The organism is Paraburkholderia silviterrae (genome assembly GCF_004353915.1).
Classification (GTDB): Bacteria; Pseudomonadota; Gammaproteobacteria; order Burkholderiales; family Burkholderiaceae; genus Paraburkholderia; species Paraburkholderia silviterrae.
Window position 1 is genome coordinate 1 of record NZ_SMRP01000029.1, and the last position, 57,671, is coordinate 57,671.

The window sequence follows — 57,671 nt, forward strand, 5'->3', positions numbered from 1 at the left end:
CGTCCAGAACCCCGGTGGCTCCGAAAGAGCACCGGGGTTCTGGCGTTTACGCGGCTGAAAAACGCACAAAACACGCACACAACAAAAACGAAAAAACCGTCCTGCGAACGATACAGGACGGTTTTTTTCGTTGAACCCGCAGTCAATCCCTACTTCTGGGCGAGGAATTTCGTTGCCAGGTGGACCCAGTACGACGCTCCAACCGGCAACAGCTGATCGTTGAAGTCATAGCTGGCGTTGTGCAGCATGCACGGACCGGCGCCGTGGCCTGCCTCGCGATGTCCGCCTTCCCCGTTGCCGAGGAACGCATAGCAGCCGGGCCTTTCCAGCAGCATGAACGAGAAGTCCTCGGCGCCCATGGTCGGCTCGACGCTATCGTCGACACGATCGGCGCCCACGACTTCTTTCATCACTTCAGCTGCGAACTGGGCCTCTGCGCTGCTGTTCACCGTCGGTGGATAGTTGCGATGGAAGGTCACGTCGACGGAACACTCGTATGCATCCGCCGTGCTCGCCGCGATCTTGCGCAGACGCGTCTCGATCAAATCGAGCGTTTCCGTCGTGAAGGTGCGCACCGTCCCCGCAATCCAGGCCGTATTCGGCACGACATTCACCGCGTCGCCAGCGTGGATCTGCGTAATCGACAGCACAGCCGTATCGAGCGGCTTCTTGTTGCGCGTGATGATGCTTTGCAGCCCATTGGCGATCTGCACCGCCGTGAAAACCGGATCTCGTCCGTTGTGCGGCAGCGCGGCATGTGAGCCTATGCCTTTGATTTCGATGCGAAACTCGTTGCTCGACGCCATGATCGGCCCTTCGGTCACGCCGAAGTGTCCTGCCGGCATGCCAGGCCAGTTGTGAATGCCGAATACGGCGTCCACGGGAAAACGCGTGAACAGCCCGTCTTCGATCATGGCTTTCGCGCCCGCGCCGCCTTCCTCCGCAGGCTGGAAGATGAACACGATGGTGCCGTCGAATTGACCATGCTGGGCCAGATGCTGCGCCGCACCGAGCAGCATCGCGGTATGGCCGTCGTGCCCGCAAGCATGCATCTTCCCTTCGTGGCGAGAGCGGTGCTCGAACGTGTTCAGCTCTTGAATGGGCAGTGCATCCATATCGGCGCGCAGCCCAATGGCGCGCGTGCCGCTACCGCGTTTGAGCACGCCGACAACGCCCGTTTTTCCCAGCCCGCGATGCACTTCGATGCCCCATTCTGCGAGCTTCGATGCAACCAGCTCGGCAGTTTGGGTCTCTTCGTAGCGCAGTTCCGGGTGGGCGTGGATCGTTCGTCGTAGGCCCTGAATTTCGCCTTGGGCGGCCTGGATTTCCGGGATCAGTTTCATGACGGACAGTGCTCGGGAAAGTGGGCGCCCGCCCTCGTTTTGAGGCGGGCTTAGACGAACCATTCTACGCCGAACCTTTTTTTTCGCGGCAACCCCTCGGGCACGCACCGGCGCTGCGCGCCGGACATAATAAAATTGCGATCTCGATACCACCTTCCACCGACGGATTCCTCATGAATGCCCGAGCCGAATTTGCCCGTGCAGTCTGTCCCCACGACTGCCCCGACACCTGCGCGATGCGCGTGACCGTCGAGAACGGCAAGGCCATCAAGGTGAGCGGCGACCCCGACCATCCGCCGACACAAGGGGTGCTCTGCACGAAAGTGACCCGTTACGCCGAGCGCGTGCATCATCCGAAGCGTCTAACGCAACCGATGAAACGTGTCGGCCGCAAGGGGGAAGGGCGCTTCGAGCCGATCAGCTGGGACGAGGCATGCGCGATTGCGGCTGCGCGCCTTGGCGAGATCGCGCAGCGTGCGCCCGAGGCGATCCTGCCGTATAGCTACGCTGGCACGATGGGGCTCGTGCAAGGCGACAGCATCGCACAGCGCTTTTTCCACAAGCTCGGCGCGTCGCGGCTCGATCGCGCGATCTGCGCGGCCGCGGGCGCAGCGGGCCTGCGCTACACGTATGGCTCGAGCCTGGGCATGCTCACCGAGCACTTCGCCGAGAGTGACGTGATCCTGATCTGGGGGGCGAATCCGATCGCCTCTAACCTGCACTTCTGGACCCGTGCGCAGGAAGCCAAGCGCAACGGTGCGAAGCTGATTGCGATTGATCCGTATCGCTCGCTCACGGCGGAGAAGTGCCATCAGCACATCGCTCTGAAGCCGGGCACCGACGGCGCGCTCGCGCTCGGCATGATGCACGTGCTGATCACCGAAGACCGTCTCGATCATGAGTACATCGCGGCGCACACGCATGGCTTCGAGCAGTTGAAGGCGCGCGCGCTCGCCTACACGCCCGCGCGCGTCGCGCAGATCTGCGGCATCGAGGAACAAGCCATCGTCGATCTGGCGCGCCTCTACGCCTCCACGCGCAAGGTGGCGATCCGTATGAACTACGGCCTGCAGCGCGTGCGCGGCGGCGGCAATGCGGTGCGCGCAATCGCCTGCCTGCCGGCGCTGACTGGCGCCTGGCGCGAGCGTGCCGGCGGTGTGCTGCTTTCCTCGTCGGGTTGGGCGCCAATCAATGGGAACGGGCTCCAGCGTCCCGACCTGATTCCTGGCTGGCCGAAGCATCAGCCGCGCATCGTCAACATGAACCAGATCGGCGACGCGCTCACACACGCGGGCGACGCCACGTTCGGTCCGAAGGTCGAGGCGATTGTCGTGTACAACTCGAATCCGGTGGCGGTCGCGCCGGAGTCGGCGAAGGTGGCGGCGGGCTTCGGGCGAGAGGATCTCTTCACGATCGTGCTCGAGCAGTTCCAGACCGACACCGCCGACTACGCCGACCTGCTGTTGCCCGCCACGACTCAGCTCGAGCACCTCGATGTTCACAAGTCCTATGGCCATACGTACGTGATGGCCAATCTGCCGGCTATCGCGCCGGTGGGAGAGGCGCGTCCGAACACCGAGATCTTCCGCTCGATTGCGCGCGCAATGGACCTGACCGAGCCGGCGCTCTTCGAGAGCGACGAGGAGGTGGCCGCGCACGCGTTCGACTGGAGCGATCCCGCGTTCGGCGGCGCCGACTGGGCGAGGCTCAAGCAGGACGGCTGGGTGAAGTTGAATATCGCCGATGCGCCATTCGCCAACGGTGGTTTTCGCACGCCCACGGGCAAATGCGAGTTCTACAGCGAGGCGCTCGCGAAGGCCGGCCTCGAGCCGGTGCCCGACTACCTGCCGCCGCACGAATCGGCAGACGGCGCGCCCGAGTTGGCCGCGCGTTATCCGCTTGCGATGATTTCGCCGCCCGCGCGCAACTTCCTGAACAGTACCTTCGTGAATGTCGAGAGCCTGCGGGCGACCGAAGGCGAGCCGCATCTCGACCTCCATCCCACCGATGCCGCGCGACGCGCCATCGCGGACGGCGACCAGGTGCGCGTCTTCAACGACCGTGGGTCGATGCAAGCGCGGGCGCGTGTCTCCGACCGCGCTCGCGAAGGTCTCGTGGTCGGCCTGTCGATCTGGTGGAAGAAGCTCGCGCCGGACGGCCGCAACGCAAACGAAGTGACGAGCCAGGCGCTCACCGATCTGGGTGGATCGGCCACGTTTTATGACTGTCTCGTGGAAGTCGAACGCGCGTAAACGCTGTGAAAAAACGCCCTGAAACTCGCCCTAAAAGCGCTTGCCGTAGTTCGAGGGGGCTTTCTAACTCGCTGATTTGGGGAAGAAAAACGCGGGTCGCATGCTACGATCAGTGTTTTAGCACGACCATTCGAAAATATTCAGGAGGAGACGCCGCATGGATAAAGTCTGGCTGAAATCGTACCCACCCGGCGTTCCCGCGGAAATTGACGCGAGCCAATATGCGTCCATCACGGCGCTGCTCGCGGAGAGCTTCGACACGAACCGGTCGAAGCCCGCGTTCGCGTGCATGGGCAAGGCCATCACCTACGGACAGCTCGACGAACTCTCGAAGCGGCTCGCCGCATGGTTCCAGTCACGCGGCATCGCGCCCGGCGCGCGCATCGCGATCATGATGCCGAACGTGCTGCAGTATCCGGTCGCGCTTGCTGCGATCCTGCGCGCGGGCTATGTCGTCGTGAACGTGAACCCCCTCTACACGCCGCGCGAGCTCGAACATCAGCTCAAGGACAGCGGCGCCGAGGCCATCGTCATCCTCGAGAATTTCGCGGCCACGCTGCAGGCAGTGGTCGCGCAGACGCGCGTGAAGCACATCGTGGTGGCGTCGATGGGCGACCTGCTCGGCGTACTGAAGGGCTTCCTCGTGAACTATGTCGTGCGCCGCGTGAAGAAGATGGTGCCCGCGTGGAGCCTGCCGGGTCACGTGAGCTTCAACGGCGCACTTTCGGCCGGCGCGCGCCTCACGTTCAAGCCCGTCGAGCAGAAACCCGAAGATGTCGCGTTCCTCCAGTACACGGGCGGCACGACCGGCGTGTCGAAAGGCGCAACGTTGCTGCATCGCAACCTGATCGCGAACGTGCTGCAGTCGGCTGCGTGGACCCAGCCCGCGCTCGCGCGTCTGCCCGCCGGCACCCAGCCGGTGACGGTTGCGGCGCTGCCGCTCTATCACGTGTTCGCGCTCACCGTCTGCGGCCTGCTGACGATGCGCACGGGCGGCCTCGCCGTGCTGATCCCGAATCCGCGCGACATCGCCGGCATGATCAAGGACCTGCACGGCTATTCGATCACGACCTTCCCGGCGGTCAACACGCTCTACAACGCGATCCTCAATCACCCCGATTTTGACAAGCTCGACTTCTCGCATCTGCTGGTGGCGAACGGCGGCGGCATGGCCGTGCAGGAAGCTGTGGCCAAGCGCTGGTACGAGCGCACGCAGACGCCGGTCATCGAAGGCTACGGTCTTTCGGAGACATCGCCCTGCGTGACCTGCAATCCGACCGACGCGACCGAGTACACGGGCACGATCGGCCTGCCACTGCCGTCGACGGAAATCTCGATTCGCGACGACAGCGGCAACGAGCTGGGCATTGGCGAAGCGGGCGAGATCTGCATTCGCGGTCCGCAGGTGATGGCGGGTTACTGGCAGCGTCCGGAAGAAACGGCGAAGGTCATGACCGCCGACGGCTTCTTCAAGTCCGGCGACGTGGGCGTGATGAACGCGCGCGGCTACGTGAAGCTCGTCGATCGCAAGAAGGACATGATTCTCGTCTCGGGCTTCAACGTCTATCCGAACGAGATCGAAGATGTGGTCGCGAAACTGCCGGGGGTATTCGAAGTGGCGGCCGTGGGCGTGCCCGATGCGCACTCGGGCGAAGCGGTGAAGCTCTATATCGTGAAGAAGGACCCGGCGCTCACCGACAAGGACGTCTTCGAATACTGCAAGACGCAGCTGACCGGATACAAGCGGCCGAAATCCATCGAGTTCCGCACCGACTTGCCCAAGAGCAACGTCGGCAAGATCCTGAGGCGCGAGTTGCGCGACGCGCACGCCTAATCCTCCGCCGTCACGCACGCACCGAAGGCCCGCCCGCAAGGGTGGGCCTTTCGTTTTGGGCGAGTGAAGAAAGACGAAAGACGCCGGGCGCGCCAAAGAAAAAAGGCGCCCGCAGGCGCCTTCGAGACTGAAACGGCTGTTCTTCTTAGAACTTGTGACGGATACCGATGCGAGCCGTGAACACGTTGTCGTTGCTCGATGCCGTGAGGTTGTTGATCGAGGCGACAGCCGATTTGTCCAACGAGTTCGTTCCCGAAGCGTGCTGGTACACGCCGGTCAGATAGATGTCGGTGCGCTTCGACAGGTAGTAGTCCGCGCCGATCGAATACTGGTAGTACTTCGCACCGTCGTTGGTCTTGCCGTTCGCGAGGGTGACGCTGTCGCCGTCCGTGTAGTCGAACGCGACGCCTGCCAGCAGGGCCGGCGTGATCTGGTACTTGAAGTTCGCTTCGACGTTGTTGAACGTAGCGTTTTCGCCTGCGCGGTAGATCGACGCGCTGGTCGTGCCCAGGTTGCGGAAGCTCACGTTCGAGTACGTCAGGCCGAACGTCGCTGCGCCGAACGTGTATGCGCCGCCTGCGCCGATGGACTGGTACGTGTTGGCCGATGCGAAGCCTGCATACACCGGGGTGGTCGTAGCCGACAGCGGCGACGTGGTCGGGCCGTTGTTGAACAGGCCACCGAAATTGTTCGGCGTGCGTGCGTTCAGGTAGCCGACACCCAGGGTCAGCGGGCCGTTGTTATAGCCGGCGCCCAGCGACCAGATCTGGTTGCCGGTGAAGTTGCCTGCCTGGCCGCCGAAGCTGTACGTGCCGCCGAATGTCAGGCCCGCGTAATTCGCGCTCGTGAACTTGACGGTGTTGTTCGTGCGGTACGCGTTGTTGAAGTTGTCGAGGTCGTCCGGGTGAGCTGCGATGTAGCCGCCCCACTGATCGCCCACTTCGAGCGGGCCGACGTAGTCGACGACGGAGTCGTACTGGCGGCCCAGCGTGACCGTGCCGTACTGCGCGCTGGAGAGGCCCACGTAAGCCTGACGGCCGAACAGCAGGCCGCCCTGCTTGAGTCCGCCGGTGTTGACGTCGAAGCCGTTTTCGAGCACGAAGACCGCTTTCAGGCCACCACCGAGGTCTTCAGCACCGCGCAGACCGAAGCGGCTGCCTTGTAACACGCCGCTCGAGAGGTTGTACAGATGCTTGCCACCCGAGTTCGTGTTGATGTTGAAACCTTCATCGATGATGCCGTACAGCGTGACGCTGCTCTGAGCGTGAGCAACGCCCGCGAACGCGCCCAGCGCGGCAAGCGCGAGAAGCGACTTCTTCATTGAATGATCTCCAGTATTTTTGCGACTTTTATGCGTCTTGTCAGCGGGGCCAATTTATTGTCTAGCGGGAGCCCGGCCATCCAACTTCGCGAGAAGTTGACCGTAATGTAACAAACCGTTTATGTCGAACAAAGGAAAAGCCGGGCAGCACGTAAGTACCTGTTTCGTTTACACAACATGGTCTAAAATATGCGCCTGAAATCGGCGCAGCCCCGGATTGACGGCGCGATGCGAGTTCTGTAGTGGTTTTAGAACGTCCGGTCGGTCGGGCTTTGCGCGATCCGCGTTGCAGTAGGTATGGAGGGAGGTTGGATGACGTTTGACGAATTGATTACCGAGTTCGATCGGGGCCTGCGCTCGATCACCGGGGTGTCGCGCATGTCGCGGCCCATGCCGCAGCCTTCTGTCGCCCCTGCCGATATTCCGGCCGCCGCCGTGGATTGGTCCGCGTCGCCCGAATCATTCGAAGCGTCCGGCTCTGCGGTCACTGCGGCGCAGACCGGCGAGCTTACGCCTGCGGAGCGTGCGCACGCGGCCGGCCTCATGCGCGTGAATCACGTGGGCGAGGTGTGTGCGCAGGCGCTGTATCAGGCGCAAAAGCTTTCTGCGCGATCGCCCACGCTCAAGGCTGCGTTCGAGCAGGCCGCACGCGAAGAGGAAGACCACCTTGCGTGGACCGCGCGCCGCCTCGAAGCGCTCGACTCGCGCCCGAGCCTGCTCAACCCGCTCTGGTATGCCGGAGCCCTTGCCATTGGCCTCGCGGCAGGGCGTCTTGGCGACAAGATCAGTCTCGGCTTCATGGCCGAAACCGAGCGCCAGGTGGAGCATCATCTGGACAGCCACCTCGATGCGTTGCCGCCCGCCGACGTCGAGTCGCGCGCGATCGTCGAGCAGATGCGCACCGACGAGATTGCCCATGCGAAATCCGCCACGGATCTGGGTGGTGTCGATTTGCCGCTGCCGGTGCGCTCGCTGATGCGTGCGGCATCGAAAATCATGACCCGCACCGCGTACTACATTTGATATGTCTTCGCGGACCGGTACACTAATCCGGTCCGCGCAAGTCTTCGGCTTTCACCGCTTTCAGTCGCCCGAATTAATCCCCGCCAAGTCCCCGCACCATCACGGTTTTCTCCGCGCATTTCACGTATCACCTTCACAACCTTCGTTAGCTCATTCATTCATAACGGTTTTTGGCTTTTTGTCTGACTTGAACAAGCGCCGCTAAGTCCTTGTTCTATCGGATAAATTTCGTCAAAAAACGCGCCACCCACCTTGACCCTCGTGGGGCCTTCCTCTAAAGTGGGAGACAGTGTGAGAAAGTGTATTTTTGTGTGATTTCAAAGACGCATTCGGGTAAATTTCCTGAGATTTAGGCGGGCGGCCATCAGCGCCGCGCGAGGGGGAGCAAATTGTTCCAGGGGGCGTCGGCGCTGACACTCGATGCGAAAGGGCGGATGTCGATTCCGTCCCGCTATCGGGAAGCGCTGCAACAACAGGCAGAAGGCCGGGTGACGATCACCAAGCACCCGGACGGCTGCCTGTTGCTATTTCCGCGCCCCGAATGGGAAGTGTTCCGCGCGAAAGTCGCGACGTTGCCGATGGACGCGCACTGGTGGCGCCGCATTTTTCTGGGCAATGCCTCCGACGTCGATCTCGACAGCGCGGGCCGCGTGCTCGTCTCGCCTGAATTACGTCTTGCAGCAGGAATGGAAAAGGAAGTCATGCTGCTTGGCATGGGTAGTCATTTTGAGTTGTGGGATGCGCAGACCTACGCCGCCAAGGAACAAGCGGCAATGGCGCAGGGCATGCCCGACGCCTTGAAGAATTTCACGTTCTGATCGCGGTTTAAAACGCTATGGCATCTGCGATGGGACAGGGATTGCAGCATCGCACGGTGCTGCTCGATGAAGCGGTCGACGCGCTCGTGACGCGCGCGGACGGCATTTATGTGGACGGCACGTTCGGGCGCGGCGGGCACAGTCGCGCGATCTTGGGCCGGCTCTCCGAAGCCGGGCGTCTGATCGCGTTCGACAAGGACCCGCTGGCGATCGCCACGGCGCAGCAAGTGGGCGACGCGCGGTTCTCGATCGTGCATGAGAGTTTTGCTTCGCTGCGCGACGCCATGGCGGCGCGCGGGGTAGGGCGTGTGTCGGGCGTGTTGTTGGACCTGGGCGTGTCGTCGCCGCAAATCGACGACCCGGAGCGCGGTTTCAGTTTCCGCGCCAATGGTCCGCTCGACATGCGGATGGACCCGACGCGCGGCGAGTCCGCCGCCGACTGGCTCGCGCGGGCCACGTTGCAAGAACTGACGGAGGTGATTCGAGATTATGGGGAAGAACGGTTTGCTTTTCAGATTGCAAAGGCGCTTGTTGCTCGCCGGGCAGAGTCCGACCGTCTCGGGCCTCTCGACAGCACGGGCGAGCTTGCCCAAATCGTGGCTAACGCCGTCAAAACCCGTGAGAAGGGTAAGGACCCGGCAACCCGCACCTTTCAGGCTATACGGATTCACGTCAATCAAGAGCTTGCGGAGCTGCAAGTCGTACTAGAAGCAGCGTTGTCGTTGCTGGAGCAGGGGGGGCGGCTCGTGGTCATCAGCTTTCATTCGCTGGAAGACCGGATCGTGAAGCGGTTCATGCAGGCGCAGGCCACGGCGCCGGCGGTCGACCGTCGCCTGCCGATCCGCGCCGTCGACCTGCCCAGCCCGCCTTTGAAGCTCATCGGGCGTGTGTTCGCGAGCGACGAGGAAGTCGCCGCCAATCCGCGCGCCCGCTCGGCTGTGATGCGCATTGCGGAGCGCATCACGCCATGAACCGTCTGAATATTTTCCTGCTGATCGTCGTCATGGGGTGCGCGTTGTCGGTCGTCAACGCCACCAATCAGCAGCGTCAGATGTTTTTCCAGTTGCAACGCGCGCAGTCGCAGGAGCGGCAGCTCCAGCAGGATTACGCACAGCTTCAATATCAGCAGAGCGCGCTGTCGCGGACGTCGCGCGTCGAACAAATCGCTACCGATTCGCTCAAGATGCAGCCCGTGACGACCGGACGCACGCAATATCTGACACTCGCGCCAGGCGCCGCGAGCGCCGCTGACGCGCCCGTGCCCACCTCCGCGCCGGCACAGGGCGCGGCCGCTACCGCCACGAAGGGCCGTCGTGGGGGCACGCGATGAAAAAAGGCAATAACCGCAAAAGCGTCGCCTTTACCCCGAACCCGATTCTCTCGGTGCGCCTGCCGATGTGGCGCTCGAAGTTCGTCGTCTTCATGCTGTTCATGGCGTTCGTCGCGCTCGCCGCGCGCGCGTTCTGGATTCAGGGGCCGGGCAACGCGTTCTATCAGAAGCAGGGCGAGAGCCGCTATCAGCGCACGATCGAAATGCCTGCCACGCGCGGCAAGATTCTCGACCGCAACGGCCTCGTGCTCGCCACGAGCCTGCCCGTGCGCGCGATCTGGGCGATCCCCGAAGACGTGCCCGACGATCTCGGCGCCGACAAGCTCACGCAGCTCGGCACGCTGCTGGACATGTCGACGAAGGAGCTTCGCGCCAAGCTCTCCCAGGACAAGACCTTCGTCTACGTGAAGCGTCAGGTGCCGCTCGACGTCGCGCAAAAGGTCGCGGCGCTCGACATTCCCGGTGTGTATCAGCGTAACGAATACAAGCGCTTCTATCCCGAAGGCCAGGTCACCGCTCACCTGATCGGCTTCACCAATGTGGAAGACGAGGGGCAGGAAGGCGTGGAGCTCTCCGACCAGAAGCTTCTCGCGGGCGTGCCCGGGATTCGCCACGTCATCAAGGACCGCGTGGGTCATATCGTCGAGGACGTGGACGAAGCGGTCGTGCCGCATAACGGACAGGACGTCGAACTGTCGATCGACAGCAAGATCCAGTACATCGCCTATTCGAACCTGAAGGCGGCGGTGGAGAAGTTCAAGGCCAAGGCCGGTGCGGCGATGGTGGTGGACGTGCGCACGGGCGAGGTGCTCGCGCTCGTGAACTATCCCACCTACAACCCGAACGACCGCTCGCACCTCACGGGCGAGCAGCTGCGCAACCGCATCCTGACCGACGTGTTCGAGCCGGGCTCGATCATGAAGCCGTTCACGGTGTCGCTGGCGCTCGATTTGCATCGCGTCTCGCCGACTACACTGGTGGATACGGGCGGGGGCCACTTTACGCTCGACGGCGCGACGATCACCGACGACGCCGGGTTCGGTGTGCTCACCGTGGGCGGCGTGATCCAGAAGTCGAGCAACATCGGGGCGACCAAGATCGCCATGACGCTCCGGCCCGAAGAGATGTGGAACATGTATACCAGCATCGGTCTCGGACAGGCGCCGAAGGTCGGGTTTCCCGGCGCGGCGGCGGGCCGTCTGCGTCCGTGGAAAAGCTGGCGCCGCATCGAGCAGGCGACCATGTCGTACGGCTATGGCCTGTCGGTCTCGCTGTTCCAGCTCGCGCGCGCGTACACGGCCATCGCGCACGACGGCCAGATCCTGCCGGTGACGATCTTCCGCCACCCCGGCGACGACCAGCCGGTGGTGGGCACGCAGGTCTTCGCGCCCACCACGGCGCGCGAAGTGCGCACGATGCTGGAGAGCGTGGTCTCGAAGGACGGCACGTCGCCCGACGCGGCGGTGCCCGGCTACCGCGTGGGCGGCAAGTCGGGGACGGCGTACAAGCACGGTCCGCACGGCTACGACCACTCGAAGTACCGCGCGTCGTTCGTCGGCATGGCGCCGATGCCGAATCCGCGCATCGTGGTGGCGGTGACCGTCGACGAGCCGACGGCCGGCAGCCACTTCGGCGGCGCGGTGTCGGGCCCGGTGTTCTCGGGCATCGTCGGCGACACGCTGCGCTCGCTCAATGTGCCGCCCGACATGCCGGTCAAGCAACTCGTCGTGTCCGACGGCAGCGCTTCGTCGACCGCTGTCGCCAATGCGCCGTCCGCGCCCGCCGCAACGCTCAAGCGCGTCACGAACGGCCCTGCAAGCAAGCCCCCCGTCGGCGCGCGCCACATGACCGTCGCCGACAACGCGAAAAACCGTCCCGGAGTCGTCCGATGAGCGCCACGCGCACCCAGCATCCCGCGCACCGGCAGATCGCGGACGCACTCGCGTGGCTGCGCGCGCGCGTCGCGCCCGAAGCCGATCTGCACGCCGACACCCGTTCGCTCAAGGCGGGCGACGTGTTTCTTGCCTACGCCGTGGAAGGCGCCGACAACCGTTCGCATATCGAAAACGCGCTCGCGCGCGGCGCGGCGGCTGTCGTTTATCAGCCGGAAGGCTATACGGGCCAGTTCGACGCGGCGCAGGCGCAAAACGCGCTCGCCGTGCCGCAGCTCGATGTGCTCGCGGGCGAGATCGCGAGCGGCTGGTACGGCAACCCGAGCGACGCGATGCTCGTGGTCGGCGTGACCGGTACGAACGGCAAGACCTCGTGCAGCCAGTGGATCGCTTCGGCGCTCACGGCGATCGGCCAGAAGTGCGCGATCGTCGGCACGCTCGGCAGCGGCTTTCCGGGCCAGCTCGTGCATACCGGCTTCACGACGCCCGACGCGCCGCAGCTGCAGCGCTCGCTCGCCCAGTTGCGCCAGCAAGGCGCGCAGGCCGTGGCGATGGAAGTCTCGTCGCACGCGCTGCACCAGGGGCGCGTGAACGGCACGTCGTTCAATGTCGCGATCTTCACGAATCTCACGCAGGACCACCTCGACTATCACCGCACCTTCGAAGCCTACGAGGCCGCGAAGGCGCGGCTGTTTGCGTGGCCGGGCCTGCACGCGGCAGTGATCAACGCCGACGACGCAGCGGGCCGGCGCCTGTTGGCCGCCGCGCACGGCAAGCTGCGCACGATTGCGTACGGTGTGGCGACGGCCGCCGCCGACCTGCCCGCCGCCGACCTGCCCGCCGCCGATGCCTGGCTGCGCGCGAACGACGTGCGTGCGACGGCCACGGGCACTGCGTTCCATCTGGAATCGTCGGAGTGGGGCGAGGCGTACGTCGAAGTGCAGACGCTTGGTCTGTTCAACGTGAGCAACCTGCTGGGCGTGCTCGGGGCGCTGCTCGCGGCGAACGTGCCGCTCGTCGCGGCGCTCAACGAGCTCTCGAAGCTGCAGCCGGTGAACGGCCGCATGGAGCGCCTGGGCGGGCGCACGGATCACGACGAGCCGCTCGTCGTGATCGACTATGCGCACACGCCCGACGCGCTCGAAAAGACGCTCGACGCCCTGCGCCCGATCGCGGCGGCGCGCGGCGGCCATCTCGTCTGCATGTTCGGTTGCGGCGGCGACCGCGATGCCACCAAGCGTCCGCTGATGGGTTCGATTGCCGAGCGGCTGGCCGATCAGGTCGTCGTCACGAGCGACAACCCGCGCAGCGAATCGCCCGCGGCGATCATCGAGCAGATCGCCGGCGGCATGCGCGAGCCCGCAAAGGCGCGCCGTATCGAGGACCGCGCGAGCGCGATCCTGCAGGCGGTGCGTGGCGCGGCAAAGGAAGACGTCGTCGTGCTGGCCGGCAAGGGGCACGAGGCAACCCAGGAAATCATGGGCAAGAAGCGCGCGTTCTCGGATCAGGATCACGCGCGGCTTGCTCTCGCAGCCCGTCCGACATCGGATCGGCATGGGCGCGGAGGTGGTGAATGACCATGCTTACCCTGCGCGAAGCAGCGGCGCTGATTCCCGGCGCGAGCGTTCTCGGCGACGAGAACGCAACCTTCGAGCGCATCGCAACCGACAGCCGCACGGCCGGCCCCGGCGACCTTTTCGTGGCGCTCAAGGGCGACCGTTTCGACGCGCACGACTTCCTGTCCGAAGTGGCGGGGCGGCACGTGAGCGCGGCGCTCGTGTCGCGCAGCCCCGGCGACTGGCGCGTGCCGGCGCTGCGCGTGGACGACACGCGCACGGCGCTCGGCGCGCTCGCGCTCGGCTGGCGCCGCCGTTTCACGATGCCGCTCGTCGCGGTCACGGGCAGCAACGGCAAAACCACGGTCAAGGAAATGATCGCGTCGATCTTCGCAGCGGCAGTGGGCGAAGACGCGCGGCTCGCGACCGCGGGCAATCTGAACAACGACATCGGCGTGCCGCTCACGCTTTTGCGCCTGAACGCCGCGCACAAGCTGGCGGTGGTCGAGCTCGGCATGAATCACCCGGGCGAGACAGAGCTGCTCGCACAGTTCGCAGAACCCACCGTCGCGGTGGTGAACAACGCGCAGCGCGAGCACCAGGAGTTCATGGCGACGGTGGAAGCCGTTGCGCTCGAGCACGCGAGCGCGATCCATGCGCTCAAGCCCGAAGGCACCGCGGTATTTCCCGCTGACGACGCCTACGCAAGCATCTGGCGCGTGGCGGCCACGGGCTCGCGCGTGCTCGATTTCGCGCTGCACACGGACGAGCGTGCGCTCGAAGCGGCGGTGACGGGCAAGCTCGTGGCAGGCGCTGCGAATAGCACGGGCAGCCGCCTCGCGATTGCCACGCCTCAAGGCCATCTCGAAGTCGAGTTGCAGGTGCTCGGCGCACACAACGCGCACAACGCGCTCGCGGCCACGGCGGCGGCGCTCGCGGCTGGCGTTTCTCTCGACGCGATCCGCCGTGGCCTCGAAGCGTTCCAGCCTGTGAAGGGCCGCTTGCAAGTCAAGCGCGCGGCGCTTGGGGAACTCGCGGGCGCGCTGGTGATCGATGACACCTACAACGCGAACCCCGATTCCGTGCGCGCCGCTGTCGACGTGCTGGCCTCGCACGCATCGCCGCGCGTGCTGGTGCTCGGCGACATGGGCGAAGTCGGCGACAACGGCCCCGCGTTCCACCGCGAAGTGGGCGCCTACGCGAAGGAGCGCGGCATCGACGCGCTCTACACGCTCGGCGACGCGGCGCGCGACATCTCGGCGGCATTCGGCGCAGGCGCGCTGCACGCCGCCGGTGTGCCCGAGCTGATTCGCGCGCTCGCCGGCGCCGGTTACGGCGCAGGCGCAACGATCCTCGTGAAAGGCTCGCGCTTCATGCAGATGGAGCGCGTGGTGGCCGCCCTCACGAATCCGCAACCCCCTGCACCGGACGCCGCGTCCGGTGCGCACTGAAATTCGAAGGAATACAAGGCATGCTACTGGCGCTGGCGCAATGGCTGCAGAATGACGCAAGCTTCTTGCGCGTGTTCAGTTATCTGACGTTCCGTGCGGTGATGGCGACCATCACTGCGATGGCGATCGGGCTTTTCCTCGGCCCGTGGGTGATCCGTAAGCTCACCGAAATGAAGGTCGGCCAGGCCGTGCGCACGGACGGCCCACAGACGCACCTCGTGAAGTCGGGCACGCCCACCATGGGCGGCGTGCTCATCCTGTTGGGCATCGCTGTTTCGACGCTGCTGTGGGGCGACCTCACGAACCGCTTCATCTGGATCGTGATGCTCGTGACCTTTGGCTTTGGCGCGATCGGCTGGGTCGACGACTATCGCAAGGTCGTCTACAAGGACCCGCGCGGCATGTCCTCGCGCGAGAAGTATTTCTGGCAGTCGGTGATCGGCCTGTTTGCGGCGGTGTATCTCGCGTTCAGCGTGTCCGAGGCGAGCAACGTGCGCGTGTTCGATCTCTTCATGGCGTGGGTAAGGAGCGGCCTCTCGATGGGCCTGCCCGCCCGCGCGGATCTCTTGCTGCCGTTCCTCAAGTCGATCAGCTACCCGCTCGGCGTGTGGGGCTTCATCGCGCTCACGTATTTCGTGATCGTCGGCGCGAGCAACGCCGTGAATCTCACCGACGGCCTCGACGGCCTCGTGATCATGCCGGTCGTGCTCGTGGGCGCGTCGCTCGGCGTGTTCGCCTACGTGATGGGCAGCTCGGTCTACTCGAAGTACCTGCTTTTCCCGCACATTCCCGGCGCGGGCGAGCTCTTGATCTTCTGCTCGGCGATGGGCGGAGCCGGGCTCGCGTTCCTCTGGTTCAACACGTATCCGGCGCAAGTGTTCATGGGCGACGTGGGCGCGCTCGCGCTCGGCGGCGCGCTCGGCACCATCGCTGTGATCGTGCGTCAGGAAATCGTGCTCTTCATCATGGGCGGCATCTTCGTGGCGGAAACGCTCTCCGTGATGCTGCAGGTCACGTGGTTCAAGTACACGAAAAAGCGTTACGGCGAAGGACGCCGCATCTTCAAGATGGCGCCGCTGCATCACCATTTCGAGCTGTCCGGCTGGAAAGAGACGCAGGTCGTCGTGCGCTTCTGGGTCATCACGCTGATGCTGTGTCTGATCGGCCTGTCGACTTTGAAGCTGCGTTGATCGGCACTACGGGTTCAACAAGGTAAGAAAGGGAAGCAAGCGATGTTTGGCGAGAAGTTTCGGGATCGGCAAAAGCCGATGGTGCTCGTGCTGGGACTCGGCGAATCGGGGCTCGCGATGGCGCGCTGGTGCGCGCGCCATGGCTGCCGCCTGCGCGTCGCCGACACACGCGAGACGCCGCCAAACTTGCCCGAACTCGCCGCGCGCGGCATCGACGCGGACTTCGTCGGCGGTCCTTTCTCCACGGCACTGCTCGAGGGCATCGAGCTCGTCGCCATCAGCCCGGGCCTTTCGCCGCTTGCCGCTGACCTCGTGCCGCTGATTACCGCCGCGCGCGAGCGTGGCATCGAAGTTTGGGGCGAGCTCGAGCTCTTCGCGCAGGCGCTGCGCCATCTCGGCGAGAGCGGCTACGCGCCGAAGGTGCTCGCCATCACGGGCACGAACGGCAAGACCACCACCACGAGCTTGACGGGCATGCTCTGCGAGCGCGCGGGCAAGCGCGTGGCCGTGGCCGGCAACATCAGCCCGGCGATGCTCGACAAGCTCGCCGAGGCGATCGACAACACCGCGCTGCCCGACGTCTGGGTGCTCGAGCTATCGAGCTTCCAGCTGGAGACGGCGCACAGTTTCGCGCCCGACGCGGCGGCGATCCTCAACATCACGCAGGACCATCTCGACTGGCACGGCGGCATTGACGCCTACGCAGCCGCGAAGGGCCGTATCTTTGGCGCGCAGACCACGCGTGTGCTCAACCGCGACGACGCGCGTGTAATGTCGCTCGCGAGCGTTCAAATGAGCGGCAACGCGAAGGTCGTGACTTTCGGCCTGACTGAGCCGCAGCGCGAAGGCGACTACGGCATCTCGCGCGACAACGGCATGCTCTGGCTGGTAGAGGCCCACGACCGCGACGCCACGGACGAGCCTGTCTCGCCGCGCCGCCGCAAGCAGCTCGACGCCGCGCCCGTGAATCTCACGATGAAGCGGCTAATGCCCGCGGACGCGCTGCGCATCCGCGGCCTGCACAACGCGGCGAACGCACTCGCGGCGTTTGCGCTTGCGCGCGCGATCGATCTGGCGCCTGCCGCATTGCTGCATGGCCTGCGCGAATATCGCGGCGAGCCGCATCGCGTGGAGTTGATCGCGTCGATCGAGGGCATCGACTACGTGGACGACAGCAAGGGCACGAATGTCGGCGCGACGGTGGCGGCGCTCGACGGCCTCGCGCAGCGCGCGGTGCTGATCGCGGGCGGTGACGGCAAGGGCCAGGACTTCGAGCCGCTCGCGGCGCCGGTGGCGTGCTGGTGCCGCGCCGTGATGCTGATCGGCCGCGACGCGCCCCAGATTCGCGCGGCGCTCGAAAGCACGGGCATCGCGCTTGCCGACCACGCCACGCTGGAAGATGCCACGCGTGCGGCCACCGCGCTCGCTGAGCCGGGCGACGTCGTGCTGCTCTCGCCGGCGTGCGCGAGCTTCGACATGTTCAAGGGCTACGCCCATCGTGCGGCGGTATTTCGCGACACGGTGGAAGAGATCGCCGCGGAACGGGGGACGATGATATGAGCTGGTCCGAACGGTTCGGCGCGCGCCTGTCGCGCGACACGAGCGGCGGCGCGCAGGGTCAAGCGGGCGCCGGCGCGCGCTCGGGCGGCATTTCGAGTGTCGTCAGCGGCGTGCGTCCCGCGCGTTCGCGCATGCTCGACTACGACTACTCGCTGCTGTGGGCCGTGATCGCGCTGCTCGGCCTTGGCGTGGTGATGGTCTACTCGGCCTCGATCGCCATGCCCGATTCGCCGAAGTACGCCTCGTACCACGACTACGCGTTTCTCGTGCGCCATATCGTTTCGCTCGTGATCGGCGCGGTCGCGGCGCTCGTCGCGTTCCGCATTCCCGTTTCCACCTGGGACCGCTACGCGCCGAAGCTCTTCCTCGTCGCATTGGCGATGCTCGTGATCGTGCTGATCCCCCACATCGGCAAGGGCGTGAACGGCGCGCGGCGCTGGATTCCGCTCGGCGTCTCGAACATGCAGCCCTCGGAAATCATGAAGCTCGCGGTGACGATCTACGCCGCGAACTACACCGTGCGCAAGCAGGAATACATGCACAGCTTCGCCAAGGGCTTCTTGCCGATGGCGTTTGCCGTGGGCGTGGTGGGCGCGCTGCTGCTGCTCGAGCCCGACATGGGCGCATTCATGGTGATCGCCGCGATTGCGATGGGTGTGCTGTTCCTCGGCGGCGTGAACGGCAAGCTGTTCGGCGGCCTCGTGGCCACGGCGGTCGGCACCTTCACGCTGCTCGTGTGGGCGTCGCCGTGGCGTCGCGAGCGGATCTTCGCGTACCTCGACCCGTGGGACGACCGCTACGCGCAGGGCAAGGCCTATCAGCTCACGCACTCGCTGATCGCGTTCGGGCGCGGCGAGTGGTTCGGCGTGGGACTCGGCGGCAGCGTCGAGAAGCTCAACTATCTGCCCGAGGCGCACACCGACTTCATTCTCGCCGTGATCGGCGAGGAACTCGGTTTCGTGGGCGTGCTGATCGTGATCCTGCTGTTCTACTGGATCGTGCGCCGCTCGTTCGAGATCGGCCGCCAGGCGCTCGCGCTCGACCGCACGTTTGCGGGGCTCATCGCGAAGGGGCTCGGCGTGTGGTTCGGCGCGCAGGCGTTCATCAACATGGGCGTGAATCTCGGCTTGCTGCCGACCAAGGGTCTCACGCTGCCGTTCGTGAGCTATGGCGGCTCGGGCATTTTGCTCAACTGCGTTGCTATCGCTGTGCTGTTGCGAGTCGATTACGAGAATCGGGTCTTGATGCGCGGAGGGAAGGTATGACCGCAGCAACGCGCACGCTCATGGTGATGGCCGGCGGCACCGGGGGACATGTGTTCCCGGGGCTCGCCGTCGCGCATCGCATGGAGCAGTGGGGCTGGCGCGTGGTGTGGCTCGGCAATCCCGCGGGCATGGAAGCGACGCTCGTGCCCAAGCACGGTATCGCCATGGAGTACGTGCGTTTCGGCGGCGTGCGCGGCAAAGGTATCAAGACCAAGCTGATGCTGCCGTTAAACCTGCTGCGCGCGTGTACGCAGAGTCTCGCGGCACTGCGCCGCGTGAAGCCAGACGTCGTGCTCGGCATGGGCGGATACATCACGTTCCCAGCGGGTGTGATGAGCGCGCTCTCGGGACGTCCGCTTGTGCTGCACGAACAGAATTCGATCGCGGGCCTCGCGAACAAGGTGCTCGCGAAGCTCGCGAGGCGCGTGCTCGTGGCGTTCCCGGGTGCGTTGCCGCACGCCGAGTGGACCGGCAACCCGATCCGTGCGGAGCTCGAGCACGTGGTGCAGCCGCAGGCGCGCTATGCAGCGCGCAGCGGTCCGCTGCGGGTGCTGGTGGTGGGCGGCAGTCTCGGCGCGGCGGCGCTCAACGAAGTCGTGCCGCGCGCGCTTGCGCAGCTCGCTGCGGACGAGCGACCGCACGTGGTGCATCAGGCGGGCGCCAAGCATATCGACGCATTGCGTCAGAACTATATCGACGCCGGAATCGAACCCGGTGACACGGCGCAGCTCGTGCCGTTCATCGACGACATGGCAAGCGCCTACGAAAACGCGGATCTCGTGATCTGCCGCTCGGGCGCGATGACGGTGGCCGAGATCGCGGCCGTGGGCGTGGCGGCGCTGTTCGTGCCGTTCCCCTACGCGGTCGACGACCACCAGACCACCAACGCGGCGTTTCTCGCGCAACAGGGCGCGGCGCGTGTGGTGCAGCAACGCGAGCTTTCTGCAGAGGCGCTCGCGGACTGGCTCAAGCAACAAACCAGAGCATCTCTGGCTGACATGGCCGAGCGCGCCCGCGCGCTCGCAAAACCCGACGCCGCCGATCAGGTCGCGCGCATTTGCGCAGCCGTGGCGGGCGCCAGTCCGGGAGGAAAGCAATGAAACACATCGTCAAACATATTCATTTCGTCGGCATCGGCGGCGCGGGCATGAGCGGCATCGCCGAAGTGCTCGTCAATCTCGGCTATCACGTGAGCGGCTCGGACCTCACGAAGAACGCCGTCACCGACCGCCTCGCCGCGCTTGGCGCGCGCATCGCGATCGGCCACGACGCGGAGAACATCGAAGGTGCGAACGCGGTGGTCGTCTCCACCGCCGTGCGCAGCGACAATCCCGAAGTGCTCGCGGCGCGCCATCGCCGCATTCCGATCGTGCCGCGCGCCGTGATGCTCGCGGAGCTGATGCGCCTGAAGCAGGGCATCGCGATCGCGGGCACGCACGGCAAGACCACCACGACCTCGCTTGTCGCGAGCGTGCTGGCTGCGGGCGGGCTCGACCCGACCTTCGTGATCGGCGGGCGGCTGATCAGCGCGGGCGCGAACGCGCGCCTCGGCACGGGCGATTTCATCGTGGCGGAAGCCGACGAGTCGGACGCCTCGTTCCTGAATCTCTTCCCGGTGATCGAAGTCATCACGAACATCGACGCCGATCACATGGACACCTACGGGCACGACTTCGCGCGCCTGAAGCAGGCGTTTATCGAATTCACGCATCGTCTGCCGTTCTATGGCATCGCGGTGCTGTGCGTCGACGACCCGAACGTGAAGGAAATCCTGCCGTTCGTCTCGAAGCCGATCATTCGCTACGGCTTCGCGCCCGATGCGCAGGTGCGTGCGGTCAACGTGATGGCGCGCGACGGCAAGATGTACTTCACGGCGATGCGTGAAGACGCGGCCTCGATCGACATCGTGTTGAACCTTCCGGGTACGCACAATGTCCAGAACGCACTGGCCGCGATTGCGATCGCGACCGAGCTCGAAGTGAAGGACGCGGATATCCAGCGCGCGCTCGCGGAATTCAACGGCGTGGGCCGGCGCTTCCAGCGCTATGGCGAGATTCCGGTGAACGGTGGCGGCACCTACACATTGGTCGACGATTATGGCCACCACCCTGTGGAAATGGCCGCGACCATTGCTGCCGCGCGCGGGGCATTCCCTGATCGCCGCCTCGTGCTGGCGTTCCAGCCGCACCGCTACACGCGCACGCGCGACTGCTTCGAAGATTTCGTGCGCGTGCTCTCGACGGTCGATGCGCTCGTGCTGACCGACGTGTACGCGGCGGGTGAAGCGCCGATCGTTGCCGCCGACGGCCGCGCGCTCGCACGTGCGATCCGCGTGGCGGGCAAGGTCGAGCCGGTGTTCGTGGAAACGGTTGATGAAGTGCCGGACGCGCTGGCCGCAGTGGTCCGCGACGGCGACGTGGTGATTACGATGGGCGCGGGTTCGATCGGCGGCGTGCCGGGCCGGATCGCGCAACAGGAACAAAAGGCGTGAGTGACATGAGCAGTATCGATCCCAATTTCGATCCGAAGCAATTCGGCAAGGTGGCGGTGTTGTTCGGCGGCGTGTCCGCCGAGCGCGAGGTGTCGCTCAAGTCGGGCACGCTCGTGCTGCAGGCGCTCAAGAGCGCCGGCATCGACGCGCATCCGTTCGATCCGTCCGAGCGGCCGCTTTCGGCGCTCAAGGACGAAGGCTTCGTGCGCGCGTTCAATGCGCTGCATGGCGGCTACGGCGAGAACGGCCAGATCCAGGGCGCGCTCGACTTCTACGGCATCCGCTATACGGGCACGGGCGTGCTCGGCTCGGCGCTCGGGCTCGACAAGTTCCGCAGCAAGCTCGTGTGGCAGCAACTGGGCATTCCCACGCCGCCGTTCGTCGCGGTGCTGCGCGGCGAGGACTACGTCGCGCGCGCGCCCGAGATCGTCGCGAAGCTGGGCCTGCCGCTCTTCGTGAAGCCGGCGAGCGAAGGCTCGAGCGTCGCGGTCATCAAGGTGAAGAAGGCCGAAGAACTGGTGCCCGCGCTCGAAGAAGCCGCGAAGCACGACAAGATCGTGCTGGCGGAGAAGAGCATCGAAGGCGGCGACGAGTACACCGCGTGCGTGGCCGGCGACCTCGACCTGCCGATCATCAAGATCGTGCCGGCGGGCGAGTTCTATGACTACGACGCGAAGTACATCCTCGACACCACGCAGTACCTGATTCCCTGTGGCGTCGCGCCGGAGAAGGAAGCAGAACTGAAGAAGCTCGCGCGCCGCGCGTTCGACGTGCTCGGCTGCACCGACTGGGGCCGCGCCGATTTCATGATGGACGGCCAGGGCAATCCGTACTTCCTGGAAGTGAACACGGCGCCGGGCATGACGGACCACTCGCTGCCGCCGAAGGCCGCGCGTGCGGTGGGTATCGAGTATCGCGAGCTGGTCGTGCGGGTGCTCGCGCTCACGCTGAAGGATTGAACCGCTAAACGAACTCTGACCAACGAATTGCAGTGCGCGCATTGAATCGACAATCTCGACATGTGGAATAACGTACGCCAGCTCAATCTTGCCGCCAACGCGTTGCACGCGCTGCTCGTGCTCGCGCTCCTGGCGGCCGGTGGCTACTGGCTCGTGCAGCGTCCGAATTTCGCGCTGCGCGAGATCCGCATCGAGGGCGACACCGAACACATCAACGAACCGACGGTGCGTGCGAGCGTGGTCGGCCGCCTAAAGGGCAACTTTTTCACCGTGAATCTGGATACCGCGCGCGCCGCGTTCGAGCAGATGCCGTGGGTGCGCCATGCGAGCGTGCGCCGCGTGTGGCCGAACGCGCTCGCGGTGAACCTCGAGGAGTACAAGCCGCTCGGCACGTGGGGCAGCGACCAGCTTGTGAGCACCGATGGCGAGCTCTTCACCGCGAACCAGGGCGAGCTCGACGGCGACTTGCCCGCGTTCGACGGCCCGGACGGCACCGCGCCCGAGGTGGTCGCGCGTTATCACGACTTTCAGAAGTGGTTTGCACCGCTCGGCCTCGAGCCTGACGAAGTGACGCTCTCACCGCGCTACGCGTGGACGGTGAAGCTCTCGAACGGCATGGAGGTGGAGCTCGGGCGCGAGCGCAACGCCGAGACGCTCGCCGAGCGCACGCACCGGCTCGTCGTGGCATGGACGCCGCTCACGCAACGTTGGGGGAAAGAGATCGAATATGCGGATTTGCGCTATCCGAACGGTTTTGCGATTCGGGCGGCCGGCATGCGCTTCATCAGCGACACGCCGACCCCGGGGAAGAAGTAACAGCACATCACACGCAACGAGCACGATATGAGTAAAGACTATAAAGATCTGCTGGTCAGCCTCGACATCGGGACGGCGAAGGTGGTGGCCGTCGTCGCCGAAATGAAGGGCGATGGCCATTACGAAGTCATCGGCCTTGGCCAGAGCGAATCGAAAGGTCTCAAGAAGGGCGTGGTGGTGAACATCGAGGCCACGGTGCAGTCTATCCAGCGTGCGCTCGAAGAAGCGGAACTCATGGCCGACTGCAAGATCACTAACGTGTTCACCGGCATCGCAGGCAGCCATATCCGCAGCTTCAATTCGAGCGGGATGGTCGCCATCAAGGAAAAGGAAGTCACGCAGACGGATGTCGCGCGCGTGATCGAAACCGCGAAGGCGATCAACATCCCGACCGACCAGCAGGTGCTGCATATCCTCACGCAGGAATTCATCATCGACGGGCAGGAAGATGTGCGCGAGCCGATCGGCATGAGCGGCATCCGCCTCGAAGTGAAGGTGCACATCGTCACGGGGGCCGTGAGCGCGGCGCAGAACATCGTGAAGTGCGTGCGCCGCTGCGGTCTCGAAGTGAACGACCTGGTTTTGCAGCCGCTGGCTTCGTCGCTGGCGGTGCTCACCGACGACGAGAAGGAACTCGGCGTGGTGCTGGTGGATGTGGGCGGCGGCACGACCGACATCGCGATCTTCAGCGAAGGCGCGATTCGCCATACCGCGGTGATTCCGATCGCGGGCGACCAGGTGACGAGCGACATCGCCATGGCGCTGCGCACGCCCACGCCCGATGCGGAAGACATCAAGGTGAGCTACGGCATCGCGAAGCAGGCGCTCGCGGATCCGGACGAAATGATCGAAGTGCCGGGCCTCGGCGAGCGCGGTCCGCGCACGCTGTCGCGCCAGGCGCTGGCGGCCGTGATCGAGCCGCGCGTGGAAGAGTTGTTCTCGCTCGTGCAACAGGTGGTGCGCGAGTCGGGCTATGAAGAGTTGTTGAGCTCGGGCGTCGTGCTCACGGGCGGCGCCGCAATGATGCCGGGCATGGTGGAGCTCGGCGAAGACATCTTCTTGAAGCCGGTGCGCATTGGCGTGCCGGAGTACGCGGGCGGTCTCGCCGACGTCGTGCGCAATCCGCGCTATTCGACGGCGATGGGGCTGCTAGTCGAGGGCCGCGCGCAGCGTATGCGCGGTCGCAAGGTCGCCGTGCAGTCGGGGTCGATGGGCCAGGTCTTTTCACGCATGAAGGACTGGTTCCTCGGCAACTTCTAAAGCGGCTCACGTACGCGTTGGGTAAGAGCAGAGACCGAATTTGCGCTGGTGCCGGCGGCTGGCGCGCAGGGGTGGGTTGCCCGACTCATCCCTGAATAACGGCCGAGGTGCGGATATCTTTTTCTTGACGGAGGCAACATGGAATTCCAGATGCTGGAAACGGAAACCAACGGCACCATCATCAAGGTGGTGGGCGTCGGTGGCGCTGGCGGCAATGCCGTGCAGCACATGATCAACCGCGGCGTGCAAGGCGTCGACTTTATCGTGATGAACACGGACGCCCAGGCGCTCTCGCGTTCGCGCGCGCCGGCCGTGATCCAGCTTGGCAACACGGGTCTGGGCGCCGGTGCGAAGCCGGAGATGGGCCGTGCGGCGGCAGAAGAGGCGCGCGAGCGCATCGCCGACGCACTGCGCGGCGCTCACATGGTGTTCATCACCGCCGGCATGGGCGGCGGCACGGGCACGGGCGCAGCACCCGTGGTCGCGCAGATCGCCAAGGAAATGGGCATTCTCACGGTGGGCGTCGTGAGCAAGCCGTTCGAGTTCGAAGGCGGCAAGCGCATGCGCGTGGCGGAAGCCGGCTCGCAGCAACTGGAGGATCACGTCGACTCGCTGATCGTCGTCCTGAACGACAAGCTGTTCGACGTGATGGGCGATGACGCCGAGATGGACAAGTGCTTCCAGTGCGCGGACGACGTTCTGAACAACGCAGTCGCTGGCATCGCTGAAATCATCAACGTGGATGGCCTCGTGAACGTCGACTTCGAAGACGTGAAGACGGTCATGGGCGAGCAGGGCAAGGCGATGATGGGCACGGCCACGGTGGCCGGCGTCGATCGCGCGCGCCTCGCGGCGGAACAGGCCGTGGCGAGCCCGCTGCTCGAAGGCGTCGACCTCTCGGGCGCGCGTGGCGTGCTGGTCAACATCACGTCGAGCCGTTCGCTGCGTCTGTCGGAAACGCGCGAAGTGATGAACACCATCAAGAGCTACGCGGCCGACGACGCCACGGTGATCTTCGGTGCGGTGTACGACGACGCGATGGGCGACGCGCTGCGCGTGACGGTTGTGGCGACGGGCCTCGGCCGCGCGGCGAACAAGCAGCAGGCAGCGCCGATGACGTTGCTGCGCACCGGCACGGACAATCATCCGATTGCCGCCGCTCAGCACTCCTACGCGCCGCAGCAAGGCCACACCGCCGATTACGGCGCGCTCGACACGCCGGCAGTCTGGCGCACGTCGCGCGACACCGCGGCTTCGCACGTTCAGGCGCTGCAGGAAAAGGGCGTCGACACGTACGACATCCCGGCGTTCCTGCGCAAGCAGGCCGACTGAAGCGGACTGCGAGCGAGTTCCAGCTGCGGCGTGGCGTAAGCGGTATTTGTACGGTATGGGTGCGCCCGCCCGCAGACGGAATGACCGGCATGATGTTGCAATGAAGGTGAGAAGAGCCTCGACGCCGCATCCGCGAGGATGCCTGGCAGGGCGGCCTGTCCGCTGCGTTTTGACGCGCGGCAAAAAAGGTGCAGGCAGTCCGTGCCGCTAGCAAAATGGCGAGGTCTTCGGCGCGAAGTTTCCAACTGCGTTGCCAACCGCGTTGCCAGCGTGCCGGGGCGCTTTGCGCATCGATGTGAAGGGACGAGTCATGATCAAAGTGGGTGATACGCTGCCCGACGCAACGCTCTTCGAACTCATCGAAGACGAGCGTGAGGGCTGCACGCTGGGGCCGAACGGCTTTGGCGTGCGCGAGCAGACGGCGGGCAAGCGCGTGGTGATCTTCGGATTGCCGGGCGCCTTTACGCCGACTTGCTCGGCAAAACACGTGCCGGGTTATGTCGAGCAGTACGAAGCGCTACGCGCGGCGGGCGTCGACGAAATCTGGTGCGTGTCCGTCAACGACGCGTTCGTCATGGGCGCGTGGGGGCGTGATCAGCGGACCTCGGGCAAGGTACGCATGATGGCCGACGGCAGCGCGGCGTTCACCCGTGCGCTCGGTCTGGAGCAGGATTTGTCGGCGCGCGGCATGGGGATCCGTTCCCAGCGCTACGCCATGGTGATCGAAAACGGCGTGGTCAAGACGCTGAATCTCGAAGCACCCGGCAAATTCGAAGTCAGCGATGCAGCGAGCATGCTCGCCGCGTTGAGCCCAACATGAGCGCATTTGCCGCGCCTGCGTTGCCTGAGCGCAACGAGCCGGCGGCGTAAATGTGACGGGCTATTACTACGCGCCGTGCGGGCCGCTGGCCGGGAACGCCTCCGTTCCGGTCATCGGCCCGTCTTCCATCCCGTTCGCGTAACAACGGGAAACAGATTGTCACGCCCGTGGCAACGGCGGATTCGGCAGACTTGGAGTATAATTCGTGCTATGAATTAAAAAGTCCCGATTGGGATTTTCAATGAGCAGAAAACTATGTTGAAGCAGCGAACCATCAAATCGATCGTGAAGACGGTCGGCATCGGCCTGCACTCGGGCCGCAAGGTCGATCTGACGCTACGCCCGGCGGCGCCGAACACGGGCATCGTGTTCTCGCGCGTGGATTTGCCGACACCGGTAGACATTCCCGCGTCGGCGATGTCGATTGGCGACACGCGCCTTGCTTCGGTGCTGCAAAAGGACGGCGCACGCGTCTCGACGGTCGAGCACCTGATGTCGGCGTGTGCGGGTCTTGGCATCGACAATCTCTACATCGACGTCACCGCGGAAGAAATTCCGATCATGGACGGCAGTGCATCGTCGTTCGTGTTCCTGATCCAGTCGGCCGGCATCGAAGAGCAGAACGCGCCCAAGAAGTTCATCAAGGTGACGAAGCCCGTGGAAGTGCGCGACGGCGACAAGTTCGCCCGCCTCGATCCGTATTTCGGCTTCAAGCTGAAGTTCACCATCGACTTCCGTCATCCGGCCGTGGACAAGACCGGCCAGGCGCTCGAAGTCGACTTTGCGAATACCTCGTACGTGCGCGAGATCGCGCGCGCGCGCACCTTCGGCTTCGCGCACGAAGTCGAGATGATGCGCGAGCTGGGGCTGGCGCGCGGCGGCAGCATGGACAACGCGATCGTGCTGGACGAGTACCGCATCCTCAACAACGACGGCCTGCGCTACGACGACGAGTTCGTGAAGCACAAGATGCTTGACGCGATCGGCGACCTCTACGTGGTCGGCCATCCGCTGCTGGCTTCGTACGATGCCTACAAGTCGGGCCACGGCCTGAACAACGCGCTGCTGCGCGAGCTGCTTGCGCATGAGGACGCGTACGAGATCGTCACGTTTGGCGATGCCCAGAAGGCGCCGCGCGGCTTCGGCTACGACGCGCAAACGGCATTCGCGTGAAGTTGGCTTGATGTTTGTTTGATTCGTGCGCCGGGCGTTTGCACCGGCTGCGCAATGAAAAAGGGTGGCTCGATGCCACCCTTTTTTACTTTCTTTTCCGGCTATTCGGTCTTGCTCAGCGCCCCCGCAAATGGCGCGCGGCCATCTTCGCGAGCGCTTCCTGCAGCGGAGAGGGCGGCAGGTCTTCGCTGAGCGCGGCGAGTGCCGCGGCCCCTGCCGGTGTCATGCGCGCCTGCTTCGGCAATGGCGGCTCCTTCACCGCCTGCGGCCGCACACGGATGCGCACGCCGTCGAGCGGCCAGCCGCGCGCCTGCAAGTCGGCCACGAGGCGCGGCTCGAGATGCCGCAGCCGTGCCGCGAGCGCGTTGTGCGCCGCGAAGAGGGCCAGTTTGCCATCCTTGATGAAGCCCGGTTCCACGCTCGCGGCCAGATAGTCGGGCAGCAGCGCGTCGAGGTCGCGCTGGATCGCCGCGATCTGCTCGACGCCGGCGCGCAATGGTGCGAATGCATCGGTGCGGCTCAGCACTTCGGCGAGCGGCTGCGGTGCACGCGGCGAGGCAAATTTGCGCGATTTGCCCGACGTGGCCGAAGTGCCTGACGTACGCACGCCAGCGGCACGCGCACCAGCGGCTACGGCATCCGGCCTTGAAAACGGCGAGAAACGGCTCATGTGACAGGAAGAGGAGGCGCGCGGGCTGCGCGGCATTGCCGTCATTGTAGCCTGCGTACTTTGCCTCGATGCGCCTTGCCGCCGTTCGGCCAGGGCTGCCTGGCCGCAAGCCGCCGAGCCCGCAGGGCGAACGCGCCGGACGGCCGCGACATGCGGCTGCTGCCGGCTGCTTCAACGGCTCGCGAGGCGCGTCAGCGCGGGCGTTACACACGACATCCTTCAAGCGGCTGACACGGGCGGCGACCAGGGTGCGTGCTAAAATGCCCGATTCGAATCCACCAATTTGGGCTTAAGCCGCCGAGGTCCTTCCGATCCGGGTGCGTGGCGCGAGAATCGTTTGCAAACCTGGAGAAATTCGGGTGCTCAAGGGCCGCAAGCGAATTGCGCAGGAATCCCCGGCTGAAGCCGCGACGCAGACACCGATCCGATGACCACCGGTTTCTTACAGAAAATCTTTGGCAGCCGCAATCAGCGCCTGATCAAGCAATATCAGAAGAAGGTCGCGGCGATCAACGCGCTCGAACCGACGATCGAGCAATACACCGACCAGCAACTGCGCGCGAAAACGTCTGAGTTCCGCGAGCGCGTGGCCAATGGGACGTCGCTCGACGAGCTGCTGCCCGAGGCGTTCGCCGTCTGCCGCGAGGCGAGCAAGCGTGTGCTGAAGATGCGCCACTTCGACGTGCAGCTGATCGGAGGCATGGTCCTGCACTACGGCAAGATCGCTGAAATGCGCACGGGTGAGGGCAAGACGCTCGTCGCCACGCTCGCGGCGTACCTCAATGCGCTCTCAGGCCGCGGCGTGCACGTCGTGACCGTGAACGACTACCTCGCGCAGCGCGACGCCGAGTGGATGGGCCGCCTCTACAACTTCCTCGGTCTGTCCGTCGGCATCAACCTGTCGCAGATGGACCACGCCATGAAGCAAGAGGCGTACGGCGCGGACATCACCTACGGCACGAACAACGAGTTCGGCTTCGACTATCTGCGCGACAACATGGTCTACGAGACCGAGGCGCGCGTGCAGCGCGCGCTGAACTTCGCCGTGGTCGACGAAGTGGACTCGATCCTGATCGACGAAGCGCGTACGCCGCTCATCATCTCGGGTCAGGCCGAAGACCACACCGAGCTCTACGTGCGCATGAACGCGCTGCCGCCGCTGCTCGAGCGCCAGATCGGCGAAGAGAAGGCCGACGGCACGGGCGTCGAGAAGCCGGGCGACTACACGCTCGACGAAAAGGCGCGCCAGGTGTTCCTCACGGAGTCGGGCCACGAGAAGGCCGAGCGTATGCTCGCCGAGTGGGGCCTGATCGGTCAGGGCGAGAGCCTGTACGCGCCGCAAAACATCACGCTGATGCACCACGTGTACGCCGCGCTGCGCGCGCACACGCTGTTCTTCAAGGATCAGCATTACGTGGTGCAGAACGGCGAAGTGGTCATCGTCGACGAATTCACGGGCCGCCTCATGGCCGGCCGCCGCTGGTCGGACGGTTTGCACCAGGCCGTGGAAGCGAAGGAGCACGTGAAGATCCAGAGCGAGAATCAGACGCTCGCCTCGATCACGTTCCAGAACTACTTCCGCATGTACGCGAAGCTCTCGGGCATGACCGGCACGGCCGACACCGAAGCGTACGAATTTAACGAGATCTACGGCCTCGAAACGGTCGTGATCCCGACCAACCGCGTGCCAAAGCGGATCGACAAGCAGGACCAGATCTACAAGACGGCGAAGGAGCGCTATGACGCGGTGATCCGCGACATCCGCGAGTGCTACGAGCGTGGCCAGCCGGTGCTGGTCGGCACCACGTCGATCGAGAACTCGGAAGTGCTCGCCGACCTGCTCGTGAAGGCCGGTCTGCCGCACGAAGTGCTCAACGCGAAGCAGCACGCGCGGGAAGCTGCGATCGTCGCCGAAGCCGGCCGTCCGAAGCGCATCACCATCGCCACCAACATGGCAGGCCGCGGCACCGACATCGTGCTGGGCGGCAACGCCGAGAAGCAGGCCTCGTTCATCGAAGCCGACGAAGCGATTCCCGCCGACGAAAAGGCGCGCCGCATCCAGCAGCTCAACGACGAATGGCAGACGTTGCACGATCAGGTGAAGGCCGCGGGCGGCCTGCACATCATCGGCACCGAGCGCCACGAGTCGCGCCGTATCGACAACCAGCTGCGCGGCCGTGCGGGCCGCCAGGGCGACCCGGGTTCGTCGCGCTTCTATCTGTCGCTCGAAGACCCGCTGCTGCGCATCTTCGCCGGCGACCGCGTGCGCGCGATCATGGACCGCCTCAAGATGCCCGAAGGCGAGGCGATCGAGGCAGGCATCGTCACGCGTTCGATCGAGTCGGCGCAGCGCAAGGTCGAAGCGCGCAACTTCGACATCCGCAAGCAGCTGCTCGAATACGACGACGTATCGAACGACCAGCGCAAGGTGATTTACCAGCAGCGCAACGAGTTGCTCGAGGCGCATGACATTACCGAAACCATCGGCGCGATGCGTCATGGCGTGATCACGGACATCGTGCGCCAGTTCGTGCCGCACGGCAGCATCGAAGAGCAGTGGGACGTGCCCGAGCTCGAAGAAGTGCTGCGCAACGAGTGGCAGCTCGACCTCGCGATTCAGGAGATGATCAACGAGTCGTCGTCGATCGATGCCGATGAGATTCTCGAAGCCGTGCTGGCCGCTGCCGACGAGGCGTACGAGCAGAAGGTCGCGCTCGTGGGCCGCGAATCGTTCAGCGCGTTCGAGCGCTCGGTCATGCTGCAGACGCTCGACCGCAGCTGGCGCGAGCACCTCGCGGCGCTCGACCACCTGCGCCAGGGTATCCATCTGCGCGGCTATGCGCAGAAGAACCCGAAGCAGGAGTACAAGCGCGAGGCGTTCGAGCTCTTCGCCGCAATGCTCGATTCCGTGAAGACGGAAGTCACGCGCATCGTCATGAACGTGCAGATCCAGTCGCCGCAGCAACTGGAAGAAGTCGCCGAGCAGATCGACGAGCAGGGCAGCCATCTGGTGGACAACGTTGAATTCCGTCACGCCGAATTCGCCGAAGCCGCCGCGGCGCCGACCGCCGCGGCGCCCGTGGCAGTGGACGCCGCAGCGGCCATGGTTGGCGCGGCCATGAGCCACGCACATGGTGGGGACAGCGTGCCGAAGGTCGGCCGCAACGATCCGTGCCCGTGCGGCAGCGGCAAGAAGTACAAGCAGTGCCACGGCAAGATCTCGTGATGGGCGTGGCGGCGCGAGCTTGTCTTGCCGCTCGCGCCGCTCGCCGCATCGCGCGGCTTGACCGTTGATTCCGGTGGCCCGCATCTTTCAGGCGGGCCTTACGTTTTGAATTTCCCAATGCCGGCCCGGCTGACAGACGCCTCGGCCGGCATTGCCTTTTCGACAGGTCGCCACCATGGCTGTCAATTTCCCCTCGATCGAACCCGCACAACTTCATCCGGTCGCCGGCGTGACGCTCGGCTGGGCGGAAGCCAACATCCGCAAGCCCAATCGCAAGGACGTATTGGTGATTTCCGTCGATGAAGGCGCGAGCGTCGCGGGCGTGTTCACGCTCAACCGTTTCTGCGCGGCGCCGGTGACGGTGTGTCGCGAGCATCTCGCGAAGGTGCGCGCGGGCGGCAAGGGGATCCGTGCGCTGGTGATCAACACCGGCAACGCGAACGCGGGCACCGGCGAGCCGGGCCTCGTGAACGCGCGCGAGACTTGCGACGAGCTCGCGCGCCTCGCGGGCATCGAGCCCTCGCAGGTGCTGCCGTTCTCGACCGGCGTGATTCTGGAGCCGCTGCCGATCGACCGTCTGAAGGCGGGATTGCCTGCTGCGCTCGCGAACCGCAAGGCCGCGAACTGGTACGACGCCGCACAGGCGATCATGACGACCGACACGTTGCCGAAGGCCGCTTCGCGCCAGGTTACGATCGACGGCCACACGGTCACGCTGACGGGCATCAGCAAGGGCGCGGGCATGATCAAGCCGAACATGGCGACCATGCTCGGCTTCCTCGCGTTCGACGCGAACGTCGCCCAGCCCGTGCTCGACGAGCTCGTGAAATACGTGGCCGACCGCTCGTTCAACTGCATCACGATCGACGGCGATACCTCGACCAACGACTCGTTCATCCTGATCGCCTCGGGCAAGTCGAGCCTGCCGGCAATCACCTCGACGGATTCGCCCGCTTATGCCGCGCTGCGCGACGCCGTGACCGAAGTCGCGCAAACGCTCTCGCAACTGATCGTGCGCGACGGCGAAGGCGCGACCAAGTTCATGACCGTGCAGGTCGAAGGCGGCAAGGACGTGGCCGAGTGCCGCCAGATCGCCTACGCGATTGGCCACTCGCCGCTCGTGAAAACGGCGTTCTACGCGTCCGATCCCAACCTGGGCCGCATTCTGGCCGCCATCGGCTATGCGGGCGTGACGGATCTGGACGTCGAAAAGATCGACCTGTATCTCGACGACGTGCTCGTTGCCAAGGCGGGTGGGCGCAACCCCGACTACCGCGAGGAAGACGGCCAGCGCGTGATGAAGAAGAGCGAGATCCTGATCCGCGTGCTGCTCGGCCGCGGCGACGCGCAGGCCACCGTCTGGACCTGCGACCTCTCGCACGACTACGTGAGCATCAACGCCGATTACCGGTCCTGATTGCGGGTGCTGACCGCGCTTTTAAGCGCGGTCCTTAACTGCGCTCCTCAACCGCGATTCCTGATTGCAAGCTCGATTCCCATGGACAAGCTCGAACAGTTTTTGACCCGCGCCGAAGCGCTGCTCGGCCGCCTTGAAGCCGTGCTGCCGCCGTCCGCGCCCGAAGTCGACTGGAGTGCGGCCGTCGCGTTTCGCTGGCGCAAGCGCCAGGGCCGCGGGTTCCTGCAGCCGGTGCCGGCCATCTCGACGATCTCGCTCGACGACCTGCAGAACATCGACCGCCAGAAGGGCCTCATCGACCGCAACACGCGCCAGTTCGTGCAGAAGAAGCCCGCGAACAACGTGCTGCTGACGGGCGCGCGCGGCACCGGCAAGTCGTCGCTCATCAAGGCCTGCCTGAACGCGTACGCGCAAGACGGCCTGCGCCTGATCGAAGTCGACAAGGACGATCTGCACGATCTCGGCGATATCGTCGACCTGATCGCGACGCGCCCCGAGCGCTTCATCGTGTTCTGCGACGACCTCTCATTCGAAGAGGGCGAGTCGGGCTACAAGGCGCTGAAGGTGGCGCTGGACGGCTCCGTGGCCGCACAGTCGGACAACGTGGTGATCTATGCGACCTCGAACCGCCGCCATCTGCTGCCCGAGTACATGAGCGACAACGAGTCGTACAAGCACATGCCCGACGGCGAGATTCATCCGGGCGAAGTGGTGGAAGAGAAAATTTCGCTTTCGGAACGCTTCGGCCTTTGGGTGAGCTTCTATCCGTTCAAGCAGGACGACTACCTGACGATCGTTGGCCACTGGCTGCGCCACTTCGGCTGCGGCGACGCCGAAGTCGAGTCGGCGCGCGGCGACGCGCTCGTCTGGGCGCTGGAGCGCGGCTCGCGCTCGGGCCGTGTAGCGTGGCAGTTCGCGCGCGACTGGTCGGGCAAGAAGGCGCAAGAGGCATGACCGATCCGATGAAGGACCCGGCCGCGCCGGCGCGTGCGGTGACGGAAGTTGCCGTGGGCGTGCTGGTGCAGCCCGATGGCCGCTATCTGCTGGCCCAGCGCCCCGACGGCAAGCCCTATGCGGGCTACTGGGAGTTCCCGGGCGGCAAGCTGGAAAAGGGCGAATCTGTCGAGGCGGCACTGGCGCGCGAACTGCACGAGGAACTGGGTATCTACGTGAAAGCGTGCCATTTGTGGCATACGCTCGAGCACGACTATCCGCATGCGTACGTGCGGCTCTACTTCTGCAAGGTGACTGAATGGAGCGGCGAGCCGCATGGCCGCGAGGGTCAGGCGTTCGTATGGCAGTCGCTGCCGGCGAGTGTCGAGCCGCTGCTGCCTGCGACCATTCCTGTGCTGGAGTGGCTGGCGGCGGAGTGAACCCGCCTCGCCAGAACGACACAAGCCGCTGCGTGAAAACGCGCAGCGGCTTTTTTTACGTCTCCTGCGACAGCGAGTGGCCGCGGCGCACGCGCTTACTGGCGCGTGTCCGTGGGCGGCGCTTCATCGTCGGGCGGCGTATCTTCGTCGTTGCCGCCGATCCGATACTTTTCGGCGGCCCAGGCGCCGAGATCGATCTGTTTACAGCGTTCGGAGCAGAACGGGCGGAAGCGGTTTTCCGGCACCCAGCGGACATCCTTGCCGCAGGCGGGGCATTTGACAACGGTGGTCATTCGGTCGAACGGTCTGTGGGTTTGTGACTCGGTGCCGTCTTGCATGGCGGTGCCGAGATTCGCAAAAAATGGCAAAAAACGCAGCGCTTCAGCAGGCGCGCAATTCGCGTGCCTTCACAGGCTGCACAGCGTGAGCTGAAACGGCACGTCCTGATCGACGGCACGCGGACGCAGATCGCCGTCCTGCACGGTGAAGCGCACCCAGAGCATGTACTTGTTGGCGCTCGCTTCGGGAATGACGCGCAATTCCGGTGCCACGCGCACCTGCATCAACTGATACGTGCGGCCCGAAAGCATCTGTTGATAGCTGCCCTGCATGGCCATCACCTTCGATGCCTGACCGGACTCGCGCGCAAGACGCAACACGATGCTCGCGGCGTCGCGCAGCGGCAGGAGCGGCATGACCCACTTCGCGATGTCCTGGCGGCGCTGATCCGGATGCAACTGCTGCCATGCGTAGTACGAAGGCAAATCGAACTTGCAGGTGCCGCCAGGAATGATTGCGCGGCTACGGATGCTGGTGAGCCATTCGTTGTCCGCAAGATGCTGGCCGGTCTTGCCCTGCATATGCGTGAGACCCGCGAGCGTCTGCTCGATCTCGCCAAGGACGGCTTCGAGCGCGTTCTGTTCGATGCCGGGATTGCCGCGGAACGGTGCGAGCGTCTGACGTTGCCTTTCGAGTTCCTTCATCAGGTCCGACTTGAGGTCGGCGCGGCCCGCGACTTCCGCGATTTCGAAGAGCGTCGTGAGCGCAACGTGATGTTCCCTCGGATCCTCCTGGGTCAGGAAAAACGTGAAGCGCTCGAAAAGATCTTCGAGGCGCAGCAGCGTCCGGATTCGCTCGTTGAAGGGATACTCGTAAAGAATCAAGCGCGATCGCCTCGGACGTGGTCGATAAAGGATTGCAGGACATTCTAATGCCGCGAGTCTGCGGTCGCAATCGCGCACAGCCCGTGTGCGCGCCTAATTCAGGGCATTTTCCTGACGAATGCAGCAGTCTTGTGCTGCTCAACTGCGAACCCTGCTGCGACGCGCGCCGCATGCGGTTTGACCAGCGCATTTACCCTTCGTTACGCGCGTGACAGTGCGAGGTAGCGCTCGTGCAGCGTTTGGACATCCTGAGCGAGTGCTTCGAGCTTGGCGCCGTCGTTGACGATCACGTCGTCGGCTGCGGCGAGGCGTGCTTCGCGCGTTGCCTGGCGTGCGATGATCGCGAGCACCTGCTCGCGCGTGAAGCCGTTGCGGCGCATCACGCGCGCGATCTGCGTTTCTACGCTGCAATCCACGGCGAGCACGCGATCGACACGCGTTTTCCAGCTGCCGGATTCGACGAGCAGCGGCACTACCACGATCACGTAAGGCCCGTTGGCCTCGCGCGTCTCGCGTTCGGTTTCGGCGCGAATCAGCGGGTGTGTGATGGCTTCGAGCCGCTTGCGCGCCGCCTCGTCGCCGAACACGAGCGCGCGCATGCGTGCGCGGTCCATGGAGCCGTCGGCGGCAACGAATTCAGGGCCGAATTGCGAGGCGATCGCGGCCATGGCAATGCCGTGCGGTGCGGTGATGCGGTGCGCGATCACATCCGTGTCGACGAGCGGCACGCCGCGCGCCGCGAACAGGTCCGCGACGGTGGATTTGCCGCTGCCGATACCCCCAGTCAATCCGACCGCAATCATCAATCAATTCCCCCACGCAAAAACAGCATAAAGCGGTGTGCCCGCAAACAGCGTGACGAGTGCGCCCGCGGCGAGATATGGCCCGAAGGGCAGCGGCTCTTCGAAACGCATGCGTCCGCTCAAGGTGGCGGCGAGGCCGACCACGGCACCGGTTACCGCGGCGATCACGACGATCTGCGGCAGCGCGGTCCAGCCGAGCCAGGCACCGAGCGCGGCGAGCAGCTTGAAGTCGCCGTGTCCCATGCCCTCGACGCCGCGCAGCAGCCTGAACAGCCAGTAGACGCACCACAGTGCGAGATAGCCCGCCACCGCGCCAATCACAGCGGCCTGCAGATCGGTGAACGTTTGCGCGAGATTCACGAGCAGGCCGGCCCAGATGAGTGGCAACGTGATCGCATCGGGCAGCAGTTGATGTTCGAGGTCGATGGCGCTCGTTGCGATGAGCGTCGCGCACAGCGCGAACGCAGCAAGCGCCTTGCCCGTAGGGCCAAACGCGAGCAGCGCACCGGCGGCGCACAGCGCGCTGGCGATCTCGATCAGCGGATAGCGCACGCTCACGCGCGAGCCGCACTGCGAGCAGCGGCCGCGCAGCGCGAGCCAGCTCGCGAGGGGAATGTTTTCCCACGCGCGCAACACGTGACCGCAATGCGGGCAGGCGCTGCGCGGCAGCCAAAGGTTGTAGCGGGCGGGCAGGCCGTCGTTTGCGCTGTCGTGTGCGCCGTCGTTTCCGAAGAGCTCGCCGCTCGTGGGCGCGTGACCGAACGCTTCGGCGGCATCGGCGCGCCACGCGCGCTCAAGCATGATCGGCAGTCGATGCACGACCACATTCAGGAAGCTGCCGACGACAAGACCGATCACGATCGCGAAGCCCATCAGCATCCCGGGCGGCAGCGCGCCGAGGGCGGCCGCGAAGGAGGCGGCCGTATCGATGGGCGTTACTGGCGCAAGCGACGTGGCACGGGCGGCCGAATCCATCATGGAAGACGCGGGTGTAGCAGCGGCGGCGGACGAAAGGAGGACGGACATGAGTGGAGAACCGTAATCTGGCAGCGATGCTACACCACGTTGCCGAGTTGAATGATGGGAAGATACATGGCGACGACGAGGCCACCGACCAGCGCGCCGAGCACCACGATCACGAGCGGCTCGCACAGGCTCGCGACGAGTGCGATCTTTTCGTCTACCTGACGGTCGGCGAGCGCGGCCACGTTGAGCAACATGGCGTCGAGCGCGCCGGACTCCTCGGCGACCGCAACGGGCTGGATCACGTCCGCGGGAAAGCAGCCGGCTGAGCGCATGGCCGAGGCGAGCCGCTCGCCGTGCCGCAGCCGCGCACTGATATTCGCGCTTGCATGGTCGAAGAAGGCATTTCCGCTTGCATGCGCAAGCGAGTCGAAGGCATCGGCTAACGGCGTGCCGGCGGCGAGCAGTGTGCCGAGCGCGCGGCTCCAGCGTGCGGCGCACAACGTAGTCATCAGCGTGCCCACGAGCGGCAGCGCGAGCACGATGCGCCCGAACGTGAGGCGTGCCGCTTCGGAGCGCCGCAACAGCGCGTGCAACGCGAATGTTGCGCTGGCGGCGCAGCCGGCGGCGGGGATGCTCCAGCGCGCGGCGGCGGCCGAGAGCATCAGCACGAACTGCGTGGGGGCGGGCAGCGCCGCACCGAATCCTTCGAAGATCTGCTTGAAGGTGGGCACGACCCAGACCAGCAGCGCCGCCGTAATGGCGAGTGCGAGCAGCAGCACCGCGACCGGGTAGGTGAGCGCCGCGCGCACCTTGGCGCGTTGCGCGGCGGCGCGCTCGCGGTCGTCGGCGATGCGTGCGAGCACGGCGGCGAGCGCGCCCGAGGCCTCGCCGACAGCGATGAGCTGGCAGTAAAGCGCGCCGAACCGCGAAGGATGCTGCGCGAGCGAATCGGAAAAGCGCATGCCTGCCGTGATCTCGCGCGCGAGCGTGGCGGCGATGCGGGGCAGGCCACGCGGTCCCGGTGCCTGCGCGAGCAGTTCGAGCGCGCTCGCGAGCGGCAAGCCGGCGCGCAGCAGACTGGCGAGCTGGCGCGTGAAGCGTGTGATGTCCGCCTGGCTCGCGCGCGGCTGCGGAGCCGGGCCGCGTCGCTCGAGCGCGGTGGCGGTAATGCGTTCGCGCTTGAGCACGCTGCGCGCTGCCGCTGCATCGAAAGCGATCAGCATGCCGCTTCGCGTCGCGCCTGCCGCGTCGAGGCCACGCCACGCGAAGCGCGAGTCGGACGAGGGCGGTGCGCGCTTCACGATGGCGCGTCCGTTGCGCAGAGCGCTTCGGCGAGGCTCGTCGTGCCGTCGCGCACGCGTGCGAGCGCCGCGTCGCGCAGCGTGGCCACGCCTTCCGCGCGGGCCTGGCGCGCGATTTCGTGCGCGCTGCGCTGCGCGACGATCAACTCGCGCATGGCGGTGCTGACCGGCATCACTTCATGGATGCCAACCCGCCCCCGGTAGCCGATGCCATGGCACGCTTCGCAGCCGCGCGCAATAAAGGGCTGCGATGCTTGCCGCGCTTCGCCCGGGCCGTCGTCGAGACCGGCCGCGCTGAGCGCCACCGCCGATTCGTCGGATCTCACGCGGCACTTCGCACACAAGCGCCGCACGAGCCGCTGTGCCGTGACGAGGCGCAACGCCGCGGCGAGGTTATACGGTTCCACGCCGATGTCGATGAGCCGCGCGAGCGCAGCGGGCGCGTCGTTCGTATGCAGGGTGGAGAGCACGAGGTGGCCGGTCTGTGCTGCCTTGACCGCGACGCTGGCCGTTTCTTCGTCGCGGATCTCTCCGATCATGATGACGTCCGGGTCTTGGCGCAGCAGCGCGCGCAACGCCAGCGCGAAAGTGAGCCCGGCCTTCTCGCGCACGTTGACCTGATTGATGCCGGCGAGCTGAATTTCCGCTGGATCCTCGACGGAGCACAGATTGCGCGATGCGTTGTTGAGCATCTGCAGGAAGCAATAGAGCGACAGCGTCTTGCCACTGCCGGTTGGGCCCGTGACCAAAACGAGCCCGTGCGGCGCGCCAATCGCTGCACCGAGCGTTTGCTGCTGCGATTGGTCGAGGCCGAGCGCGGCGAGCGAGAGGTCGGCAGGCAAGGCTTCGAGCCGGCGCAGCACGAGCTTTTCTCCGTGCAGCGTAGGCAGCGAGTTCACACGGTAGTCCTCGTGCGCCTGCGTTTCGCCGCGCGGCGAGAGCCGCAGGCGCCCGTCCTGGGGAATGCGCCGCTCGGCAATGTCCATGCGCGCGAGCACCTTGATGCGCGTGACGAACGCATCGCGCAGGTGCGCTGGCGGCCGCGCGCTCTCGTGCAGCACGCCGTCGATGCGCAGGCGGATGCGCCAGCCGTGTTCGAGCGGCTCGACATGCAGATCGGAGGCGTTACGTCGTGCGGCTTCGCGCAGCGTTTCGGCGAGCAGGCGCACGGCCGGTGCGTCGTCGGGCGCAATGGATGCAGAAGCAGAGGCTGGCGCAGCAAGGCCGGTGCGCACTGCGCCACCGGTAGACGCGCCTTCGGTGACGAGCGCTGCACAGACACGCATACCATGCGTGGCAGGCGCACAGGAACGATCAGGAATGGAAAACATCGATTGCCGGCCCGAAGCCGCCGTGAGCGAGTGATGGCTTCATCATCGGCTCGCGCGGAAGTCCGCGCCATTCAGCCGAACGGCTAACGTCCCGGCAGCAGCTTCTTCGCCTTGTTCAGCGCGCCTGTGCTTTTATTGGGCTTGGTGCCCGGCTTGAACAGCTTGACCGTACGCACAGCCTGATCGTCGCTACGCAGCACTTCGAGTTTCACGTCGCCGATCTGCACGCACACGTCGCCTTCGGGAATCTCTTCGAGCACTTCCAGGATGAGGCCATTGAGCGTTTTCGGGCCGTCCGTGGGCAGCTTGATGTGCAGCCAGCGATTGAGCTCGCGCAAGGGCATGCTGCCCGGCACGATGCACTCGCCCTGATCGTTCCAGCCGCCGCGACCGGTGCCGCTGCGCGGCATGGTGCTCGTGAATTCGCCGATCAGCTCTTCGATGATGTCCTCGGGCGTGACGAGTCCTTCCATTTCGCCGTATTCGTTCACGACGAGCGCGATGCGATGCCGGCTTTCCTGGAAATACTGAAGCTGCTGGAAGGCGGGCGTGCCTGTGGGCACGAAGTACGGCTCGGCGAGCAGCTCGCGCAGCGTCTCGCGCTCGAAGTCCTGGTTGTGCAGCGCGGTCAGCGTCTTGCGCACATGCAGCACGCCAAGCACGCGGTCGATGTCGCCTTGATAGACGACGAGCTTGTTGTGATAGCAAGTTTCGAGCTGATGCAGGATGTCTTCGAGCGGCGCGTCATAGTCGAGCGCCTCGATACGCCGGCGCGGAATCATTACATCGTCGACGGTGATGTTTTCGAGATCGAACAGGTTCAGCAGGATGCTGCGGTGCTTGGTGGGCATGAAGCTGCCCGACTCGAGCACGATGGTGCGCAACTCCTCGGTCGAGAGCCGCTGCTCGTGTGCCTTGCTCGTGTTGATGTGCAGCACGCGCAGGATGCCGTTCGCGAACATGTTCACGAACCAGATGAGGGGCTTGGTCACGCGCATGAGCGGCGCGATCAGCAGGCTCGCCGGCAGCGCGATCTTCTCGGGAAAGGTGGCGCCGACGATCTTCGGCGTGATCTCCGCAAACACGATGATGAGGAACGCGACGATGCCGGTCGCGATCGAGAGTACCAGGCTGTTATGACCGAACGTGTGCAGCGCGATCGAGGTGGTCAGGACCGGAATGATGGTGTTGAAGAGATTGTTGCCGATCAGGATGACCGAGAGCAGCAGGTCGGTACGCGCGAGGAGCTTCTGTGTGGTCTTCGCGCCGAGCGTGCCGTGGTTCGCGAGATATTTCAGCCGATGGCGATTGAGCGCCATCATCGCCGTTTCGGAGATGGAGAAGAAGCTGGAGCAGATGAGCAGGACGAAGATGGCGCAAATCTGCGCCCATAAGGGAATGTGGTCCACGCGTCGAGAAAGAGAGGGGAGCGGATGAGGAAACTATAACAGAGGGGTGCGGGGGCACCGGCCCATCTGGCGTGTGCGCTGGCCGTACGGATAAGGCGTATGGCGGTCTTGGGCGAAACGGCTTCAGGACGACGAACGCACGCGAAAAAAAAGCCGCGCAATCAATGCGCGGCTTTTTTCGAAATTCTGGTCGGGGTGAGAGGATTCGAACCTCCGGCCTCTACGTCCCGAACGTAGCGCTCTACCAGGCTAAGCTACACCCCGAATTTACTGCTGAACTCTCAAACTCGCTTTGTCTTGTTCAAGACTGGCGCGTCGTCGAGTAAGAACATAATTCTAGCAGGCTCTCTTTGTATTGGGAAGAGGGAAATGACGAAATTGCTGCGGCAGCGGCCTGTGCCTCGGCCTTCGCGCATTGCAGCGTGTGATCGAGCGCACCCGAACGCGTGATGGCCGCGAAGATTTCGTCGAAGCGCGCCGTGCCGCCTTGCTCGATTGCCTCGCGCGCGAGCGCTGCCTCAGTTGCCGTGCCGTGCTCGATCAGCCAGATGAGTGGCAGGGTGGGCTTGCCTTCGCGCAGGTCGTCGCCGGCGTTCTTCCCCATCGACTCGGCGGTGCCGGCGTAGTCCAGCCAGTCGTCCATGATCTGGAATGCCGTGCCGATGCGCCGGCCATATTCCGCCGCCGCTTCTTCCGTGCGCGCATCCGCCCCCGAAAGCACTGCGCCCAGTTGCGCCGCCGCCTCGAAAAGCTTGGCCGTCTTGTAGCGGATCACCTGCATGTAGCGGCCCGTGTCGACGTCGGCGTCGTGCATGTTCAGAAGCTGAAGCACTTCGCCTTCGGAGATGATCGTCGTGGCCGCCGAGAGGATCTCCATCACGCGCATCTTGCCCACGCCCACCATCATCTCGAACGAGCGCGAATACAGGTAGTCGCCCACCAGCACGCTGGCTGCGTTGCCGAACAGGGCATTGGCCGTCTGGCGGCCGCGCCGCAGGTCGGATTCGTCGACGACGTCGTCATGCAGCAGCGTGGCCGTATGGATGAACTCGACGACGGCCGCGAGCACATGGCGGTGCGGGCCACGCTCGCCAAGCGCGCCGGCCACGAGCAGCAGCAGGGCCGGGCGCAGCCGCTTGCCGCCAGCGCCGATGATGTACTCGGAGATCTGGTTGATCAGCATCACCTCGGACGCCAGACTCTGCCGGATGACACGGTTGACCTGCTCCATGTCACTGGCGATGGGCGCGAGCAGGGTGGCTGCGCTGGGGGAATGGGTGGCGGTGGACGACATGATGGCAAATATAGGTAGTGCCGCGGATTATAAGGCGAATCGGCGGCGCGCCGGACGCTGCCCTGCCGTTTGGCCAGGGTTTCCTCGATGCTTCCCTCTATTCGATGCGCATTGCGCTGCGCGATGCTGTGTGCGATCGGGCGTGTTCCCGCATTCTGCGAGGCGTGCTTCGCGCTGGCCTCGCCGGTTGCCGCTGAAATGCTGCCGTCAATACCTTTTGACCGTGCAGCTAACTCTATGTATAATCTAAGGTTTCCTGGGTGCGCAGTGTGCCCGGGATTATTGAAGAGTGAGGTTCTCAATGTACGCGGTCATAAAAACCGGCGGCAAGCAGTACAAGGTTGCCGTTGGCGAAAAACTTAAAGTAGAACAGATACCGGCTGACATTGACGCAGAAATCACGCTCGACCAGGTTCTCGCAGTGGGCGAAGGCGAATCGATTAAGTTCGGTACGCCGCTGGTCAGTGGGGCTTCCGTCAAGGCCACCGTTGTGTCGCAAGGCCGACACGCCAAAGTGACCATCTTCAAGATGCGTCGCCGGAAGCACTACCAGAAGCATGGCGGCCACCGCCAGAACTACACCGAACTGCGCATCGACGCGATCAACGCGTAAGCGCACGCAGGTAAAGGAGCAAACAAATGGCACACAAAAAGGCAGGCGGGTCGTCACGTAACGGCCGCGACTCAGAGTCGAAACGACTTGGCGTCAAGGTGTTCGGCGGCCAGGCGATCCTCGCAGGCGGCATCATCGTTCGCCAGCGCGGCACGCGTATGCACCCGGGCCTGAACGTCGGCATCGGCAAGGACCACACGCTCTACGCGCTGGTCGACGGCCACGTCGCGTTCTCGACCAAGGGTGCGCAGAACAAGCACATGGTCAACGTCGTTCCGGCAGCGGCCTAAGTTTTTTACCCCGCCCGCGAGCGGGCTAAAAAGCGACGCAAGGAAAGCCCCGCGAAGTTTGCGGGGCTTTTTGTTTCTGCGCTTGCCCGGCAGCTTGCCTGATCCGGCACGCTGGCCAGACGTGCCCTGGCCGATTGGCTTGGGCCGTTCGGCCAGGTTGGCCGGCGAGGCTGCTGCGGGCAAAATAACGACATTCACGGGACGGAGTAACTCATGAAGTTCATTGACGAAGCGAAGATCGAAGTCATCGCCGGCGATGGGGGCGATGGCAGCGCGTCGATGCGACGCGAGAAGTTCGTCCCGTTCGGCGGGCCGGACGGTGGCGACGGCGGGCGCGGCGGCAGCGTTTATGCGCTGGCTGACCGCAACATCAACACGCTCATCGACTACCGCTATACGAAGAAGCACCTGGCGCGCAACGGCGAAAACGGCCGCGGCGCGGACTGCTACGGCAAGGGCGGCGACGACATCACGCTGCGCATGCCGGTGGGCACGGTCATCACGGATCTCGACACGGGCGAGCTGATCGCCGACCTGACCGAGCACGACCAGCGTGTGATCGTCGCGAAGGGCGGCGCGGGCGGCCTCGGCAACCTGCATTTCAAGTCGTCGACCAACCGCGCGCCGCGCCAGAAGACCGATGGCAAGCCGGGCGAGCGCCGCATGCTCAAGCTCGAGCTCAAGGTGCTGGCCGACGTCGGCCTGCTCGGCATGCCGAATGCGGGCAAGTCCACGTTCATCTCCTCGGTGTCCAACGCCAAGCCGAAGATCGCCGACTATCCGTTCACCACGCTCGCACCGAACCTGGGCGTGGTGCGTGTGGGCCCGAGCAAGAGCTTCGTGATCGCCGACATTCCGGGCCTGATCGAAGGCGCCGCCGAAGGCGCGGGCCTCGGCCATCAGTTCCTGCGCCATCTGCAGCGCACCAACCTGCTGCTGCATCTTGTCGACCTGGCGCCGTTCGACGAAAGCGTCGACCCGGTCGCGGAAGCGAAGGCCATCGTCGAAGAGCTGCGCAAGTACGACGAGACGCTGTACGAAAAGCCGCGCTGGGTTGTGCTGAACAAGCTCGACATGGTGCCCGCGGAAGAGCGCGCGGCGCGTGTCGCCGACTTCGTGAAGCGTTTCGAATGGGACGGCCCGGTTTTCGAAATTTCGGCGCTCACTGGCCAGGGCTGCGAGAATCTTTGCTACGCGGTGTACGACTACGTCTCCGCGCATTCGGACGCGCGCCGCGCTGCCGATGCCGAAGATCTCGCTTCCGACGTGCGTTTTCGCGAGGGTGCACAGGGCCAGGACGACCAGGGCACTGCGCAGCCGCAGGAATAAGCCGCCGTACGCGCCGGTGTGCGGGCCGCGCCGGCAGTGTCAAGGAAACCTCACGCGTCACAGTCATTTGGGGAGACAGCGCAGCATGCGTTCCGTCATCGCCGATTCACGGCGTCTGGTAGTGAAAGTCGGTTCGAGCCTCGTCACGAACGATGGTCGTGGGCTCGATCATGCGGCCATCGGCCGCTGGGCCGCGCAGATCGCGGCGCTGCGCGCGCAAGGCAAGGAGGTGGTGCTCGTGAGCTCGGGCGCCATTGCCGAAGGCATGCAGCGTCTTGGCTGGACGAAGCGCCCGCGTGAGATCGACGAGCTGCAGGCCGCCGCCGCGGTCGGCCAGATGGGCCTCGCGCAGGTCTACGAGAGCCGCTTTGCGGAGCATGACATTCGCACCGCGCAGATCCTGCTCACGCACGCCGACCTCGCGGACCGCGAGCGCTATCTGAACGCGCGCTCCACGCTGCTCACCTTGCTGCGCCTCGGCGTGGTGCCCATCATCAACGAGAACGACACCGTGGTCACCGACGAAATCAAGTTCGGCGACAACGACACGCTCGGCGCGTTGGTGGCGAACCTGATCGAAGGCGACGCGCTCGTCATTCTTACCGACCAGACGGGTCTCTATACCGCCGACCCGCGCAAGGATCCATCGGCCACGCTCGTCCAGGAAGCCGACGCGGGCAAGCCGGAACTCGAGGCGATGGCTGGCGGCGCGGGTTCGAGCATCGGCCGTGGCGGCATGCTCACGAAGATCCTCGCGGCCAAGCGTGCGGCGCATAGTGGCGCGAACACCGTGATCGCGAGCGGTCGCGAGGCCGACGTGCTAGTGCGGCTTGCCAAGGGTGAGGCGATCGGCACGCAGCTCATCGCGCGCACCGCGCGCATGGCCGCGCGCAAGCAATGGATGGCCGATCACCTGCAGGTGCGCGGCCACGTGGTGATCGACGACGGCGCCGTGCAGAAGCTCACGGCCGACGGCAAGAGCCTCCTGCCCATCGGCGTGGTCGGCGTGCAGGGCGCCTTCGCGCGCGGCGAAGTGATTGCGTGCCTGAACGGCGAGGGCCGGGAAGTCGCACGCGGTCTCACCAACTACAGCAGTGCCGAAACGAAGCTCATCCAGCGTCATCCGAGCGGCGAGATCGAGAGCATTCTCGGCTACATGCTGGAGCCGGAGCTCATTCACCGCGACAATCTCGTGCTGATCTGAGCACGCTCGCTTCCGCGTTTAGCTGGGGGCGTCCTCTAGGTGACAAAAAGCCGCAGCGGTCCTCGACCGTTGCGGCTTTTTTTTGGGGGGCAATCGGGCTTGCACGGCCTGAGGCTGCGCGAGCGCCCGGGTGTCAGCGCACGAGCGACGACTGCGTGCGCCCGTAGCGGAGGTTCTCGACGATCGTCGCAGCCTTCGCGACCGGCATCTTGTTCGCGCAGAAGTAGTCCTGATAAAGCGCCGAGTGATAGGCGTTGAGCGTGCCGTTCTCGATGCGCGACCAGTCGTTCGCCACGGTTTGGTCCCAGCCGTTGTGATCGGCGTTCAGGCTCGCGTAGAGGCGCCACTCGTAGGTATCGCAGCGGATCCCTTCGTAGTTGATGTTGCGTGCGCCGTTCGGGCTCGTGATGACGATCGTGTAGCGCACGACGCCGTCGTTGCCCACGGTGAGCGACGCTGGATCGATCGAGAACTTCAGCGGCGTATTGTTCGAGACGTCGAAGCCGAACAGCTTCGTATCGGCCTGTGGCAGCGCCGGCAGTCCTTCGAGCTTGTCTTCCTGCCAGGTGCCTTTGCGATCGAGCAGGTAGACGAAAGCACTGTCGTCCTTGTTGGTGGGGCCAGAGCTGCCGCAACCGGCCAGCAGGACGCTACTTGCGGCCGCGGTGCACACCGCGGCAAGAGCCAATCGTTTCAAATTGATATTCCTTCGATGCACCGGCGCTGCGCGCGAGGAATGCGCGGCGCCACGGATGCGAACCGCCGCGCGCGACGCCGCGCATCGATGTGCGTGGCGCCGGCGCTGCCGGTCCGGCGTTCAGTGCGACGTCGCGAGCCTTGCTTGTCTTACCTTTGCTCGCCCGGCGCAGGCTCGATCATACTCCCCGCGGCACCGCAGTCGCTTTCGAGCGCGGCCTGGCTCGCGGCATCGGCAAGCGATGGCTCGAGCTGTACCGCCTCGGCGTGCGCCGACGTGACGATGCGCGGATAGCGCACCTCATGACCGTGCACACCGCCGCCACGTGCGGTGCGCGGCATGGCCGGGCGCCGCAGGAAACGCGAAAGCTCGGTCAGCGCGAGCTGATAGACGTCGCGCTTGAACTCGATGACCGCTTCGAGCGGCACCCAATATTCGTTCCAGCGCCACGCATCGAACTCGGGATGCTCCGTTGCCCGCAGGCAGATATCGCAGTCGCGCCCGACCATACGCAGCAGAAACCAGATCTGTTTCTGACCGCGATAATGGCCGCGCACTTCGCGCTTGATGAACTTGTCCGGCACCTCATAACGCAACCAGTCGCGCGTGCGACCGACGATCTTGACGTGCTCCGGATGCAAACCGGTTTCTTCGTGCAACTCCCGATACATTGCCTGCATGGGGGTCTCACCATATTTGATGCCCCCTTGCGGAAACTGCCAGGAATGTTCGCGAACCCGCTTGCCCCAAAACACCTCGTTTCGCGCGTTCAAGAGGATGATGCCGACGTTCGGGCGAAACCCCTCACGATCCAGCATACAACCACCTTCGAATCCTTTAAAATTGCTTTGATTATAAACAGATAACGGCCCTTCCGCACCCGATGGCCATCCGCGCCCCGGAACATTGGACCGCGCATTGGACCGATTTGCGAAGCGCGAGCAAACCGCACCGGCCGCAAGGCCGTCTGATGTCATCTGCACGGCGCCTTGGGCGTTGTCATAATGTCGGGTCTGTGAACTCCACCGTTGGACACTTTCGGGCGGCCCATCACCGGGCTGCCGCCTTTGGAAAACTCTGAATGAAAGCCTCCCGTTTCTTTATCGGCACCCTGAAGGAAGCGCCGGCTGACGCCGAAATCGTCAGCCACAAGTTGATGGTCCGCGCGGGCATGATTCGCCGCATCGCGGGCGGCATCTACAACTATCTGCCGATCGGCCTGCGCTCGATCCGCAAGGTCGAGCAGATCGTGCGCGAGGAAATGAATCGCGCCGGCGCGATCGAGCTCCTGATGCCGGCCGTGCAGCCGGCCGAGCTCTGGCAGGAGTCGGGCCGCTGGGAGCAATACGGGCCAGAACTGCTGCGCTTCAAGGATCGCAAGCAGAGCGACTTCGTCATGGGGCCGACGCACGAGGAGGTCGTCACCGACATCGCGCGTGGCCAGATCAAGAGCTATCGCCAGCTGCCGGTGAACTTCTATCAGGTCCAGACGAAGTTCCGCGACGAAATCCGTCCCCGTTTCGGTGTGATGCGCGGTCGCGAGTTCATCATGAAGGACGCGTATTCGTTCGATAAGGACGTCGACGGCCTGAAGCTCTCGTATCAGAAGATGTACGACGCCTATGTGCGCATCTTCACGCGCCTGGGCCTCCATTTCCGCGCGGTCGCGGCCGACAACGGCTCGATCGGCGGCAGCGGATCGCACGAATTCCACGTGATCGCGGAAACCGGCGAAGACGACATCGCGTATTGCCCGACCTCGGAATTCGCGGCCAACGTCGAAGCGGCGGAAGCGCTGCCGCTCATCGCGGCGCGCGGCGCGGCCACCGAGCCGCTCACGAAGACCCCGACGCCGGGCGCGGCGAAGTGCGAGGCGGTTGCCGAGATGCTTGGTATTCCGCTCGAGCGCACCATCAAGTCGATCGTGCTGGCAACGGAAAACGAGGGCGCCGAGCCCACGATCTGGATGCTGATGCTGCGCGGCGACCACGATCTGAACGAGATCAAGGCCGGCAAGCTCGAGGGCCTCGCGGGCTTCCGCATGGCGACCGAAGCCGAGATCGTCGAGTGGTTCGGCACGCCGCCGGGCTACCTCGGGCCACTGAACACGAAGAAGCCCGTGAAGGTGATCGCCGACCGCACGGTCGCGAACATGAGCGACTTCGTGGTGGGCTCCAACGTCGTGGACTTCCACACCACGGGCGTGAACTGGGGCCGCGACCTGCCGGAGCCCGTCGTCGCCGACATCCGCAACGTGAAGAAGGGCGATCCCTCGCCGGACGGCAAGGGCGTGCTCGACATCTGCCGCGGCATCGAAGTGGGCCACGTGTTCCAGCTCGGCACCAAGTACTCCGATGCAATGGGCGCGACCTGCCTTGCCGAGAACGGCAAGCCCGCGCCGATGCAGATGGGCTGCTACGGCATCGGCATCACGCGTATCCTCGGCGCGGCGATCGAGCAGAACTTCGACGAGAAGGGCATCATCTGGCCGGAATCGATCGCGCCGTTCCAGGTCGTGGTCTGCCCGATGGGCATGGACCGCAGCGAGCTCGTGCGCGAGCACGCCGAGCGCGTCTACGACGAACTGCTGAAGGCCGGCGTGGACGTGATCCTCGACGACCGCGGCGAGCGTCCGGGCGTGATGTTCGCCGACTGGGAGTTGATCGGTGTGCCGCATCGTCTCGTGATCGGCGAGCGCGGCTTGAAGGAAGGCAAGATCGAGTACCAGGGCCGCCGCGACGCCGAAGCAACGCTGCTGCCGGCCGAAGAGGCCGCGCAGTCCGTGGTGCAGAAGATCCAGGCCGCACTCGCCATCTGATGCCGATGCCGATGGCAAACCTGAGCTAAAGGAGCGCCGCGCACGTGGAATATAGCTTCCTGTCCGCGACGGTCCTGCTGCTGCTCATCACCGATCCGCTCGGCAACATCCCGCTTTTCATCGGGTGTCTGCATCATGTGGCGCGGGAGCGTCGCGCAATCGTGATCCTGCGCGAAGTGGCGATCGCGTTCGTGATCCTGCTCATCTTCATGGTGGCCGGCAACGCCTTCCTGAGGATGATGGGGCTCACGGACACGTCGCTGCGCATCGGCGGCGGCATCGTGCTGTTTCTGATCGCGCTGCGCATGATCTTCCCGCATCCTGGCGGCCCGTTCGGCGGCAGCGACAAGGGCGGCGAGCCGCTCATCGTGCCGCTCGCGATTCCCGCGCTCGCAGGGCCGTCGGCGCTCGCCACGGTCATGCTGCTCACCTCGCAGGCGCCGGGCAAGCTGCTCGAGTGGATAGGCGCGCTGGTCGTGACGATGGCGATCTGCGCTATCGTGCTGGTGCTCGCTGAGCGCATCCAGCAGTGGCTCGGCGAGCGCGTGGTGACGGCCTTCGAGCGGCTGATGGGCCTCGTGCTCGTGGCGATCTCGGTGGAGATGATCCTCGCGGGGATCAGCACGTTCGTGCATCACCTCTGACGTCGTTTTCTCGCGTCGGAGACAAAAAAAGCAGCCCGTGGGCTGCTTTTTTCATGGTGCTTCCTGATTGCAGATGCCGCATCGGGTGCATCAAGCGTGCTTCAAGCGCCTTCGGTCAGCGCCCGGATGGTGGGCAGATTGCGCCAGTAACCCTTCGCGTCCATGCCGCAGCCGAACACGTAGCGATCCGGCACCGAAAAGCCGCAGTAGTCCGGATGCAGCGGCTTCGCCTTCGGGATGATCTTTTCGCACAGCACCGCCGAGAGGAAGCGCTTCGCGCCCATCGCCATGATGCGGTCGCGGATCGCGGCCATGGTCTCGCCTTCATCGAGGATGTCGTCGAGCACGAGCACGACGCGGTCCTTCACCGACTCGCGCGGCGCCACGCGCCACTGCATTTCCGCGCTGCCCTTGATGGCGTTGCGATAGCGTGTGAGGTGGATGTAGTCGAACTCGAGCGGGAAGTCGAGATGCGGCAGCAGCATGCCGGTGAACACGGCGGCGCCGCCCATCACCGACAGCACGAGCGGAAAGTCCTCGCTGATCTCGGCGCGGATGGCTTCGGCCATCTGGCCGATCGACGCATTGACGTCGCCCTCTGAAACGATCTCTTCGGAGTGGCGGAAAATGTGGAGAGCTTCTTCGCGATTCATGACTCTGGCGGGGCAGTGGCTGTAGCTATTCAGTGTGGAAAATAACGGCGGCGCGCGCTACAGCAAAAACCCGCGCATGATAAATCCAGTTCGCGCGCCGTGTCGTGTTGTGTCGATTGGGGCCGCCCGTGCGCGATGCGGCGCGCGGCCCGCGGGATCGACACAATCGATAATCAGCGCATGCCGGGCATCATGCCCTTCATGCCGCGCATCATCTTCTGCAGATTGCCGCCCTTCAGCTTCTTCATCATGGTGCGCATCTGGTCGTACTGGTTCAGAAGGCGGTTCACTTCCTGGACCTGCACGCCCGCGCCGGCCGCGATGCGGCGCTTGCGCGTGGCCTTGATGAGCTCGGGCTTGGCGCGCTCGGCGGCCGTCATCGAGTTGATGATGCCTTCCATGCGGCGCATCTGCTTCTCGGCCTGGCCCATGTCGGCGCCCGATGCGGCCTGCTGGAACTGCGCGGGTAGCTTGTCCATGAGCGAGGAAAGGCCGCCCATCTTCTTCATTTGCGAGAGCTGCGCGCGGAAATCGTTGAGGTCGAAGTCGCCGCCCTTCTTGACCTTGTCGGCGAGCTTCTGCGCGGCTTGCACGTCCACGCCGCGCTGCGCTTCCTCGACGAGCGCGAGAATGTCGCCCATGCCGAGAATCCGGTTCGCCATGCGCTCCGGATAGAACACTTCGAGGCCGTCGAGCTTTTCCGCGACGCCGACGAACTTGATCGGCTTGCCGGTAATGTGGCGTACGGAAAGCGCCGCGCCGCCGCGCGAGTCGCCGTCGAGCTTGGTGAGCACGACGCCGGTGAGGGGCAGGGCGTCGTTGAACGCCTTGGCCGTGTTGACCGCGTCCTGGCCGAGCATGGCGTCCACGACGAAGAGCGTCTCCGCCGGCTTGAGCGAGGCGTGCAGGGCCGTGATCTCGTTCATCATCGCCTCGTCGATACCGAGGCGGCCGGCCGTGTCGACGAGCAGCACGTCGTGATAGTGGCGCTTGGCCCAATCGACGGCCGCATTGGCGATGTCGACAGGTTTTTGATCGGGTTGCGAGGGGAAGAAGTCGGCGCCGACCTGCTCCGTGACCGTCTTCAGCTGCGCGATAGCGGCAGGGCGGTAGACGTCGCAGGAAACGGTGAGCACCTTCTTCTTGTACTTCTCGCGCAAGAGCTTGGCGAGCTTGCCGACCGTGGTGGTTTTACCGGCGCCCTGCAGGCCCGCCATCAGGATGACCGCGGGCGGCGTGACCGCGAGATCGAGCTCGGCGGCCTTGCCTTCGTAGTCGCCGCCGATCACGGCGGTCAGCTCGCGCTGCACCACGCCGACGAGCGCCTGGCCAGGCGAGAGGCTGGCGATCACTTCCTCGCCGAGCGCCTTCTCTTTCACTTTGGCGATGAACTCGCGCACGACGGGCAGCGCCACGTCTGCTTCGAGCAGTGCGAGGCGCACTTCGCGCAGCATTTCCTGCGTGTTGGCCTCGGTCAGCCGGGCCTCGCCGCGCAGCGTCTTGACGACGCGCGCCATCCGTTGAGTGAGATTGTCGAGCATGGGGAGCGGTGAGCAGTGCGGCCCGGCAAGCGCGCGCGGAAGCGGGAATCGAGGGCGATTCGTCACGATCCGTCGTTCAGAGGGGGCCTATAGTAAACTTCGAACATGGATATTGTACTGTATGCCCTCACCGTGCTCCTGTACGGCGGTTTGTGCGCCGCCGACTGGCGGGCATTGCGCCGCGCGAGCGTCGCGCCGCTCTTTGGCGGCGTCCCGCCGGTTCCGGTGACGGTTGCCGCGGGTGCACCGGGTGTTCCCGCCGGTTCGGGCGATGGCTCGCCGCGTGCGCGCAACTTCGGCCCGCTTTCTCGTGGGCTGCTCTTCGTCGCGCTCGCCGCGCACGGCGTGCTGCTGCACATGACGATCTTCCCCGCCAACGAAATGGTGTTCGGCTTCGCGTTTGCGTTGTCGGCCATGTTCTGGCTCGGCGCGGTGATCTACTGGATCGAGAGCTTTTTCTTTGCGCTCGACGGGCTGCGTTTGCTGCTGCTGCCACTGGCTGCGTTCGCGGCGATCCTGCCGCTCGTGTTCGGTGGCGTGCGCGTGCTGCCGTACGCGGCCGCGCCGATGTTCAAGCTGCATTTCGTCATCGCCAACGTCGCCTACGGGCTCTTCGCGATCGCCGCGCTGCACGCGGTGCTGATGCTCGCGGTGGAGCGCCGTTTGCATGCGCTCAAGGGTGCGGGTTTCCAGCGCAACGGCGGTGGCCGTGGCAATCGCGGGGGCAACGGCGGAGGTCATCTCGGCGGCGGCTGGCTGTCGAACTGGATCGAGACGCTGCCGCCGCTCCTCACGATGGAGAAGCTGCTGTTTCGTCTGATCGGCGCGGGCTTCGTGCTGCTCACGGCCACGCTGGTCTCGGGCATCGTATTCAGCGAGCAACTGATCGATCGCCCGCTCTCGCTCGACCACAAGACCGTGTTCGCGATCCTGTCGTGGCTGATGTTCGGCTCGCTGCTCACCGCGCGCAAGATTTCCGGCTGGCGCGGCCGTGCCGCGCTGCGCTGGGTGATCGCGTCGTTCGTTGCGCTCCTGCTCGCCTATGTGGGCAGCCGCTTCGTGTTCGAGGTGCTGTTGCACCGTCCCGTCGTCTGACGGCGCTTACTTTTCCGGTGGCGTACAGATTCACACGCTGATTCCATGAGACAGATTCTTCTCCTGATTCTGCTGTTCCTCGTCGGACAGTGGTTCTTCAAGTCGCTGCGCAGCTCGCAGCATCCGCGTCCCGGCGCCGATCCGCGACAAGGCGGGTCAGGCGCGTGGCGCTCCGGCAGCGGTCCCGGCGCTGCAGGCGGTCCTTTCGGTACGAATGGTACGAATGGTACGAATGGTACGAATGGCTCAGGCGCTTCGGCCGGTAACGCGGCTGGCAAAGGTGCGCTGCCCGAGCCGATGGTCCGCTGCGCCGAGTGCGGCGTTCACGCGCCGCGCAGCGAGTCGGTGAGCGTGGGCGTGCAGACGTTCTGCTGCGCCGAGCACGCGCGTGCCTATGACGCGCGCAAGACTGGCCAGGACCGTCCCGCGCGATGAGCGCAGCGACGTCGTCCGGGGCGCCCGCATTCGAAGTCGATGCGCAGGGCTGGGTGGCCGGTGCGCGCCACCTGCCGACGCCAAACTTCGAAGCGCGTCCCGCAGGCGCGGTGCCGACGCTCATCGTCGTGCACAACATCAGTCTGCCGCCCGACACCTATGGCGGCCCCGAGATCGCCGATCTGTTTCTCAATCGGCTCGACTGCGACGCGCATCCTTATTTCGATGCGCATCTGCGCGGCGTGCGCGTCTCCGCGCACTTCGTGATCCATCGCGACGGCACGCTCGAGCAGTTCGTCTCGTGCGCCGAGCGCGCGTGGCATGCGGGCCTGTCCAGTTTCTTCGGGCGCGAGCGCTGCAATGACTTCTCGATCGGCATCGAGCTCGAGGGCAGCGACACGCGCGCGTTCGAGCCCGCGCAATATGCGACGCTCGCGCCGCTCGTCAGGGCGCTGGCGGCGCACTATCCGATCGACGCGCTCGCGGGCCATTCGGATATCGCGCCGGGCCGCAAGACCGATCCCGGCCCGCATTTCGACTGGACGCGTCTGCAGCGCGAGACACAACTCGGCGATGCTTTCTTCCCGTACATCCACCCGCCCATCGCGAACGGCGAACGCGACGCGTCGTCGTGACGCACGAGCAAAGCTTCTAAACGCCTGGCCGTTGCACACGAAACGAGCACGCGTCGCGCGCGCAGCGAGGGTGTACGCGCGCTTCTGACGAACCACTTGCAGGTGTGTCCGGCGGTAACGCCCGCGCTGTCTGGGCTGGCGTCTTGTCAAGATGGAACCAGTAAAAAAAGGCGTTTGATCGTCTTGGAACTTCCACTATACTTTGTTCCCGAAGCACGGCCTTACACCATATGTTGTGTTGTTCTGCGGCGCCCCGCTCTGACGAGCATGGCGCCGCGCGCATTAGTGGCACAGGAAAAATTGTGCGGTGCAGCTGGCCGAGAAACCGGCGCACCGGCTGTAATCGAGAGAAAAGGTACAGCCAATGATCGCGGCATCCACGATGAAGACCGAAGTGTTCTGTGGCTCATCTGCCTTGCCGCATCCGGCAGCCTCGCCTGGCTGGCTTTTCTCCTCCGCCGAATCGACCGCGCACACGGGGGCGCGGCGTCCGTATTAACTCGCGAAAACCCTTCGCTCATTTCCAGGACCAGGAGCTTTGCACATGCAAACGACCGATAACGTCTCGACCCAGTACGAAGGCGCGCCTGCCGCGCGCACGCTGGGTGGCCAGCCGCAGGACGGCCAGGCCGGCGCGACGCAGTTCGCCGACCACAAGGTGATCCGCCGTAACGGCAGCGTTGTGGGCTTCGAGCCGTCGAAGATCTCCCTCGCGATGACCAAGGCATTCCTGGCCGTCAATGGCGGGCAGGGTGCGGCGTCGGCGCGCGTTCGCGAACTCGTCGAGCAGCTCGCGCAGAACGTCGTGCGCGCACTCGTGCGCAGCCGTCCGAACGGCGGCACGTTCCACATCGAAGATATCCAGGATCAGGTCGAGCTCGCGCTGATGCGCGGCGGCGAGCACAACGTCGCGCGCGCCTACGTGCTGTATCGCGAGAAGCGCAACCAGGAGCGCGCGCAAGCGCCGGAAGCGGCGGCGGCAGCGCCCGGCATCAATGTCACGGACAACGGCGTCACGCGTCCGCTCGACATGAACGCACTGCGCGCGCTGATCGTGTCGTCTTGCGACGGCCTTGGCGATGCGGTGAACGCAGATCCGATCGTCGCGGAAACGGTGAAGAACCTCTACGACGGCGTGCCGATGGCGCAGGTCTACGACTCGGCGATTCTCGCTGCGCGCACGATGATCGAAAAGGACCCGGCGTATAGCCAGGTGACCTCGCGCATCCTGCTGCACACGATCCGTCGCGAAATTCTCGAAGAGGAAGTGACGCAAGCCGACATGGGCTGGCGCTACGCGGAGTACTTCCCGCAGTTCATCAAGCGCGGCGTCGAAGCCGGCCTGCTCGACGACAAGCTCCAGCAGTTCGACCTGAAGCGTCTGGGCAACGCGCTCGACGCGAGCCGCGACCTGCAGTTCGGCTACCTCGGCCTGCAGACGCTCTACGACCGCTACTTCCTGCACGTGCACGGCACGCGCATCGAGATGCCGCAGGCATTCTTCATGCGTGTCGCGATGGGCCTCTCGCTCAACGAGATCGACCGCGAAGCGCGCGCGATCGAGTTCTACAACGTGCTCTCGTCGTTCGACTTCATGTCGTCCACGCCCACGCTGTTCAACTCGGGCACGCACCGCTCGCAGCTCTCGTCGTGCTACCTCACGACGGTTGCCGACGACCTCGACGGCATCTACGAAGCGCTCAAGGACAACGCGCTGCTCTCGAAGTTTGCGGGCGGCCTCGGCAACGACTGGACGCGCGTGCGCGCGCTCGGCTCGCACATCAAGGGCACCAACGGCAAGTCGCAAGGCGTCGTGCCGTTCCTGAAGGTCGTGAACGACACGGCCGTGGCCGTGAACCAGGGCGGCAAGCGCAAGGGCGCGGTGTGCGCGTACCTGGAGTCGTGGCACCTCGACATCGAAGAATTCCTCGAGCTGCGCAAGAACACCGGCGACGACCGCCGCCGCACCCACGACATGAACACGGCGAACTGGATTCCCGACCTGTTCATGAAGCGCGTGATGGAAGGCGGTGACTGGACGCTGTTCTCGCCCTCGACCTGCCCGGATCTGCACGACAAGTTCGGCGCTGAATTCGAACAGGCTTACACGGCTTACGAAGAGAAGGTCGCGCGCGGCGAGATCAAGCTGTTCAAGAAGATCCCGGCGGCGCAAATGTGGCGCAAGATGCTCGGCATGCTGTTCGAAACCGGTCATCCGTGGATCACGTTCAAGGATCCGTGCAACATCCGTTCGCCGCAGCAGCACGTGGGCGTCGTCCACTCGTCGAACCTGTGCACGGAAATCACGCTGAACACCAGCGACACCGAAATCGCCGTGTGTAACCTGGGCTCGGTGAACCTCGTCGCGCACATGGTCGAACAGGCCGACGGCACGTACGCGCTCGACCACGACAAGCTCAAGCGCACCATCAGCGTGGCGATGCGCATGCTCGATAACGTGATCGACATCAACTACTACGCGGTGTCGAAGGCGCGCAACTCGAACCTGAAGCATCGTCCGGTGGGCATGGGCATCATGGGCTTCCAGGACTGCCTGCACGTGCTGCGCACGCCGTTTGCTTCGCAAGAGGCAGTGGAGTTCGCCGACCGCTCGATGGAAGCCGTCTGCTACTACGCGTACTGGGCGTCGACGGAGCTGGCAGCCGAGCGCGGCCGCTACTCGACCTACCGCGGCTCGCTGTGGGATCGCGGCATCCTCCCGCAGGACACGCTCAAGCTGCTCGCCGAGCAACGTGGTGGCTACGTCGAAGTCGACTCGAGCGAGTCGATGGACTGGACCTCGCTGCGCGAGCGCATCGCCACGCACGGCATGCGCAACTCGAACTGCATCGCGATCGCGCCCACGGCCACCATCTCGAACATCATCGGCGTCTCGCCGTGTATCGAGCCGACGTTCCAGAACCTCTACGTGAAGTCGAACCTCTCGGGCGAATTCACGGTGGTGAACGACTACCTCGTGCGCGACCTGAAGGCGCGCGGCCTGTGGGACGAAGTCATGGTCGCCGACCTGAAGTACTTCGACGGCATGCTCTCGCGCATCGACCGCATCCCGGCCGA

49 protein-coding genes and 1 tRNA gene (1 of these 50 running past the window's edge) are annotated in these 57,671 nt (G+C 64.9%); 34 read left to right on the forward strand and 16 right to left on the reverse strand.

The window, feature by feature from the left end:
- Positions 1–149: 149 nt before the first annotated feature.
- Positions 150–1,343, reverse strand: a complete 1,194-nt coding sequence (locus EYW47_RS33680) for a M20 aminoacylase family protein (protein ID WP_133199143.1) — start codon at positions 1,341–1,343, stop codon at positions 150–152.
- 173 nt (positions 1,344–1,516) lie between these two features.
- Here EYW47_RS33680 and EYW47_RS33685 point away from each other — a divergent pair, with 173 nt between their 5' ends.
- Together EYW47_RS33685 and EYW47_RS33690 are read left to right on the forward strand one after the other, a co-directional pair.
- Positions 1,517–3,595, forward strand: coding sequence for a molybdopterin-containing oxidoreductase family protein (locus EYW47_RS33685; RefSeq protein ID WP_133199144.1), 2,079 nt, complete (start codon positions 1,517–1,519; stop codon positions 3,593–3,595).
- 157 nt (positions 3,596–3,752) lie between these two features.
- Positions 3,753–5,429, forward strand: coding sequence for a long-chain fatty acid--CoA ligase (locus EYW47_RS33690; protein WP_133199146.1), 1,677 nt, complete (start codon positions 3,753–3,755; stop codon positions 5,427–5,429).
- 145 nt (positions 5,430–5,574) lie between these two features.
- Here the strand turns inward: EYW47_RS33690 and EYW47_RS33695 are convergent, their stop codons facing one another.
- Positions 5,575–6,750 (reverse strand): porin, encoded by a 1,176-nt coding sequence (locus EYW47_RS33695; RefSeq protein ID WP_133199147.1) that lies wholly within the window; start codon positions 6,748–6,750, stop codon positions 5,575–5,577.
- 312 nt (positions 6,751–7,062) lie between these two features.
- Between EYW47_RS33695 and coq7 the strand changes: the two genes are divergently transcribed.
- The 18 genes from coq7 to lpxC all read left to right on the forward strand — a co-directional run bounded on the left by coq7 (position 7,063) and on the right by lpxC (position 27,686).
- A complete protein-coding gene (gene coq7, locus EYW47_RS33700) occupies positions 7,063–7,773 on the forward strand; it encodes a 2-polyprenyl-3-methyl-6-methoxy-1,4-benzoquinone monooxygenase (RefSeq protein ID WP_133199148.1) in 711 nt (236 codons plus the stop codon).
- A gap of 389 nt (positions 7,774–8,162) precedes the next feature.
- Entirely contained in the window at positions 8,163–8,591 is a 429-nt protein-coding gene (gene mraZ / locus EYW47_RS33705) for a division/cell wall cluster transcriptional repressor MraZ (protein WP_133199149.1), read from the forward strand.
- A gap of 17 nt (positions 8,592–8,608) precedes the next feature.
- On the forward strand, positions 8,609–9,562 hold the full coding sequence (gene rsmH, locus EYW47_RS33710) for a 16S rRNA (cytosine(1402)-N(4))-methyltransferase RsmH (RefSeq protein ID WP_133199150.1): 954 nt from the start codon (positions 8,609–8,611) through the stop codon (positions 9,560–9,562).
- On the forward strand, positions 9,559–9,921 hold the full coding sequence (gene ftsL, locus EYW47_RS33715; RefSeq protein WP_028220099.1) for a cell division protein FtsL: 363 nt from the start codon (positions 9,559–9,561) through the stop codon (positions 9,919–9,921). The genes rsmH and ftsL overlap by 4 nt, the downstream gene beginning before the upstream one ends.
- Positions 9,918–11,813 carry a peptidoglycan D,D-transpeptidase FtsI family protein gene (locus EYW47_RS33720; RefSeq protein ID WP_133199151.1) on the forward strand — a complete coding sequence of 632 codons (1,896 nt, stop codon included), beginning with the start codon at positions 9,918–9,920 and terminating at the stop codon, positions 11,811–11,813. Before ftsL ends, EYW47_RS33720 begins: the two co-directional genes overlap by 4 nt.
- Positions 11,810–13,390, forward strand: coding sequence for a UDP-N-acetylmuramoyl-L-alanyl-D-glutamate--2,6-diaminopimelate ligase (locus EYW47_RS33725; RefSeq protein ID WP_133199152.1), 1,581 nt, complete (start codon positions 11,810–11,812; stop codon positions 13,388–13,390). Before EYW47_RS33720 ends, EYW47_RS33725 begins: the two co-directional genes overlap by 4 nt.
- Positions 13,387–14,820, forward strand: a complete 1,434-nt coding sequence (locus EYW47_RS33730; RefSeq protein WP_133199153.1) for a UDP-N-acetylmuramoyl-tripeptide--D-alanyl-D-alanine ligase — start codon at positions 13,387–13,389, stop codon at positions 14,818–14,820. Before EYW47_RS33725 ends, EYW47_RS33730 begins: the two co-directional genes overlap by 4 nt.
- A 20-nt stretch (positions 14,821–14,840) precedes the next feature.
- Positions 14,841–16,010, forward strand: coding sequence for a phospho-N-acetylmuramoyl-pentapeptide-transferase (mraY, locus tag EYW47_RS33735; protein WP_133199154.1), 1,170 nt, complete (start codon positions 14,841–14,843; stop codon positions 16,008–16,010).
- A 42-nt stretch (positions 16,011–16,052) separates the two neighbouring features.
- Positions 16,053–17,570 carry a UDP-N-acetylmuramoyl-L-alanine--D-glutamate ligase gene (murD, locus tag EYW47_RS33740; RefSeq protein WP_133199155.1) on the forward strand — a complete coding sequence of 506 codons (1,518 nt, stop codon included), beginning with the start codon at positions 16,053–16,055 and terminating at the stop codon, positions 17,568–17,570.
- The gene (gene ftsW / locus EYW47_RS33745) at positions 17,567–18,835 is read left to right on the forward strand and encodes a putative lipid II flippase FtsW (protein ID WP_133199156.1); all 1,269 of its coding nucleotides are present in this window, start codon (positions 17,567–17,569) and stop codon (positions 18,833–18,835) included. The genes murD and ftsW overlap by 4 nt, the downstream gene beginning before the upstream one ends.
- On the forward strand, positions 18,832–19,935 hold the full coding sequence (murG, locus tag EYW47_RS33750) for an undecaprenyldiphospho-muramoylpentapeptide beta-N-acetylglucosaminyltransferase (protein WP_133199157.1): 1,104 nt from the start codon (positions 18,832–18,834) through the stop codon (positions 19,933–19,935). The genes ftsW and murG overlap by 4 nt, the downstream gene beginning before the upstream one ends.
- The gene (gene murC, locus EYW47_RS33755) at positions 19,932–21,326 is read left to right on the forward strand and encodes a UDP-N-acetylmuramate--L-alanine ligase (protein ID WP_133199158.1); all 1,395 of its coding nucleotides are present in this window, start codon (positions 19,932–19,934) and stop codon (positions 21,324–21,326) included. The genes murG and murC overlap by 4 nt, the downstream gene beginning before the upstream one ends.
- A 5-nt stretch (positions 21,327–21,331) precedes the next feature.
- The gene (locus EYW47_RS33760) at positions 21,332–22,285 is read left to right on the forward strand and encodes a D-alanine--D-alanine ligase (protein WP_133199159.1); all 954 of its coding nucleotides are present in this window, start codon (positions 21,332–21,334) and stop codon (positions 22,283–22,285) included.
- 60 nt (positions 22,286–22,345) lie between these two features.
- On the forward strand, positions 22,346–23,101 hold the full coding sequence (locus tag EYW47_RS33765) for a cell division protein FtsQ/DivIB (protein ID WP_133199160.1): 756 nt from the start codon (positions 22,346–22,348) through the stop codon (positions 23,099–23,101).
- Positions 23,102–23,128: 27 nt separating this feature from the next.
- Entirely contained in the window at positions 23,129–24,361 is a 1,233-nt protein-coding gene (gene ftsA, locus EYW47_RS33770) for a cell division protein FtsA (RefSeq protein WP_028220110.1), read from the forward strand.
- A 138-nt stretch (positions 24,362–24,499) separates the two neighbouring features.
- A complete protein-coding gene (gene ftsZ / locus EYW47_RS33775; RefSeq protein ID WP_133199161.1) occupies positions 24,500–25,693 on the forward strand; it encodes a cell division protein FtsZ in 1,194 nt (397 codons plus the stop codon).
- 310 nt (positions 25,694–26,003) lie between these two features.
- Positions 26,004–26,513 carry a peroxiredoxin gene (locus EYW47_RS33780; RefSeq protein ID WP_133199162.1) on the forward strand — a complete coding sequence of 170 codons (510 nt, stop codon included), beginning with the start codon at positions 26,004–26,006 and terminating at the stop codon, positions 26,511–26,513.
- A gap of 255 nt (positions 26,514–26,768) precedes the next feature.
- Positions 26,769–27,686 (forward strand): UDP-3-O-acyl-N-acetylglucosamine deacetylase, encoded by a 918-nt coding sequence (gene lpxC, locus EYW47_RS33785; protein WP_133199163.1) that lies wholly within the window; start codon positions 26,769–26,771, stop codon positions 27,684–27,686.
- 115 nt (positions 27,687–27,801) lie between these two features.
- On the opposite strand, the gene EYW47_RS33790 is transcribed toward lpxC, so the two are convergent.
- Positions 27,802–28,293, reverse strand: coding sequence for a DciA family protein (locus tag EYW47_RS33790; RefSeq protein ID WP_377785367.1), 492 nt, complete (start codon positions 28,291–28,293; stop codon positions 27,802–27,804).
- Positions 28,294–28,783: 490 nt separating this feature from the next.
- Here EYW47_RS33790 and secA point away from each other — a divergent pair, with 490 nt between their 5' ends.
- The 4 genes from secA to EYW47_RS33810 all read left to right on the forward strand — a co-directional run bounded on the left by secA (position 28,784) and on the right by EYW47_RS33810 (position 34,372).
- Positions 28,784–31,582 (forward strand): preprotein translocase subunit SecA, encoded by a 2,799-nt coding sequence (secA, locus tag EYW47_RS33795; protein WP_133199164.1) that lies wholly within the window; start codon positions 28,784–28,786, stop codon positions 31,580–31,582.
- A gap of 175 nt (positions 31,583–31,757) precedes the next feature.
- Complete coding sequence (gene argJ / locus EYW47_RS33800; RefSeq protein WP_133199165.1) at positions 31,758–32,999, forward strand: bifunctional glutamate N-acetyltransferase/amino-acid acetyltransferase ArgJ; 1,242 nt, start codon at positions 31,758–31,760, stop codon at positions 32,997–32,999.
- Between the two features lie 81 nt (positions 33,000–33,080).
- Positions 33,081–33,953 (forward strand): ATP-binding protein, encoded by an 873-nt coding sequence (locus tag EYW47_RS33805; protein ID WP_133199166.1) that lies wholly within the window; start codon positions 33,081–33,083, stop codon positions 33,951–33,953.
- Positions 33,950–34,372: an NUDIX domain-containing protein gene (locus EYW47_RS33810; RefSeq protein WP_240764034.1), complete on the forward strand. Its 423-nt coding sequence runs from the start codon at positions 33,950–33,952 to the stop codon at positions 34,370–34,372. The genes EYW47_RS33805 and EYW47_RS33810 overlap by 4 nt, the downstream gene beginning before the upstream one ends.
- Positions 34,373–34,467: 95 nt before the next feature.
- Here the strand turns inward: EYW47_RS33810 and EYW47_RS33815 are convergent, their stop codons facing one another.
- The 9 genes from EYW47_RS33815 to EYW47_RS33855 form a co-directional block, all read right to left on the reverse strand.
- Complete coding sequence (locus EYW47_RS33815) at positions 34,468–34,665, reverse strand: DNA gyrase inhibitor YacG (RefSeq protein ID WP_133199205.1); 198 nt, start codon at positions 34,663–34,665, stop codon at positions 34,468–34,470.
- A gap of 114 nt (positions 34,666–34,779) precedes the next feature.
- Positions 34,780–35,535 carry a cell division protein ZapD gene (gene zapD, locus EYW47_RS33820; RefSeq protein WP_133199167.1) on the reverse strand — a complete coding sequence of 252 codons (756 nt, stop codon included), beginning with the start codon at positions 35,533–35,535 and terminating at the stop codon, positions 34,780–34,782.
- A gap of 200 nt (positions 35,536–35,735) precedes the next feature.
- Complete coding sequence (gene coaE / locus EYW47_RS33825) at positions 35,736–36,338, reverse strand: dephospho-CoA kinase (RefSeq protein ID WP_133199168.1); 603 nt, start codon at positions 36,336–36,338, stop codon at positions 35,736–35,738.
- A 3-nt stretch (positions 36,339–36,341) separates the two neighbouring features.
- A complete protein-coding gene (locus tag EYW47_RS33830) occupies positions 36,342–37,316 on the reverse strand; it encodes a prepilin peptidase (protein ID WP_165976749.1) in 975 nt (324 codons plus the stop codon).
- 77 nt (positions 37,317–37,393) lie between these two features.
- Positions 37,394–38,608: a type II secretion system F family protein gene (locus EYW47_RS33835; protein WP_377785369.1), complete on the reverse strand. Its 1,215-nt coding sequence runs from the start codon at positions 38,606–38,608 to the stop codon at positions 37,394–37,396.
- Entirely contained in the window at positions 38,602–39,891 is a 1,290-nt protein-coding gene (locus tag EYW47_RS33840; RefSeq protein WP_133199169.1) for a GspE/PulE family protein, read from the reverse strand. The genes EYW47_RS33835 and EYW47_RS33840 overlap by 7 nt, the downstream gene beginning before the upstream one ends.
- Before the next feature lie 128 nt (positions 39,892–40,019).
- Positions 40,020–41,345 (reverse strand): HlyC/CorC family transporter, encoded by a 1,326-nt coding sequence (locus tag EYW47_RS33845; protein WP_133199170.1) that lies wholly within the window; start codon positions 41,343–41,345, stop codon positions 40,020–40,022.
- A 187-nt stretch (positions 41,346–41,532) separates the two neighbouring features.
- Positions 41,533–41,609, reverse strand: a tRNA-Pro gene (locus EYW47_RS33850).
- Between the two features lie 37 nt (positions 41,610–41,646).
- Positions 41,647–42,639 (reverse strand): polyprenyl synthetase family protein, encoded by a 993-nt coding sequence (locus EYW47_RS33855; protein ID WP_133199171.1) that lies wholly within the window; start codon positions 42,637–42,639, stop codon positions 41,647–41,649.
- 301 nt (positions 42,640–42,940) lie between these two features.
- Between EYW47_RS33855 and rplU the strand changes: the two genes are divergently transcribed.
- The 4 genes from rplU (at position 42,941) to proB (ending at position 46,075) form a co-directional block, all read left to right on the forward strand.
- Complete coding sequence (rplU, locus tag EYW47_RS33860; protein WP_007180329.1) at positions 42,941–43,252, forward strand: 50S ribosomal protein L21; 312 nt, start codon at positions 42,941–42,943, stop codon at positions 43,250–43,252.
- Positions 43,253–43,278: 26 nt separating this feature from the next.
- Positions 43,279–43,542 (forward strand): 50S ribosomal protein L27, encoded by a 264-nt coding sequence (rpmA, locus tag EYW47_RS33865; protein WP_133199172.1) that lies wholly within the window; start codon positions 43,279–43,281, stop codon positions 43,540–43,542.
- 213 nt (positions 43,543–43,755) lie between these two features.
- Complete coding sequence (gene cgtA, locus EYW47_RS33870; RefSeq protein WP_133199173.1) at positions 43,756–44,871, forward strand: Obg family GTPase CgtA; 1,116 nt, start codon at positions 43,756–43,758, stop codon at positions 44,869–44,871.
- Positions 44,872–44,956: 85 nt separating this feature from the next.
- Entirely contained in the window at positions 44,957–46,075 is a 1,119-nt protein-coding gene (gene proB / locus EYW47_RS33875) for a glutamate 5-kinase (RefSeq protein WP_133199174.1), read from the forward strand.
- Positions 46,076–46,208: 133 nt separating this feature from the next.
- Here proB and EYW47_RS33880 read toward each other — a convergent pair whose 3' ends face one another.
- Positions 46,209–46,772: a CNP1-like family protein gene (locus tag EYW47_RS33880; RefSeq protein ID WP_133199175.1), complete on the reverse strand. Its 564-nt coding sequence runs from the start codon at positions 46,770–46,772 to the stop codon at positions 46,209–46,211.
- Between the two features lie 149 nt (positions 46,773–46,921).
- Positions 46,922–47,590 (reverse strand): RNA pyrophosphohydrolase, encoded by a 669-nt coding sequence (locus EYW47_RS33885; RefSeq protein ID WP_133199176.1) that lies wholly within the window; start codon positions 47,588–47,590, stop codon positions 46,922–46,924.
- A 263-nt stretch (positions 47,591–47,853) separates the two neighbouring features.
- On the opposite strand from EYW47_RS33885, the gene EYW47_RS33890 reads away from it, so the two are divergent.
- Complete coding sequence (locus EYW47_RS33890; protein ID WP_133199177.1) at positions 47,854–49,590, forward strand: proline--tRNA ligase; 1,737 nt, start codon at positions 47,854–47,856, stop codon at positions 49,588–49,590.
- A gap of 44 nt (positions 49,591–49,634) precedes the next feature.
- Entirely contained in the window at positions 49,635–50,234 is a 600-nt protein-coding gene (locus EYW47_RS33895; RefSeq protein WP_133199178.1) for a MarC family protein, read from the forward strand.
- 101 nt (positions 50,235–50,335) lie between these two features.
- On the opposite strand, the gene EYW47_RS33900 is transcribed toward EYW47_RS33895, so the two are convergent.
- Together EYW47_RS33900 and ffh are read right to left on the reverse strand one after the other, a co-directional pair.
- Complete coding sequence (locus EYW47_RS33900; protein WP_133199179.1) at positions 50,336–50,887, reverse strand: hypoxanthine-guanine phosphoribosyltransferase; 552 nt, start codon at positions 50,885–50,887, stop codon at positions 50,336–50,338.
- Between the two features lie 173 nt (positions 50,888–51,060).
- On the reverse strand, positions 51,061–52,428 hold the full coding sequence (gene ffh / locus EYW47_RS33905; protein WP_133199180.1) for a signal recognition particle protein: 1,368 nt from the start codon (positions 52,426–52,428) through the stop codon (positions 51,061–51,063).
- Between the two features lie 105 nt (positions 52,429–52,533).
- On the opposite strand from ffh, the gene EYW47_RS33910 reads away from it, so the two are divergent.
- From EYW47_RS33910 to EYW47_RS33925, 4 genes are all read left to right on the forward strand, one after another.
- The gene (locus EYW47_RS33910) at positions 52,534–53,523 is read left to right on the forward strand and encodes a cytochrome C assembly family protein (protein WP_133199181.1); all 990 of its coding nucleotides are present in this window, start codon (positions 52,534–52,536) and stop codon (positions 53,521–53,523) included.
- 45 nt (positions 53,524–53,568) lie between these two features.
- Positions 53,569–53,958 (forward strand): PP0621 family protein, encoded by a 390-nt coding sequence (locus tag EYW47_RS33915; RefSeq protein WP_133199182.1) that lies wholly within the window; start codon positions 53,569–53,571, stop codon positions 53,956–53,958.
- Positions 53,955–54,593: a 1,6-anhydro-N-acetylmuramyl-L-alanine amidase AmpD gene (ampD, locus tag EYW47_RS33920; protein ID WP_133199183.1), complete on the forward strand. Its 639-nt coding sequence runs from the start codon at positions 53,955–53,957 to the stop codon at positions 54,591–54,593. Before EYW47_RS33915 ends, ampD begins: the two co-directional genes overlap by 4 nt.
- Before the next feature lie 544 nt (positions 54,594–55,137).
- Positions 55,138–57,671, forward strand: partial view of a ribonucleoside-diphosphate reductase subunit alpha gene (locus EYW47_RS33925; RefSeq protein WP_133199184.1) — the 5' portion only. Its footprint extends 454 nt past the window's final position; the window shows 2,534 of its 2,988 coding nt (coding positions 1–2,534); its start codon is at positions 55,138–55,140; the stop codon falls past the right edge of the window.

Coding starts and splice junctions, on each gene's coding strand:
- EYW47_RS33725 (WP_133199152.1), top strand. CDS start 11,810: ATGAGCGCCACGCGCACCCAGCATCCCGCGCACCGGCAGATCGCGGAC.
- secA (WP_133199164.1), top strand. CDS start 28,784: ATGACCACCGGTTTCTTACAGAAAATCTTTGGCAGCCGCAATCAGCGC.
- EYW47_RS33915 (WP_133199182.1), top strand. CDS start 53,569: ATGAGACAGATTCTTCTCCTGATTCTGCTGTTCCTCGTCGGACAGTGG.
- EYW47_RS33810 (WP_240764034.1), top strand. CDS start 33,950: ATGACCGATCCGATGAAGGACCCGGCCGCGCCGGCGCGTGCGGTGACG.
- EYW47_RS33765 (WP_133199160.1), top strand. CDS start 22,346: ATGTGGAATAACGTACGCCAGCTCAATCTTGCCGCCAACGCGTTGCAC.
- ftsA (WP_028220110.1), top strand. CDS start 23,129: ATGAGTAAAGACTATAAAGATCTGCTGGTCAGCCTCGACATCGGGACG.
- EYW47_RS33720 (WP_133199151.1), top strand. CDS start 9,918: ATGAAAAAAGGCAATAACCGCAAAAGCGTCGCCTTTACCCCGAACCCG.
- cgtA (WP_133199173.1), top strand. CDS start 43,756: ATGAAGTTCATTGACGAAGCGAAGATCGAAGTCATCGCCGGCGATGGG.
- EYW47_RS33855 (WP_133199171.1), bottom strand. CDS start 42,639: ATGTCGTCCACCGCCACCCATTCCCCCAGCGCAGCCACCCTGCTCGCG.
- ampD (WP_133199183.1), top strand. CDS start 53,955: ATGAGCGCAGCGACGTCGTCCGGGGCGCCCGCATTCGAAGTCGATGCG.
- EYW47_RS33685 (WP_133199144.1), top strand. CDS start 1,517: ATGAATGCCCGAGCCGAATTTGCCCGTGCAGTCTGTCCCCACGACTGC.
- EYW47_RS33840 (WP_133199169.1), bottom strand. CDS start 39,891: ATGCGTGTCTGTGCAGCGCTCGTCACCGAAGGCGCGTCTACCGGTGGC.
- EYW47_RS33815 (WP_133199205.1), bottom strand. CDS start 34,665: ATGACCACCGTTGTCAAATGCCCCGCCTGCGGCAAGGATGTCCGCTGG.
- ftsL (WP_028220099.1), top strand. CDS start 9,559: ATGAACCGTCTGAATATTTTCCTGCTGATCGTCGTCATGGGGTGCGCG.
- EYW47_RS33690 (WP_133199146.1), top strand. CDS start 3,753: ATGGATAAAGTCTGGCTGAAATCGTACCCACCCGGCGTTCCCGCGGAA.
- EYW47_RS33885 (WP_133199176.1), bottom strand. CDS start 47,590: ATGCTGGATCGTGAGGGGTTTCGCCCGAACGTCGGCATCATCCTCTTG.
- EYW47_RS33900 (WP_133199179.1), bottom strand. CDS start 50,887: ATGAATCGCGAAGAAGCTCTCCACATTTTCCGCCACTCCGAAGAGATC.
- lpxC (WP_133199163.1), top strand. CDS start 26,769: ATGTTGAAGCAGCGAACCATCAAATCGATCGTGAAGACGGTCGGCATC.
- proB (WP_133199174.1), top strand. CDS start 44,957: ATGCGTTCCGTCATCGCCGATTCACGGCGTCTGGTAGTGAAAGTCGGT.
- argJ (WP_133199165.1), top strand. CDS start 31,758: ATGGCTGTCAATTTCCCCTCGATCGAACCCGCACAACTTCATCCGGTC.
- EYW47_RS33910 (WP_133199181.1), top strand. CDS start 52,534: ATGGATATTGTACTGTATGCCCTCACCGTGCTCCTGTACGGCGGTTTG.
- EYW47_RS33760 (WP_133199159.1), top strand. CDS start 21,332: ATGAGCAGTATCGATCCCAATTTCGATCCGAAGCAATTCGGCAAGGTG.
- ffh (WP_133199180.1), bottom strand. CDS start 52,428: ATGCTCGACAATCTCACTCAACGGATGGCGCGCGTCGTCAAGACGCTG.
- murD (WP_133199155.1), top strand. CDS start 16,053: ATGTTTGGCGAGAAGTTTCGGGATCGGCAAAAGCCGATGGTGCTCGTG.
- ftsW (WP_133199156.1), top strand. CDS start 17,567: ATGAGCTGGTCCGAACGGTTCGGCGCGCGCCTGTCGCGCGACACGAGC.
- mraY (WP_133199154.1), top strand. CDS start 14,841: ATGCTACTGGCGCTGGCGCAATGGCTGCAGAATGACGCAAGCTTCTTG.
- rsmH (WP_133199150.1), top strand. CDS start 8,609: ATGGCATCTGCGATGGGACAGGGATTGCAGCATCGCACGGTGCTGCTC.
- murG (WP_133199157.1), top strand. CDS start 18,832: ATGACCGCAGCAACGCGCACGCTCATGGTGATGGCCGGCGGCACCGGG.
- EYW47_RS33680 (WP_133199143.1), bottom strand. CDS start 1,343: ATGAAACTGATCCCGGAAATCCAGGCCGCCCAAGGCGAAATTCAGGGC.
- rpmA (WP_133199172.1), top strand. CDS start 43,279: ATGGCACACAAAAAGGCAGGCGGGTCGTCACGTAACGGCCGCGACTCA.
- coaE (WP_133199168.1), bottom strand. CDS start 36,338: ATGATTGCGGTCGGATTGACTGGGGGTATCGGCAGCGGCAAATCCACC.
- ftsZ (WP_133199161.1), top strand. CDS start 24,500: ATGGAATTCCAGATGCTGGAAACGGAAACCAACGGCACCATCATCAAG.
- EYW47_RS33730 (WP_133199153.1), top strand. CDS start 13,387: ATGACCATGCTTACCCTGCGCGAAGCAGCGGCGCTGATTCCCGGCGCG.
- murC (WP_133199158.1), top strand. CDS start 19,932: ATGAAACACATCGTCAAACATATTCATTTCGTCGGCATCGGCGGCGCG.
- rplU (WP_007180329.1), top strand. CDS start 42,941: ATGTACGCGGTCATAAAAACCGGCGGCAAGCAGTACAAGGTTGCCGTT.
- EYW47_RS33805 (WP_133199166.1), top strand. CDS start 33,081: ATGGACAAGCTCGAACAGTTTTTGACCCGCGCCGAAGCGCTGCTCGGC.
- EYW47_RS33890 (WP_133199177.1), top strand. CDS start 47,854: ATGAAAGCCTCCCGTTTCTTTATCGGCACCCTGAAGGAAGCGCCGGCT.
- coq7 (WP_133199148.1), top strand. CDS start 7,063: ATGACGTTTGACGAATTGATTACCGAGTTCGATCGGGGCCTGCGCTCG.
- EYW47_RS33695 (WP_133199147.1), bottom strand. CDS start 6,750: ATGAAGAAGTCGCTTCTCGCGCTTGCCGCGCTGGGCGCGTTCGCGGGC.
- EYW47_RS33830 (WP_165976749.1), bottom strand. CDS start 37,316: ATGATGGATTCGGCCGCCCGTGCCACGTCGCTTGCGCCAGTAACGCCC.
- EYW47_RS33780 (WP_133199162.1), top strand. CDS start 26,004: ATGATCAAAGTGGGTGATACGCTGCCCGACGCAACGCTCTTCGAACTC.